Genomic DNA, 47,230 nt, shown 5'->3' with positions numbered 1-47,230 from the left:
TTGCACCCCGCTTTTAGCCTGCATATTAGGCTTAATATCTGAAGTCTTGATCACCACAAAATCTAAGGGGTAGATATGGGCATCATCTAGGCTAATACTGCTTGAATAGCCATTTAATTTTTGCATAGCAATAGCTTTCCCCATTTGTATGGGTCTTTCATTTTCTTTAAGGCCGGATAGGGGTTGATTTTTAAGGGCTGGAGTGTTAGACTCTTTGCCGGCTTGTGGTGGCGCGTCTAAGTTGACACTAGGTTTAGGGCTTAGGGAGTCTTCGCTACCTGTTGGTAGTCGCGAGCTCAAGCCACTATCCTTAAATATTGGGCTATTTTCTAACTTCCCATTTTCTTTATACATAGTTTTTAGCTTCAGCTCATTTTGCTTTTTGCTGATAGTCTCTACCACTATGAAATATCCGTTAATCTGTTTGCCCGCAACTAAAGCCATTTGATTATCTCTAGTGGTTTCTAATTTAATTGCGTCGGCATTATTCACAACTGCCGGATAATCCCTAATATCTTGTATTTCTATAGGTGGTTGTTTGTTTTTAAGATAGTGAATGGAATGTATGTCATGTTGTTTTTCTACATGGGCAAGTGCACTGCCATTAAAGGTAATTTTAATAGGGTGGTTTGTATCTAGCTTAAGTTGATTGGCTAATTCTAAATCTTTGAGTTCTCCTACCCACACCTTAGCATTATGCTTTTTGACTTGATCTAATAATCTCTCTGTAATTTCAGTAGGTTTAAGCATTCTTAAGGGTTTACTAGGGTCTAATAAATCCTTAATGTTTTGACTCTCTGTTTTTTTAAACTCAATGTATCTTGTGTTATTTTGGGCTCTAGTAGCTTTCTCTTGCTCTCTTAATGCCTTAAACTCTATATAACTCAAACCCTTAGCTTTAGCCTCTTTATAAATCTGCCAATCGCCTTTATAGGGGAGTGCTCTAGGGTGCTCAATCACTTCTACATCAATGTAATTATTAGTCTCTTGACTTTTAAGGGGTGGTTTAGTAGAAGTGGCTGTAGAGTTTGAGGGCAGAGTCTCGCCCTTTGTAAAAGAGTCAGAGTTGCTACCTTGTCTCTTACTCGCTAAACTTCTGGAATTATCATAAGCCGTTACTATCCACCGGTTGTTACCATGCTTAATACCTCCTTCATTCCAACCCTCATTTAAGCCTACTTTGTAGCCATTGTATAAAATGTTATACCCATTGTGGGTTTTAACCACCTCCCCCCCACTTACTATTTCCTCTAACCAATTGCTTAATTTCTCATAAGCACTATTCCCCTCAAATCCTTTAAAGTCATCAAGGTGTTTTTCTACAATCTTACTTAGCCCATAACCTTGTAATTTACCCTTTTGATCTCTAATTTCTCCCCACACTAAATCTATATCGCCTAAATCCTCTCTATAAAATGCCCCTGCAACTTGTCCCTCTTTAGTTTCTAGTAGTTTAGCAACTGCGCCTTTAGGGTTGTGGTAAAACTCTTTAAAGTTTGTACCAAAGGCTTTATTATGGGGGATAACTTGACTTTTAAGCGCCGGTTTAGTAGTCTCTGCTTTCCCTACTTCGCTATTCAACGCTTTAGCGGATAATTCGGACTTAGCGATTATTGGAAGTTCGGGTAGGGTGCTATACAATACCTCCCCTCCCCCTTTAATCTTGTTTTGGATATTATTAAGCGTTTTGGGCGCGTTACTAGCTATGATCCACTCCCCGCTATCATTGCGCGCTACACTAGTAAAATATTTTTTCCCTTCAAGGTCTTTAATCTTGCATAACACAAATAAACCATAAAATATTTAAGAGTACACTCTTTTATATTTGTATCTCTAGCTTTATCTAGTTTTAATTTGTAGTGGGTTTGCCCCTATTGCTTGGTTATGTTTGATTTAACCGGCTGTGTTAGAATGGCAAGATATTTGAATTGCTAAAAATTAAAAGAAGTCAAATTTGTGGTTTTTATCTTTTTCTCTTTCTTCTTAAACACAAAAGCCACTCTCCCTAAAGTATTTACTAACAAAGAGCATAATAGGACTTTATTTTAAGGCAAACAATGCAAGCGGTGATCTCTTTACTCTGGGGGCTTTTGGCGTTAATTGGGGCTGTGTGTTTGGGGGTTTTGGCTTTGCATAAGGGCGAGAGCATTAATGCGCTTTGGCTAGTGTGTGCGGCGGTGTGTATTTATACTTTGGGCTATCGCTTCTACAGCCATTTTATAGCAAGCAAAGTTTTAGTACTTAATGATCAACGCGCCACCCCCGCCCATGTGCTTCATGACGGGCAAAATTTTATCCCCACACATAAGGCTATCACTTTTGGGCATCACTTTGCAGCCATTGCTGGAGCTGGGCCTTTAGTTGGGCCTATTTTAGCCGCACAGATGGGTTATTTGCCCTCTGTACTTTGGATTTTAATTGGTAGCGTGCTAGGAGGCTGTGTCCATGATTTTGTAGTGCTCTTTGTCTCTATGCGGCGCAGTGGCCACTCTCTAGGCGAAATGATTAAAGAGGAAATGGGTCCTTTTGTGGGTTCTTTAGCGATGTTAGCCACCTTAGCCATCATGGTTATTATCATTGCCATTTTAGCGATGGTCGTTGTTAAAGCCCTAGCCCACTCACCATGGGGGTTTTTTACCATTTCTTGTACGATCCCTATTGCTATTCTTATGGGTCTTTATACCCGCTTTTTTAGACCCAAAGTACTAGAAAGCTCGCTCTTAGGTTTGATTCTTTTATTTTTAGCCATTTACTATGGCAAGGTTGTAGCTAACAATACAATATTAGCCTCTTATTTCACCCTTAAGGCAAGTACGCTTGCATGGGGCATTATGGGCTATGGTTTTATCGCCTCTATCTTACCCGTATGGTTTTTGCTCGCTCCAAGAGATTATCTAAGCACCTTTTTAAAAATCGGGGTGGTACTTGCTTTAGCTCTTGGTTTAATTTGTGTTGCCCCGCCCCTGCATATCCCTAAACTCACCTCTTTTATTGATGGCAGTGGTCCCGTCTTTGCTGGTGCACTCTTTCCCTTTCTTTTTATCACCATTGCTTGTGGGACAATTAGCGGGTTTCACGCCCTTATTGCCTCTGGCACCACCCCTAAAATCATTGATAAAGAAAGCCACGCCCGTTTAGTAGGCTATGGTTCTATGCTTATGGAGTCTGTAGTGGCTTTAATGGCTCTTTTAATGGCTGCTATTTTACACCCCGGGCTTTATTTTGCAATCAATGCCCCCGAAAAAAGCATAGGCAATAGCCTAAGCCAAGCGGCTAAGGTGATTAGCTCTTGGGGCTTTTCTATCACAGCTGAGGAAATTAAAACCCTCACGCAAAACATCGGCGAACAGAGTATTTTAAGCCGTACAGGAGGCGCGCCCACCTTTGCTATTGGATTAAGTTTATTACTCTACCAGCTTTTAGGCCACCCTTCTATTATGGCCTTTGGCTATCATTTTGCAATTCTCTTTGAAGCCCTTTTTATTCTAACCGCTGTAGATGCTGGTACTCGTAGCGCGCGCTTTATGATCCAAGACATGCTAGGCCATCTTTATAAACCTCTTGGCAATCATAAATCCTATAGCGCGGGGATTTTAGCCACTTTTCTAGCCGTTGCATTTTGGGGGTATTTTTTATATCAAGGCATTTTAGACCCTAAGGGCGGGATTTACACCCTTTGGCCTCTTTTTGGGGTGAGTAACCAGATGTTAGCAGGCATGGCCTTAATTTTATGCACCACCATTTTATTTAAAATGCAACGCTTTAAATACGCCCTAACTACAGCATTACCCGCCTTTTTTATCCTCTCTATCACCTTTTATAGCGGGGTGTTAAAGATTTGGCCAAAAGGAGAAAATGCCGTGCTTAATAAAGTCTCCCATGTGGCTACAATCCAAGCTTTAAAAGAAAAACTCACCCACACCACAGATTTAAAGCAAATAAGCCAGCTTAAGCAGGCCATTTTTAACCATAGCATTGATGCCATTCTTTGCCTTTTTTTCATGTGTGTGGCGTTTTGTGTACTCTGTGTGGGTTTGCGTATTTGTTATAACGCCTATTTTGGCAAAATAACGCCCCCGCTTGCAGAGTCTGTTTTTGTACCCTCTAAAAATTAGCTATGCCATGTTAAAATGGGGAAAAATACTTAAGGATTTCAATGGACAGACACAATAGCGATGCCGATGTGGTGCAGTTTTTGCAGTTTTGCAAAGAAAAGGAAGTGGAATTTGTAGATTTTAGGTTTACCGATGTGAAGGGTACTTGGAATCATCTGGGTTATTCTATGAGCGGGGTGGATAAGGATTTGCTGCAAAAGGGAATTCCCTTTGATGCAAGCTCTATTCCGGCATGGCAAAGCATCGATCGCTCAGATATGATCTTAAAACCCGATCTAATCCGTTACTTTTTAGACCCTTTTAGTGCGGATATTACGGTGATAGTATTTTGTGATGTGTGGGATGTGTATAAAGAACAAGATTATGAAAAATGCCCAAGAAGCATTGCTAAACGGGCTTTAAAACACCTGCAAGACTTAGGCGTTGCGGATATGGCTTATTTTGGTGCAGAAAATGAGTTTTTCATTTTTGACTCTATTAAGATTAAAAATAGCGCTAACTGCCAGTATTATGAGATTGATACAGAAGAGGGCGAGTGGAATCGCGATCGCAGTTTTGAGGGGGGGGTAAATTTTGGGCATAGAACAGGGCTTAAGGGCGGGTATTTGCCCACCCCTCCAACAGATACGCTTGTAGATATTCGCGCTGAAATTGTTAAGGTTTTAAACCAAGTGGGGCTTGAAACTTATGTGGTACACCACGAAGTGGCACAGGCACAGGGCGAGATCGGGGTGCGTTTTGGTAATCTAGTAGAGGCTGCTGACAATGTACAAAAACTTAAATATGTGGTTAAAATGGTGGCTCATCTGAATGGTAAAACCGCTACTTTTATGCCTAAACCTTTGCATGGGGATAATGGAAGCGGCATGCACACCCATGTGAGTTTATGGAAAGGGGGGCAAAATCTTTTTAGTGGAGATGTGTATAAAAATTTAAGCCAAATGGCTTTGTACTTTTTAGGCGGGGTGCTTAAGCATGCTAGAGGACTAGCCGCCTTTACTAATGCCTCTAGCAACTCTTATAAACGGCTTATCCCGGGTTTTGAAGCCCCCTCTATTTTGACTTATTCGGCACAAAACCGCAGTGCTAGCGTGCGTATTCCCTATGGGGCACAACAGGGCAAAGCCGCGCGCTTTGAGTTGCGCTTTCCGGATAATTCCTCTAACCCTTATTTGGCTTTTGCAGCTATTTTAATGGCTGGCTTAGAAGGGATTGCGCAAAAAAGCGATCCGGGAAAACCTATGGATATGAATTTATTTAAACTTACTTTAGATGAGATTCGAGAAAAGGGGATCAAACAATTACCCCATACCCTTAGAAGTGCGCTTGAGGAAATGTTGGCTAATAAAGATTATCTTAAAAAGGGCGAGGTTTTTAGCGAGGAATTCATTCAGGCCTATCAGAGTTTTAAATTTAGATCTGAGGTCTTTCCTTGGGAGAGCCGCCCCCACCCCTTTGAATTTAAAACCACTTATTCTTGCTAATGCGTAAAAGAGGTGGTTCTTTTAAAGATAGCTATAACAAACTTAAGCTTTTTATGCGGGCTGTTAAAATCATTGCCCGTTTCTTTAAAAAACGCTATTAAGGATGGCCATGAAAGAGATAGTCTTAGCTTTTTTTATACTTTTATTAGGTGTGGGCTGTGTGCATAAGCCAGATAAACACGCAGAAGGGCCTATTCCCTTTTCTTACTACGAGTCTAATGAAAAGCCTCAGCCTAAAAACCATTTACTAGTTTTACTAGCCCCTATGCACATTAATTTTAGTAAAAATGTACCCGCTAATATGCAACAAGGCTTTAAAGATTCCATGCTCGATCAAATCCAGATGATTTTAGAAAAAAGAGGTTTTTCTGTTGGGATAGCCCATACACCTCTTAGTACTACTGAGCAAGATCAAGGGTATATTCTTGTAGAGGTGAGTGGAGATGTTAAGGTTTTAGAGGACATTAGTTTAAGAGAGGATAGACTACGCAATGGGGGGCTTGAGGGTAAAAATAGCAATTTGTCTATGGGCTTTTTAGAGCTTAAAATTTTAGAACCTAAGAGTCAAAAGGCTTTAGATCAAGCTAGCTTAGAATTGCCCGGTTATCAGGTAAGAACACGGGTTACCGTGCGCCAAGAAAGAACTTCTTCAGGGGGTTATATGCCTGTTAGCGTGGTTACACCTATACATGGTAGCGGATTTGATAGCAATGTCTATCAGATTTTATCACAGATTTATGCACAAGGGGTTGAGAAAATTAGCCGCAAACTTAGAAGCGATGATCTCATGCGCTATAACTACTTAGTGCAAAAATTTAAAAAGAGCCATTAGGGTAAATCCTCTTGCAGGTGTAATACCTGCGTGCCAAAATCTGTATCAATTTCTACGCGTAATGTTCCCTCACAAAAAACTTCATAGCGCATTTTTTCATGCAAACTTAGAACATAACTAGGCAAAATAGGCAAGAGGGCGCAATGGCCGCGGTTTAAACTAATTTTATTGATATGTACTTGTTTGACAAGCGCTTCAATTTCTAAAATGTGTTTAGTGCGATAAATCCCATACTCTTTACTCCAAGAGGTGTAGGGTTGTTTTTGGCTAAAAAAGAGGGCTTGAATAGGGCTTTTGGCTAGCTGCATTTGTTCTTCTCTAAGCAACTGCTCACCGGTTGGCAGAGCCAAAAGAGGGACAAAGAGAAAACAAAGAAAACGGATCAACGACTCTCGCTACTAAAACTACGATCTAAAATTGAGCGGATTTTGACAACACTTTGTTGATCGGCATAGAAGAAAATATCCACACGATTATTGTGCATGCGTTCCTCTAGGCTATTATTAGGGACAATGGGATTATTTTTGCCATAGGAAGCAAAAGAGAGTTTTTGCGGATCAATGCCATCGCTAAGCAAGACTTTCATGACTTTATAAGCACGGCTAGCAGCAAGGGCGTAGTGATCTTTAAACCTTGAATTAGAGGGAAGGGGCGTATTATCTGTATAACCGCGTACACTGATGTCTACTTGATCGGGGAGTGTGTGGATAATCTTAGCGATGCGGTGGATATACTCGCGCATAGTTGCATTAATGGTATCATCATAGGAATTTTCAAAGAGAAGCGAGGAGGGGAGTTTAAGAACCACGCCATGGGCTGTTTGCTCTAAAATTGCGCCTTCATTTTCTTTAGTGGTGGTAACCCTAGAACGATTAGAAGTTTCATTAGCCTTACTTTCCTCTGTTTCTAAGCTAGTTTGTGTATCCCCCGGAGCGGGTGGAATAGTGATAACAGGTTGCATAAAATCAGGTCTAGGTGCATAATCAAAGATTTTAAGAAATTCTTTTTTTAATGCCTTGACTTTAGATTTATTCACCACAGAGATCGCATAAAGCGCGATAAAAAGCGCTAGCAATAAAGAAAGAAAATCCGCGTAAGGAACAGCCCAGCGCTCTCCAGCAGGGCATTCAACCGGTTTAGCTTTTTTAGCAGCCATTATTCAAACTGCGACTTTTTAGGCTCACCAGGAGCGATATAATTTAAAAGTTTCATCTCTAAATCCCGCGGGTTATCCCCATTGGCAATCCCTACAATGCCCTCTAAAATCACCACTTTTTCCTTAAGAATGTCCTTAGCCTTGCTTTTAAGTTTATTGCCAAAAGGACCAAAGAGTGCATAAGAACAAGTAATTCCGGTTACAGTTGCTGTAAAAGCCCCGGCAATACCTAATGCCATTGCTTGGGGGTTATCTAGTTTTTGCAAGGCAAGCATCAAACCTAACACCGCCCCCACTAACCCAAAGGTAGGCGCTGATTCGCCAGCAGTGATCCAATAATGCGCTGCGCCGTGATAATACTCTTCTAACTCTTCAATAGCCACATCTAGGCTTTCTTGTACAGATTTAATGTCCTTACCATCAACGATCATAGAAAACCCATTGCGGGTAAAATCATCTTCAATTTGGCTAACTTTAGATTCAAGCGAGAGTACCCCATCTTTTCTAGCCATTGTTGAAAATTCTACGATATTTCTAATCGTCTCTTGTAAATCAACCTTTGGGTTTAAAAATACAATCTTAATCTCTTTAAAAGCGGCCTTAACATAGCGAGCGTGGGTACTCACCATAGCCGCGCATAGCGTAGTGGGTACAATGATAATAATGGAGCTTAAATGCACCACATGGATAGGATTACCTCCCTCTAACAAATCCCCCACAGAAATAGCCGTAAGGGCTAAAATCACACCTAAGAGTGATGATAAATCCATAAAATTACTGCCCTTTCTTAATTATTGCGGATAATCGCTTAGTGTTTTAATGCCATTTTCCCCGCACACACGGCATTTTACATTTCTTTGCACGCTAATTTTTCTAAAATCCATGTTTTTAGTATCCACATGCAAAACTTGGTTAGTTAAAAGCGGAAAACCTAAGAAATATTTAATCGCTTCTGAGGCTTGGATACAGCCCACAATACCGGGTACCACCCCAAAGAGTCCGGCTTTAAACATGCCTTGCTCTTTTAATTCAGGAGGCTCTTCAAAAACACAGGCAAAACAGGCCGTTTTTTTAGGTAGAACCGTGATTGTTTGCCCGCGGTGTTTAAAAATCCCGGCATGGCTAAAGGGTTTGTTAGCTAGTACGCAAGCATCATTAATTAGAAATTTACCCGCAAAGTTATCTGTTGCATCAATGACAAAATCGTAATTTTGGATAATTTTAAGAGCGTTAGAGGCGTTAAGTCTGTCAAAGTAGGTTTCTACCTGAGTCTCTGGATTAAGAGCAAGCATTTTGCGCTCGGCTGATTGTACTTTTGAGCTATTGATCTCAGCTGTGGTGTGGATAATTTGGCGTTGTAAATTGCTTAATTCAATGATGTCAAAATCTAATACCCCAATGCGCCCAATCCCAGCCGCAGTTAAATACATTGTATTAGGCGAGCCAAGCCCTCCAGCTCCAATGACTAGCACACTAGCCTTTAATAATTTTTCCTGCCCCTCTTCGCCCACATCTTCAAGCATTAAATGCCGTTTATAGCGTTCTTTTTGTTCCTCAGTCATCACAGTCCTTAAGGGTTAATGTGTGCAATCCAAGCTTGCATGTGTGGTTGTTCGGCTTTTAAACTCGTGGGTTGTCCATGTCCGGGATAAAGGGGTTTATCCTCGCCTTGTAAATCCTGAAAGCGCAAAAGAGAAGCGCGCATTTCTTTAGGATCAGAAAAGGGAAAATCATAACGGCCAATGCTTCTATAAAAAATAAAATCCCCACTAAAAAACGCCCCGCCCACTTCTATCATAGAACAGCCCGGGGTATGCCCCGGAAAATGCCAGTAGGTAATAAGGATAGTTGCTACTTCAAAGGTGTAAGAACTTTTAGCGCATTCTATGCCTATTATATCCTCTTGGTTACACGGGGTAAGGCCTAAATTAAAACAATCTGAGGTGAGCATGAAAATATCAGCCTGAGGGGCATAAAGAGGCACAGAAGGCCAAGCTTTTTTAAGTGCATGAACATCCCAGATATGATCGTAATGCCCGTGTGTGATAAGAATTGCCAAAGGGTTTTTACTTGTTTCAAGCACCCAAGAAGTAGCCCCCAGCCCCGGATCAATAATTAAATCCCCTTGCTCAAGGTGCAAAATATAACAATTAGTCTGCGTATCCCCAAAGGCTTGGACTTGAATTTGCATTAAAAATCCTTTGCCCCATTTTAACAAATTTTTAGCCAAAGTTCAATAGCCATTTTTACCTAAATAAAGGGCTAAAAACGCCATAAAATGCCTGAAATATGTTTAACTTAATTTCTTTTTATAAACTAAAGTAGACCTGCAAAATGGGGGTGATAAAGTGAAACTCAAGTATTTAATGTTTATTTTTAAAACCTGTATTTTATAGCTGTAATGTACCGACATTTTATTGCTATGGTGTTTACTTAATCTTAACTAAAAAAGTAAAAATGCAAAGAACTTGTGTTTAAAAATTATCTAAGTTGATAGATATAATAACAATAGACTTTTATTAAATTTGGGGAGATTTTCTATGTTCTTTAAAAAATCTAATCCTAGAAATCGTCCTGATTCTGCACCGCTTAGCACGCAATTAGCCATTGCCTACAACGATCTTAAAAACGCTCCAAAAGAAGAAGGTTCTTTACTCATCGCTTTTATTCCAGCAACTCTTCTTTTTAAAGAGGTGGTTAACATAATTGAGAGTCAATTTAGCCATATCCCCACCCGTCTTGTTATGCAAACAGCCGGGCAAATTGGAGGTTCTAAGGGAGATTTTTACCACCTTAATTCTGAACCCATTCTCATCACTATTTTTAATGAAAGGTTGTTTAAACAAGTAGAGGCGTTCATGGTAGATACCCTTTGTGAGGATATTCAAAAAGCACAAGTGCGCATGGATTTAGAAACGCGCAAGAATAAGATTAAAGCCACTATTGAGCAAAAAGTCCGCCCGCTTATGGCTGTTAGTTTGCTAGATACTTTTATTTTAACCTACTTCCCCGGGCTCACTGCCTCTGAGAATTTCTTTTTAGAAGCGCTTGTAAAATCTAATATACCTTTGAGTAATTTAGTGGGTGGGAGTGCGGGAGGAAAGTTAGATTTTAAAGAATCTTATCTAGCATTAAATGGGCGTGTTAGCGCACAAGAGGCGGTTTTAATCTACTGCAAGCTAAATCAAGGCTATCATTATGAGGTCTTCACCACCCATAATTTTGAAAAAACGCCCACCTCTTTTTTAATTGGGGAATATGTACCAGAACTTAGGCAGGTCAAGTCTTTTTTAATGGGTAATGAGTTAGTAAGCGCTGTAGATGCCCTTTGTGCGCATTTTAAATGCAACCCAGAAAATTTAGCCAATGCTTTAGTGGGTTATACCTTTGCGGTAGAGATTTTAGGGCAAATTTTTATCCGATCCATTGGGACTTTTAATGCTGATAAAAGCATCACTTTCTTTTGTGATCTATACTTTGGTGAAAGTCTCATTTTAGTCAAGGCGACTAATTTTATACAAAGCACTTTAAAGGCGTATCAAGAATTTATTAGGGGCAGGGAGGCTGTAGCTATTTTAGCTAATGACTGTGCTTTGCGCCGGATAAATAACCAAAAGGATTTGCCCGGTTTTTCTGTCTTTGATAACTGCCCGATTAGCGGATTTTCCTCCTTTGGGGAAATATCTAATAACTTGCACCAAAACCAAACTCTAGTTGCTCTTTGCATTTTTAAAGGCGAGCCAAGCAAAGAGGGCAATAAAGAGTTTTTAATCCACTATAGAAACACGCTAGCTTATTATGAGCAAATTAAGCATAACTATTTAGAAAGGGTGATTAGCATAAAAATACCTTATTAGAACAATATGAGGGGTATAACCAAGTTGCAGGGATTAACCACTCCTATTTAAAAGAAATTGCAACAAAGGCTACGGCTAACCAGACTTATGTTAACGCGGTTAAAGAAGAGATGATTAAATTACAAAATTCCATGTCTAGCTTAGAAAATTTATCTAATACACTATCCTCAACTGTGGGGACAATTAATGGCAATATTACAGAGGTTTCTAATGCTTTGCAAAAAATTGATCGCGTGTCTTATCAAACTAATTTATTAGCCCTGAATGCGGCAATTGAGGCAGCTAGAGCGGGTGAACACGGCAGGGGCTTTGTGGTGGTGGCTGATGAGGTGGGTAATTTAGCCAATAGTGTACAACAACGATTAGAGGAAATCGGGGTTACTTTTTCTTCTATGAATGAGGCGGTTAAAAATATTGAGAGTGCGTCTAAGGCGGTGCTAGATTCAGCTAACCAGAATAATGTAAGTTTAAATGAGCTTAGCCAAGCGGTGCTATCCTTACAAACCCAATCAGAGCAGATGGAGCAAATCGCCCAAAAAAGTTTGCAAGATATTTCACAAATCCAAGAACAAGTTGAAGGGATTAGGCAGAGTATCTACAAAAATAAAGAACTCATTAGTAGACTTTTACCGACTAGGAAAAACTAAAACCCTTAAGGGTTTGTTATATTGAGTGGAATAAAAGACGCGGGATTTGTACCCACCACCCCTAAAAATCTAATTTAGCCTTGCTTAAGGTTGTGGGGTGTAACTAGTTAGTTTTTATAACCAATAACGGGGCTAAAGAAGTTAATTTAACAAGGATAAAAAATGGGCGCGTTACAATTTTTAGCTACCTTGCTTCTTGTGATAAACTTAATTGTACTCTCAAGATCAATCTCTCATTTTAAAAGAGGCAGAGATAGCCTACAAGTCTAAGGATTATCCAAAGGCCTTTAAACTTTATCAACAAGGGGCTAAAGCAGGATATGCACAGGCTTTTTATCATTTAGGGTTGATGTATAGTATTGGGCAATATGTAGATTTGGATCACGACAAAGCCATTGAAAACTTTAAAAAAGCAGGAAAAATGGGTGTGGTAGATGCTTATCTTAAATTAGCACACATGGCCTTAGATAATAAGGGAGTTTCTTGCAAAGAGGCTTTTATCTATTATCAAAAAGCTCTAGACTTAAATCAAAAAATAGCAGATGTCTATATGAGTTTAGGGCATTTTTACTTATTTGCAACATCAAGGGCAGATTGCCCCGCAGACTATAACGCATATCCTAATAAAGATAAACGGTACTACCAAAAAGGCATGTTTTATCTTGAAAAGGCTGGGGAAATGGCTAACTTTAAAAGCTACATGCTTTTAGGAGATGCATATCGTCGTGGCGATCCTGGATTTGTGTGGAGTTATAAAAAAGCTAAACAATATTATCTAAAGGCCGCAGAAGTGTTAAAAAAGACAGGAGAAAAAGGGGATTCTCAAGCCTATAACGAATTAGGTTTGATTTATAAAGACTATGGTGATGAAGATCCGCGAGGTACTCTAAATGATGGGCATAAATCGGTTGCTTATTTCCAAAAGGCAATTGTTTTAGGAAATAGTGAAGCCTACACATGGGAGAGTATTATGAATATGGGAGTCCAACGGTGTGTAGAGATGATGATAAGGCCAAATGGTATTATCAAAAGGCAGGGGAGCTTGGAAATGCGCAGGGGTATGCAAAATTGGCATCAATGTATCAAGGAGAAATGTATCAAGGAGGAGGTGTGGGGTTACTCAGAAAAGGCAGGAGTACTTAGAAAAAGCGGGGGCTTTAGGGGATGGGTATAGCTATGAAAGATTAGGGAATATCTATTGTTATGGCGATCCAAATATGGGGGCAGATGATCCTTATATCCCTAAGAACTACAAAAAAGCCGCGCAGTACTTCCAAAAATGTGTCAATATGGGCGTTACTCATTGCTATTATGATCTTGCCGGCATGTATAAAAAAGGCTTAGGTTTACCCAAAAATTTAAAAAAGACTAGTAGTTTAAGAGAACATGCACAAGGTGTTTTTTGCGATTCAGGAATAGACGATCTTTGTGATGCAGATCAAGAATAGATAATCTTGGTTTTTAGATATAATCAAAGATAATTCTTTAAATAAGCCCACAAACAAGGGCGCTAACTTTCCCTAAGATCACTTAAAGATTTTTAGGTTATAATAGTTCTTTTTTAGCCTAAATTTTTATAAAGGGAAAAAGTGCCAACTATTAACCAGTTGATCCGCAAAGAGCGAAAAAAGATCCTTAAAAAAACCAAGTCTCCGGCTTTGGTAGAATGCCCACAAAGGCGCGGGGTTTGTACCCGTGTTTACACCACCACACCTAAAAAACCTAATTCAGCCTTGCGTAAAGTTGCAAAGGTGCGTTTAACCAGTAAGTTTGAGGTGATTAGCTATATTCCGGGTGAGGGGCATAATTTACAAGAACACTCTATCGTGTTAGTACGCGGAGGAAGGGTTAAAGACTTACCCGGGGTGAAATACCACATTGTGCGCGGAGCACTGGATACGGCTGGGGTGAATAAACGATCGGTTTCTCGTAGTAAATACGGGGCTAAAAAGGCCAAAGCAGGGGCTGAGAAAGCAGGAACAAGTAAAGGAAAAAAATGAGACGCAAAAGAGCACCGGTTCGAGAGGTTTTAGGAGATCCTGTTTATAACAACAAGGTTGTTACAAAATTTATTAACAAAATGATGTACGCGGGTAAAAGAAGCATTGCTGAGAAAATCATTTATGCTGCTTTAAATAAAATTGAGGAAAAGAGCGGGGAAAAGGGCATTGAAGTTTTTGAAAAGGCTTTAGAAAATGTCAAACCTTTAGTAGAGGTGCGATCTAGGCGCGTGGGAGGGGCGACTTATCAAGTACCCGTAGAAGTGCGCCCTGTACGCCAACAATCCCTTTCTATCCGCTGGATTTTAGAAGCCACCCGCAAACGAAATGAGCGCGCGATGATAGACAAACTGGCTAATGAATTAATGGATGCAGCCAGCGATAAAGGCGCGGCTTTTAGGAAAAAAGAGGAAGTGCATAAAATGGCTGAGGCTAATAAAGCCTTTGCCCACTACCGCTGGTAAGGATAAGCATGCCACGCAGAACCCCCTTAGAAAAAATCAGAAATATCGGGATTGCCGCCCACATTGATGCGGGCAAAACCACCACCTCCGAGCGGATTTTATTTTATACCGGCGTGAGTCATAAAATTGGTGAAGTACATGACGGCGCGGCCACTATGGACTGGATGGAACAAGAAAAAGAGCGCGGGATTACAATCACCTCAGCGGCTACAACTTGTTTTTGGAAAGATCACCAAATCAATTTAATAGACACCCCCGGACATGTGGATTTTACTATTGAAGTAGAGCGATCTATGCGCGTTTTAGATGGCGCTGTGGGTGTGTTTTGCTCAGTAGGAGGCGTACAACCCCAAAGTGAAACCGTGTGGCGTCAGGCAAATAAATACGGTGTACCCCGCATCGTATTTGTAAATAAGATGGATCGCATCGGGGCTAATTTTTACAATGTAGAAAGCCAGATTAAAGAACGACTCAAGGCTAACCCCGTGCCTATTAATCTCCCTATTGGGGCAGAAGATACTTTTGAGGGTGTGATTGATTTAGTGGCGATGAAGGCTATTATCTGGAATGATGAAACTATGGGCGCTAAGTATGAAATCCAAGAAATCCCCTCTGATTTGCAGGCTAAGGCAGAAGAGTATCGCGAAAAACTCTTAGAGGCAGTAGCCGAACAAGATGAGGCTTTAATGGAAAAATATTTAGCCGGTGAAACACTTAGTCAAGAGGAGATCAAGCAGGGCATTAAAAAGGGGTGTTTGCATATGAGCCTTATTCCTATGCTTTGTGGTTCTTCTTTTAAAAATAAAGGCGTACAAACCCTGCTAGATGCTGTTATTGATTATTTGCCCGCACCCACCGAAGTAGCCGACATTAAAGGAGTGGATCCTAAAAGCGAGGAGGAAATACATGTGCAAAGTAGCGATACAGGCGAATTTGCCGGGCTAGCTTTTAAAATCATGACCGATCCTTTTGTAGGCCAATTAACCTTTGTACGGGTGTATAGGGGTAATTTAGAATCAGGCAGTTATATTTACAATTCTACAAAGGATAAAAAAGAACGCGTAGGGCGGCTTTTAAAAATGCACTCTAACAAGCGCGAGGATATTAAAGAAGTGCATGCGGGTGAAATCTGTGCCTTTGTAGGGCTTAAAGAGACTTTGACCGGCGATACGCTTTGTAGCGAAAAAGACCCGGTGATTTTAGAGCGCATGGAATTTCCAGAACCCGTAATTCACATCGCCGTAGAGCCTAAAACCAAAGCCGATCAAGAAAAAATGGGTGTGGCTTTGGGTAAATTAGCTGAGGAAGATCCAAGTTTTAGAGTGATGACACAGGAGGAGACCGGGCAAACTTTAATTGGGGGTATGGGGGAGTTGCATTTAGAGATCATCGTAGATCGCCTTAAACGCGAATTTAAAGTGGAGGCAGAAGTAGGAGCGCCTCAAGTGGCCTTTAGAGAGACCATTAGAAGCGCGGTACAAAAAGAACATAAATACGCTAAACAATCCGGCGGACGCGGGCAGTATGGGCATGTTTTTATCAAGTTAGAGCCTAAAGAACCCGGCACAGGCTATGAATTTGTCAATGAAATTAGCGGGGGGGTGATTCCTAAGGAATATATCCCTGCGGTGGATAAGGGCATACAAGAAGCGATGCAAAGCGGGGTTTTAGCGGGTTATCCGGTGGTAGATTTTAAAGTAACGCTTTATGATGGCAGTTATCACGAGGTGGATTCTTCTGAAATGGCGTTTAAAATCGCCGGATCTATGGCATTTAAAGAGGCTTGTAAAGCGGCTAACCCCGTGCTTTTAGAACCCATGATGAAGGTAGAGGTAGAAGTGCCTGAGGAGTATATGGGCGATGTGATTGGGGATTTAAACCGCCGCAGAGGCCAGATTAATGCAATGGACGATAGATTGGGGCTTAAAATTGTAGATGCGTTTGTACCCTTAGTAGAGATGTTTGGTTATTCTACAGACTTGCGCTCAGCTACGCAAGGACGGGGGACTTACTCTATGGAGTTTGATCATTACGGCGAAGTGCCTGCTAATATCGCTAAGGAAATTGTGGAAAAAAGAAGTAGATAGCTCTAGGAGGTTAGCATGGTTTTACTCATTGATATGCAGGAAAGATTATTCCCTGCTATGGCTGATTCTACTAGGCTATTAGAAAGTTGTCTGCGGTTTTTAAAAATCGCCCAAGAACTTGGCGTTATGATTCAAGCAACCGAGCAAAACCCAACTAAGTTAGGCAGCACTTTAGAACCACTCAAGCCTTTTATTAAAAACACCACCACTAAAGAAAGTTTTAGCGCCTATCCAGTTTTATCTATCCCTAAAGACCCTTTATTTATTCTAGGCATTGAAACCCATGTATGTGTCTACCAAACAGCAAAAGATTTTTTAAAACAAGGGGTTGAGGTTAGCCTGTTAGCAGATTGTACCAGCTCTAGGGATTTACAAAACAAAGCCTTAGCCTTAGAGGATTTGAGGCATTTAGGTGCGCGGGTGGTTTCTGTTGAGATCGTGGCTTTTGAGTGGCTACAAACCTACACCCACCCATGTTTTAAATCCATCTCTAAAATCATTAAATAATTTGAAAAATTGTGCTTAATTAGCCTCTATTTATACCAAAAATAAGAAAATCTAGCCAAAATCCCATTAGATAGTAACAAAAAAAGAGGGGAAAGACAAATTGGTTAATTTTTAGTGTGTAAAATTTCTCTGTACTCATATTTGTAATATTTTATCTTATGAGTAGAAAGGAGAACACATGGCTAAAAAAATGAAAGCCGCTGTAGTAAAAGAATTTGGAGGCCCTCTTTTTATAGAGGAAGTAGATGTACCTGTTGTAGGTGAGGGCGAGGTTTTAGTAAAAATAGAGGCCTGTGGGGTGTGCCATACTGATTTGCACGCTGTAGATGGAGATTGGCCTGTTAAACCTAAGCTCCCTTTAATCCCCGGACATGAAGGTGTTGGGTATGTGGTAGAAGTGGGCAAGGGGGTTAAACATGTTAAAGAAGGCGATGCTGTAGGCATTCCTTGGCTTTATAGCGCATGTGGGCATTGTGATCACTGCATGGCTGGCTGGGAAACGCTGTGTGAACACCAAGAAAACGGCGGATATTCGGTTAATGGTGGGTATGCGGAGTATGCTTTAGCTAATGCTAATTATGTTGGCGTTCTCAAGAAAGATACTAACTTTTTAAACATCGCACCCATTCTCTGCGCGGGGGTTACGGTTTATAAGGGCCTTAAGATGACAGAGGCCAAACCCGGACAATGGGTAACCATTTCTGGTATTGGCGGTTTAGGGCACTTGGCCGTACAATATGCTAAGGCGATGGGTTTGAATGTAGCCGCTGTAGATGTTGCAGAGGATAAATTAGAATTAGCCAAAAAATACGGCGCAAGTGTGGTGGCCAATGCCAAAGAATTAGGTGAGCAGGGCACGATTGATAAAATTATCCAAGAAACAAACGGGGGCACGCATGGCGTACTAGTTACTGCCGTGCACCCAGTGGCCTTTAAGCAGGCATTAGGGTTTGTGCGCCGCGGCGGGACTGTGGCGATGAATGGACTTCCTCCAGGGGAGTTTCCGGTCAATATTTTTAACATGATTTTAAACGGTGTTACTTTGCGAGGCTCTATTGTGGGTACGCGACTAGATTTGCAAGAAGCGATTAATTTTGCTGAGGAACAAAAAGTCAAAGCCCATGTCGCACCGGCTAAACTAGAGGATATTAACAATATCTTTGCACGCATGAAAAAAGGCGGCATTGATGGGCGTATGGTGCTTGATTTTAGAAATTAAGGAGAGTCTATGAGTGCTTATAAAGACAGCCAAAAAATTTTTAAATCCCGCTATGAAAATTACATTGGCGGGGAGTGGGTTAAACCTCTTAAGGGAGGTTATAAGGCCAATAAAAGCCCAATTGATGGGAGTGTTTTGTGTGAAGTGCCTCTATCTAGCCCAGAAGATGTAGATAAAGCCCTAGATGCTGCTAATAAGGCTAAAGATGTATGGGCAGCTACTTCTGTGGAGGCAAGATCTAATCTCTTGCTTAAAATTGCCGATCGCATTGAGGCTAATCTTGAAAAGATCGCCTATGCTGAAACTTGGGATAATGGTAAACCTATCCGCGAAACCCTGAATGCGGATATCCCTTTAGCCGCAGATCATTTCCGCTATTTTGCCGGCTGTATCCGTGCCCAAGAGGGGCATATTAGCGATATTAGTAAGGACATGGTGGCCTATCATTTCCACGAACCTTTAGGGGTGGTAGGACAGATTATTCCTTGGAATTTTCCTATTTTAATGGCTGCTTGGAAACTAGCTCCCGCTTTGGCTGCAGGGAATGCTGTTGTTCTTAAACCCGCCTCGCCCACACCAGCTAGTATTTTGGTGCTCTTTGAAATTATCGGGGATTTATTGCCTGCAGGCGTGGTTAATATTGTCAATGGCAATGGCGGACAAATTGGCAAACATCTAGCTACAAGCCCTAAGATTGCTAAAGTGGCCTTTACCGGATCCACAGCAGTAGGAAGGCAAATCATGCAATTTGCCACAGAAAATATTATCCCCTGCACCCTAGAGTTAGGGGGCAAGAGCCCTAATATTTTCTTTGCTGATATTTGCGAACATGAAGACGCGTTTTTGGATAAAGCCATTGAGGGTTTGGTGCTTTTTGCTTTTAACCAAGGTGAGGTGTGTACTTGCCCCTCAAGAGCGCTTGTACATGAAAAAATCTATGATGATTTTATGCAAAAAGTTTTGGAGCGAATCAAGGCTATTAAAGTGGGCAATCCTTTAGATTTAGACACCATGATGGGCGCGCAGGTAGATGAAAACCAAGTTAACACCATTTTAAACTACATTAAGATCGCCCATGAAGAGGGCGCGCAGTGTCTAATTGGCGGGCAAAGAAACCACATTACAGGGCTTGAAAAGGGGTGTTATATAGAGCCTACCATTTTTAAAGGGCATAATAAAATGCGCATTTTCCAAGAGGAGATCTTCGGGCCTGTTTTGGCACTGACTACTTTTAAAGATGATGATCAAGCCCTAGAGATTGCCAATGATACGCTATTTGGTCTAGGGGCTGGGGTGTGGACAAGAGATATTAACCGTGCTTATCACTTTGGTCGCTGTATTAAAGCCGGGCGGGTGTGGACTAATTGCTACCATGCCTATCCTGCCCATGCAGCCTTTGGAGGATACAAACAAAGCGGGATTGGGCGTGAGACACACAAAATTATTTTAGAGCACTACCAACAAGTTAAAAACCTTTTAGTAAGTTACAGTATCAACAAATTAGGATTCTTTTAATGGGTGTACCAAAGGTTATTTTAACACAGGAGGCTAAAGCCTTGATTCAAGAACTCAAGGCCTTGTATCCAGACTTTATTTTTTACCAGTCTTGTGGTTGTTGTGATGGGAGCGTTGTTTATGTCTACAATCGGGCCGATTTTAAGCTAGGCGATAATGATATTTGTTTAGGCTCTGTGGGAGGGGTGGAGTTTTACATGCACAAGAACCAATATGCATACCAAAAACACACCCAGCTTATTTTAAGTGTTAAACCCATTGATTCAAGTGAATATTCCTTAGAATATGGCATGGGCAAGAGTTTTGAGATCAAGAGCCGTTTATTCACTTCTGAGGAACTTAAGAGAATAGAACAAGAGGTAACTTAAAACTATTTTTTACTCGGGGAATAACCAACACGCTTAAGAGTACGCTAAGAATGGATAAGATAAACAAGGGAAATAAAAATATGGAGCAAAGTAATGAAAATCCATGTACTACATACCGGTCAAGTCCGTGTATCCCCTTATTTACCCTTTGGTGGGGATAATTGTAGCTTGCTTAAAGCCTCCGGGTTAACAACTCCAAAAAAAGATTGGATATGGCTACCTGTTAGCTGCTATTTAATAGAACACCCTAAAGGAAAGGTGTTAGTAGATACCGGTTGGCATAGAGATATGTCCCCAGAGGGCAAATACGATAAAAAAGCCCAGATTAAAAGTTTGGGATCGTGGATTCTTTATTATGCAAATCAAGGGTATGTTCCGGAAGGAAAGGCTATTAATGAACAATTAGAATCCATGGGGATTAACCTTGCTGATTTAGATTATGTACTTTTAACCCATCTTGATTGTGATCATGCCAATGGATTACGCGCTGTTGCACAAGCCAAAAATATATTATGTGCGCCTGAGGAAATTGTGTGTGCTAAGAAAAACGGTTTTGTAAGGTATCAAAAGAAGTGGTGGGAAGGTGTCAATCTTAAAACTTTTTCATGGAATGGGACAGAAGGACCCGTTCAAAAATCATTTGATCTATTTAACGATGGCTCTGTTACTATGATTAATATCCCGGGGCACTGTGATGGTTTATGTGCTGTGAAAATCAAAAACGATCAAGGTAATTTTGTGCTTCTTTTTGCCGATGGAGGGTATGCTACTAAGTCTTGGAAAGAAATGATTACAAGTGGCATTGCTCTAAATAAAGCCCAACAACGCAAATCCCTAGAATGGATTAGAGAAGAGTCTATGTCGCCTCAATGTATTGAGTCTCTTGCTACACATGATTTAGAGATCACTCCCCATGTAATTGAATTATAAGTGGGATAACGGTTTCTTATTTTAAAAAAACATAGTATTAAAAAACTTGTTTAAATTTTAAAAATATTATTATTTTATATCTTACAAAGCACACCACTAAAAGAGTATTTGTATTTTTTATATTAGTTGAGGTTTTAATTATATTTTAGTTTCCCTTAAGTTTTGTTAGTTAGTATTACGGCATGTTGTATTTTGATGATAAACATACGCGATACGCTACACACAAAAACTTTAATCCAAAAACCCACTTAACTTATTTTATCCTTTATACAACCGGATTTTTAGAAAACACCACTAACTCCGGTGCAGGACCTTAAGCCTAAAGGAATTTGATGCAAAATTCTCCTTTCTCAAGTGTAGCGACTAGATTTGTTCTTCTAGCTTTCATCTTTCTAGGAAGTTTCTACTTTTTTGCCCCCTCTCTTAAAGCGTTTGATTATAAGATCGGGGCTAAGGCCGTACAAACTTCTCAAGTTGGCTTTAATCAAGCGCCTATGAATCGCAACAAAGGGATTTATCCCATGCAACAATATGGCACAGTTTCAGGCTTTTTAAATGTAGATTTTAATCTATTGCCTAAAAAATTAAACAGCCACAGCTTAAAAGTTGGGATTGGGGGCATGGCAGGTGGGGTCTTTTTTGATAGTACCCGTAAGTTGCATGGAGGGAGTAAGATTTATGATTACTACGGGTTTTATGACGGGTATTTAGGCGGGGCTTCTAACATTCTTTCAGATGATGATATTGTAACGGCAAATGGCAAGGAGCGCAGCCTAGCCAAAACCTATATCTTTAGCGATGCTTTCATTGAGTATAAATATAAAGATTTCTTTGGGATTAAAGGAGGGCGCTACACCTCTACTATGCCCTATAGGAGCGGAAAAACTCAGGGTTTTGAAGTTTTTGGAGAATACAAACACACCCGCCTTATCTGGTTTAGCTCCTTTGGACGGGCTATTGCAGGTGGTGGGTTTTTGATTAACTGGTATGCACCCCGCACTTCTTATAGTGGCAACTGGAGCAAAAACGCACAAGGTGGCTGGACTCACCATGGTTATCAACTTTCTTATGGTACGCATGCACTCCGCTTAATCTATAACAAACATAAGCTTTTAACCGAGTTTTTCTACTATTTTTCGCCCAAAATGTTTAACGCACCGGGCTTTAGTGTAATATGGGATAGCGATCCAAACTTTTCAGGTAAAGGTTTTCGTTCCCAAAGTAAACTCATTGCCTTTTTTCCACTCTATGAGCCTTGGATGGTGGTTAATAGCAGCGGCGCACCCATTTATAAATACGATAGACCCGTTAGCGCGCATGGCCAAAGCTTAATTCTTAGCCAGCGCTTTGAGTACAATAACTTTTATCTAGTTGGTACTTTTTATAAAAACTTTGGGAATGCTAATGCTTATGTGGGCAACATGGGTAACCCGGCTGGGGTGTTAATGGGAGGCAATAGCATGTATGCTGGTGGCTGGGGTAGTGCTATTAAAGGCGACTCAGTAACGGGTTATCTTGCCTATGGTGGCACGCATTTTAAGAAAAAATTTACATGGAAAATGCAATGGCAGTGGACAAGCGCACCAGTTTCTTATGAAGGGCGCTACATGCTCACTTTAGAATATGTTTTTAACCAGTACATTCGCGCGGCTATTGATCTAACCTATTATGGTGTCCACACTAACAAGGGCTATCAGGCCGGGCTTAGCAAGTTTTGTAACCCTACTGTAACCTATTGTGGCGGGGGTTATCAAGATAGAAGTGCCTTTTATAATAACCTGATTGTTTCCTTTTAAACTTTTAACCTGTTTGCCCCTCTAAGAGGGCTTACTTCTTAAGGTATAAAGCGCAATGTAAATACCTTGAGATCAAAAAATATCATAAAAAATAATCTATAAGTTAGTGTAGGATTTAAACCTCCCCCCGTATAAAAAAGCTTTTAATAGAAATTATCAATTAACTTAAATCTTTGGTATATTTCCTAACACTAGTCATTTTAAAGTGTATGATTGTCTATTAAGACTGAGCCTAAATGTCTGGAGTGTGTAATGGAGTGGTATATTTTCCCCCTTTTCTTTGTGATAGGTCTTTGTGCAGGCTTCATTGATGTTATCGCTGGAGGCGGAGGGCTTATTGCGGTGCCCTCTCTTCTGGCTCTAGGAATTCCCCCGCATGCGGTTCTAGCCACCGATAAAATACAAAGTAGTTTTGGCATTTTTGCGGCCACTTTTAATTTCTTTTTGAAGGGGTTAGTCTCTTTTAAAGAGCTGGCTTTAGGGATGCTTTGCATAGGTATAGGGGCAGGCTGTGGGACTATTCTTATTTTACATCTTAAGGCAGATGTTTTACGCGTACTCATCCTTATTCTCCTTGTCTTTATTTTTTTCTACAGCTTACTAGTTCCTAAGATAGGCGAGGAGGATAGGCATGCTAGAATTAAACCCCCTCTTTTTTATAGTGTCTTTGGTTTTGGGCTAGGGTTTTATGATGGCTTTTTTGGTCCAGGCACGGGCTCTTTTCTTATTTTTTCTATAGTTACGCTTTTAGGGCTTAACATGAAAAAGGCAATTGTGCACACCAAGGTACTTAATTCTGCAGCTAATTTGATGAGTTTGTCTGTTTTTTTAATCGCTGGGCATGTAATCTGGTCTATTGGGCTTTTAATGGGTCTAGGGCAAATGTTAGGGGCATGGGTGGGCTCTAATTTAGTGGTGCGCAAATTAGAGATAGAATTTATCCGTAAAATATTTTTATATACTGTAGGGGCGACGATTTTAAAACTAATCTGGGATTTGTTACACTAATTCACTTCAAGGAGTGAATCAATGGATTTTCCATGGTATGTTTTAATCCTCTCTTCTATCATCGCCTTTTGTGCAGGCCTTGTTGATTCTATTGCTGGAGGCGGAGGGCTTATTACAGTGCCCTCTCTTCTAGCTTTAGCAATCCCCCCACACATGGCTCTAGCCACCAATAAATTACAAAGCAGTTTTGGTAGTTTCATGGCCGCCTTTAATTTCTTTTTGAAAGGATTAGTCTCTTTTAAAGAGTTAGCTTTAGGGGTACTTTGTATAGGTCTTGGGGCAGGCGCTGGGAGTATTTCTATTTTGCATCTTAAAGCAGATATTTTACGCGTACTCATTCCTATTTTTCTAAGCGCTATCTTTATCTATACTTTGCTAGCCCCAAAAGTAGGTCAGGAGGATAGGCATGCTAGACTTAAACCCCCTCTTTTTTATAGTGTCTTTGGTTTTGGGATAGGGTTTTACGATGGCTTTTTTGGCCCCGGTACAGGTTCGTTTCTGACCTTTTCTATGGTTGCTCTCTTAGGGCTTAACATGAAAAAGGCAGTGGTACACACAAAAGTTCTTAATTTCACGGCTAATCTTGTAAGCTTATTTGTTTTTCTCTTAGGAGGGCATGTAATCTGGTCTATTGGGCTTTTAATGGGGCTAGGGCAAATGTTAGGGGCGTGGGTGGGTTCTAATTTAGTGGTGTCTAAAGAAATTAAATTTATCCGCAAAGTGTTTTTATGTGTTGTGGGGGCAACGATTTTAAAACTAATCTGGGATTTGTTACACTAGTCTATTTTAAGGAGCAAGCAATGGATTTTCCATGGTATGTTTTAGCCCTCTCTTTTATCATCGCCTTTTGTGCCGGTTGGGTAGATGCCATTGCTGGAGGCGGAGGACTTATTACAGTGCCCTTTCTTGTATATTTAGGAATCCCTCAATACTATATTTTAGCCACCTATAAGCTGCAGATGCTGTTGGGTCATTTGACTTCCGTGTTGAATTTCTTTGTAAAAGGGGCGTTGCATTTTAAAGGGGTGGCTTTAGGGGTGGTTTTTATAGCACTTAGCACTGCTCTAGGCACACTACTTACCTTATATCTTTCACCAGAAATCCTGCGTATTATCGTCCCTATTTTAATGTGTGGCGTTTTTATCTACACTCTATTAGCTCCCAAAGTTGGCGAGGAGGATACAAAACCTAAAATCAAACCCGCGCTTTTTTATACCGTTGTGATTTTTATTTTAGGGTTTTACGATGGCTTTTTTGGACCAGGAGCGAGCTCTTTTATCATTTTTGCCTTTGTAACTTTCCTAGGTCTTAACATGAAAAAGGCGGTGGTACGCGCTAAACTTATGGGTTTTACAAGCAATATTGTTAGCCTTGTGATCTTCATAGGAGGCGGGCATGTGTTGTGGTCTATTGGGCTTTTAATGAGTGCAGGGCAAATACTTGGTGCGTGGATAGGGTCTAATCTAGTCCTCACCAAAAAGGTTAAATTTATCCGTATCGTGTTTTTATGCGTGGCGGGGGTTACAATTTTAAAGTTAATGTTAGCTCTTGTCCATTAATGGTAATTATTTCTTTTTAATATGAGGCGGATAAAACGCACTTAAAGCAGGTAGGGGCTTTTTATACTTTTCTAAATTAACTAAAGCTGTATGCGCGCAGTTACCATTGGCTAGCGCAGAAGTGGGCTTATCCATAGTCAGTACATTAGCATTCCCTGATTTACATAAACCCTTGCTATCTGGATCATACCAAGAACCCTCACACAAGCGCACCACCCCCCTAGCGATGCGATTACTCACAAAAGCACCGGCTAGTACCTCCCCGCGTTTGTTAAACACCCGTACCACATCTCCACTTTTAATCCCTAATTTGTTAGCATCTTTATCATTAATAAGAATGGGCTCACGGCCATGTATTGCGTAGCTATCACGCAAACGACTTTGGCAAAGCTGGGAGTGCAGGCGATCTTTTGGGTGGCTAGAGATTAAATGAAAGGGAGCTTGCTTGGTAGCATTGCCCAGCCACTCAGAAGGCTCAAACCACATGGGGTGTCCTTGACAATTCTGATATTTATAACTAGCCACCCGTGGAGAATAAATCTCAATGAGCCCGGAATCTGTGCCTAGCGCGTTAAGAATGGGATCTTCTATAAAATCTGCAAAACGCACCCATTCTTGGCTCTCAGAGGTGGGCTTAAATGTAATAGGCGTGTTTTTAGCCCAAAACTCTTCAAAGCTAGGCATAGGGGTGAATAACTCCCCAAAACTTTTAGTTTGTTTGCGCGCTGTTTCGTAATACTCACGGATAAAATCCTTAGGTTTTTGCCCCTTTTGTGTGTAGAGATCAAAAACTTCTTCTCCATAGTGGCGGCACAAATCAGAAAAAACTTGGTAATCATCTTTGCTCTCTGCTATGGGTGCAACCGCTTGTTTCATAGGGATAATGTGCATGTTAGAATAATCCCCACTCATGGTAATATCATCGCGCTCATAGGGGGAAGTGATGGGCAAAAGAATATCTGCCATTTTAGCCGTAGGTGTCCAATAGATTTCATGGATTACCACCGTGCGGGGTTTGCGCCAGCCTAATAAATTTTTATTGGTATCTTGGTGGTGTACAATGGGATTACCCCCCACCCAGTAGATAAAATCAATATCCGGATAAATTAACTTTTGCCCATTATGATTAAAGGACTTGCCCGGATTAAGCAAAGCATCGGCGATGCGCGCTACAGGAATTGCACTACTACTGCTATCCTTTAACCACTCCGGCCCTGCTTGATCTTGTTTTTCTAAAACTAGCCCCATAAATTTTCCCTCTTTCCACACCCCGGGCCTTAGCGCGTCCATTCCAGAAATCACCCCTCCCTTGCAAGTAGGCACGCCCCCATTGCTATAATGATAACTCAAGCCAAAACCCCCGCCCTTGCTTCCAATTTGGCCTAAGATGCAAGCTAGAGTTACAAGCATCCAATGGGGTTGTTCGCCATGCTCAGCGCGCTGCATTCCCCAGCCACTCATTAGCATAGTTGGTTGGCTAGCAAAAAGAGTAGCCAATCTTTTAATGGTGGAGGCCTCTACCCCACAAATAGAGCTCGCCCACTCAGGGGTTTTAGCAATGCCATCTTTTTGCCCTTGCAAATATTTTAAGAAAATTTCAAAACCCGTAGTGTAGGTCTCTAGGAATTTTTTATCATGCTTATTAGTAGCCACTAAGTGATAAGCCATGCCAAGCATGAGTGCTACATCGCTATTAGGGCGCGGGGCGATCCATTCTGCGCCTAAAAAGAGAGCCGTATCTGTATGCACTGGATCGATGCAAATTACTTTAATTTTACTTTTTTTAAGTTTTTCAAAATAGGCTAGGCCTCTTTGATCGCTAGCCGTCCATGCAATGCGCAAAGTATTTAGAGGATCAGCTCCCCAGATCACCACGCATTTAGAATACGCTAGAATATTTTCCCATGAGCTTTGTTGTTCATACACTTCAATAGAACCCACCACATAGGGCATGATCACCTGAGAGGCCCCCGTAGAATAATCCCCTAAACTCCCCACAAATCCCCCAGTAAGATTTAAAAAGCGATGGAGTAAAGTGCGTGCGTTGTGCATATTCCCGCTTGATTTCCAGCCATAACTCCCCCCAAAAATGGCATTATTCCCCTTATTCTCTCTAGTTTTTTTCAACTCTCTAGCCACTAATTTAATCGCTTCTTCATAGGGCACGCGTACAAAGGGTTCTTTACCGCGCAAATGCGGTTTAGGATTATCCGGATCTTTTAAATAAGATTGGCGCACATAAGGGTATTTGACCCGGGAGGCATAGATCAAATCAGCCGTATAATGTTGCAAAGCATTATCCATAGCTGTTACCTTTTCCCAAGGCTGGCTTTTAATCACTTTACCCTCTTTAATGCTAAGTTTGAGTGCCCCCCAGTGAGCCGCACTAATCACAGAGCCGTTATACACTAACCCGGGCTTAATGCTTGTAGCCTTAGCAAAAGTGCTAGAGGGAATCAAAGGCAAAGCGCTTAAAGAGGCGCTGAGTTGTAGGAATTTGCGGCGATCTAACATAGCAAGCCTTTCAAGGGGTTGTGAAGTGCCAAAATGCTAAAGACATTTTGGCTTCCTAAGCTGATATTGCCCGTAGGGAAAGTTTGGTCCTCACTTTATATCCCTATAGTAGGGATTTTACAGAGTTGAAAGCTCCAACGCATTCCCTACAGGTCTCACATATCATATCTCTAAAGGCGTAACTTCCGGCACTCCCTGCCGTAGATACAAATGTATGCGGGTATTGTACCACAAAAGTTAGAATAGCTGGCTTTATTCCACCTGCTAAAGACGGGTGGATTTCTGCTAAGAGCCATTAAAATCTTTGGCGTTTTTTTGTAGATACTCAATCACAAGCCAGCGATCTTTTTTAGCAATGGCGGTTCTTGTTTGCATGGAGCGAAAAATGGCTGGCCACGCATTGGCGCGAAACTCTTGGGGTTTATGCAAAGCATGGCAAGTACCACAATTATGAGAAAAGAGTTCCTGTGCGTGGGTTAACATGGCCTGCAAATCAGGGCTAAAGTTAGCTTTATCCGCCCACACTTCTATACTTACTTGATCCCATTTGCCCGTAGTAGAGGGGGTGTGGCTAGTAAATTTTAAAGGCGTGTTTTTAGCAAAGGCAGCTACAAGCACGCGGAGATGATCGCTTGCATAAATCACAAAGGGGGCTTTAGGGTTGCTATACCCTGTTATGTGCAACAACACGCGCGACCCTTGTATTTTAAGAACACTAAAGGCATTGGTGGGGAGTAGCCGCCCTGCTACCTTGCTATCCTCTGGGTGCAGATACAAAGAAAGCACTTCAGGGCTGTAAAGTAAGTTTTGTGCTTGCAGAAAAACCCCTAAGATTAAAGCTAAAAGCGTGTGTTTGTACATTAGGGTATCCTTTTGTAGTACTCTAATATGCAAGACTTGAAAGTAGCCTTACAATTTAGGCTAATTTTGTGCGTAAAAATGTGTGCGAGGGGAGTTTGATAGGTAGTTTTACAGGGTTTGTATTCCCGCTATGAATTGCCTCTAATTTTGTGCCATTTTGCAAAAGGATTGTGTAAAGCTGGAGATAGTATTTATTTTCATGATAATAAACTTTACCAATTTCATTAGCCACAGGTTTTATAGACACACCAAAGGGTAAAACCAATTCGTAGGGTTGGTTAGGTTTAGTGGTGAACTTACATAAGAAATATAGACCGTTATCTAACACCTCACCATTGACCTGAAAATCACCCTCACTAATAGCGCTTTTAAAGTTTTGGGTGTCTAATTTTTCATAGGGCCGTTTGATAAGATAGCCCTCACTAAACCCTCTATTTTTAAGCGTGGCTAGTTCGGCTTGGTAAAGGGCTGGGCGGTATTGGTTATTATAATAATCCTCAATAGCGGTGCGGTAGGTTTTAGTTGTGATGGCTGTATAGTAGCTAGATTTAGTACGCCCCTCAATTTTAAGCGCGCTAATGGCCTTAGAGTCTAAGATAGTTGCGATATGATTAGCTAAATTTAAATCCTTAGCATTTAAAATATGCGTCCCTATTTCTTTCTCTTCCTCTAGGCGCATCATCACGCTTGTATCCGGATTTTTAATATAAACCTCATAATCAAACCGACAATCATTCGCACAACTCCCCCGATTAGGCACGCGCCCATGTTGGAGTGCTGAAATCAAACAGCGCCCTGAAAAAGCAAAACACATACTCCCATGTACAAAAACCTCTAATTCTAAATCCGGCAATGCTTCTTTAATTTGCACCGCATCGCTTAAACTCATTTCTCTAGCCACTACAATGCGCTTAACCCCCATTTCATAAAAGGCACGCGCATCTAAGACATTCATGACATTAGCTTGGGTAGAAAGGTGGATAGGAATATGGGGGGTGATCTTTTGGGCAAGTTTTAAAACCCCAATGGTAGCAATGATGAGCGCATCAACTTGACAAGCGGCTAATTTTTTAAGGTGTTCTTCTAAAAGCTTAATTTGGGAGTTAAAAGGAAAGGCATTTAAAGTAGCGTAGAATTTTTTACCCCTTGCATGGGTATAATCCACCCCCTCTTTAAAACTTTCTAAATCAAATTCTTTAGCCGCGCGGTTACGCAGCGAAAATTGCCCCAAACCGGCATAAACCGCATCTGCGCCATAATCAAGAGCAATTTTAAGCTTGGCAAGATTGCCAGCAGGAGCGAGCAACTCTACAGGTGAAGCAGGCATAAAAGATAGTTATTTTTTCCCAAAAGCAGCGATGAGGGCTTCAATATCGCTTTCACTCGCTACACTTTCATTATCATCGCCAACGATATAAGAAGCAGAGCTAACCCGTTTAGAATCCTCAATATTGCCCTCAAATAAGGAATTCATATACTGGGTAAGCGCGCGCATGACATTAATAACCCGCTCGATCTTTTGGCGGTGAATATCTTGATATTGCATAATATCCATAGCCTGCATAGAAGAATCCAAACACCCTTCGGCTTTTTCTTGGATAGAATCGATGCTTTGTAAAATTTCATGGGTTTCATTCAAAGAGGTTTGGAAAGTCTGGATAAGGGGGAAAGCTTCGGCTAGGGTTTCAAAGATTTCTAGGTGTTTTTGCAAGGGTGTTTTGATCTTTTTAAGGGTTTTTAAAATGCCCTCAGAGTTCATGTTGATGTAATCTAGTTGATCAAAAATTTGGGTGGCTTTGACCTCAGAATCTTTTGTTACATCATCAAGTTGGTGTACCACTTTGTGTTCTTCAGTAGGGGGGGGAGGGGGCCACTCTTCAGAATCGATCTTGCCATATCTCTCTGCGTACTTCTTATCCACTTTCATATAGCTAGTTTCTGTAGCGGCTTCTTTTTTATCCTCCGCCCCAGTAAGAGTGTGCTCTTCCTCTTTTTTTGCCTCATCAGAGGAATTTATTTCTCGATCTAGAGGTTCTACTATCTCTAAACCGCCTCCACTAATCAAGGCATCTAATTCTTCCTGGGTCATCTATCCTCCTTAGATAATCTGGCGATTATAGTTTATCTTACTTATATAAATGCTTTAATGGCACACCTAAGCTGTTCTATGCACCCTTAGTCGTCATTTTGATCCCCAAGCGTTTTTAACGCTTTTTGTACACTTATCAAATCCTTATCGCCCCTCCCACTTAAATTAACCACCATAAGCGTCTCTTGTGTACAACTTTGGGCTATCTTTAAAGCATAGGCTAAAGCATGGGCGCTTTCAAGAGCAGGGATAATCCCCTCAGTCTTGCAAAGCTTTACAAAGGCTTTTAAGGCCTCTTGATCGCTAATGGCTACATAGCGCGCGCGCCCTGTTGTTTTTAAATAGCTATGTTCAGGACCCACTCCCGGATAATCTAATCCAGCAGAAAGGCTATGACTCTCACAAATTTGCCCTTGATCATCTTGTAAAATATAGGTTTTACTGCCATGTAAAATCCCTACACTTCCCTTACACAACACCGCCCCGTGTTTATTCGTTTCTAAACCTAACCCGGCTGGCTCTACGCCAATTAACTCCACTTTCTTATCTTCTAAAAAGCCAGAAAAAATACCAATAGCATTAGATCCCCCTCCCACACAAGCGATCACATAATCTGGTAGCCGCCCTTCTTTTTCTAAAATCTGGGCTTTGCTCTCTGTGCCTATAATTTTTTGGAAGTGTTTAACCATTTGCGGGTAAGGGTGGGGACCAGCAACTGTACCTAATAAATAGTGGCTAGTGGTATAAGAACTAGCCCAATCTCTAAGGGCTTGATTGATCGCATCTTTTAAACTAGCCGATCCGCTTTTTACGCTAATCACCTCAGCCCCCATTAAACGCATACGAAAGACATTAGGTTCTTGTCTTTGAATATCTTTTTCTCCCATATAAATTACACATTCTAATCCCAAAAGGGCACAGGCAATAGCACTTGCTACCCCATGTTGGCCTGCACCTGTTTCAGCAATGATGCGTTTTTTACCCATTTTTTTAGCCAAAAGTGCTTGGCCAATGGCTTGGTTAGTTTTATGCGCCCCGCCATGGATTAAATCTTCGCGTTTTAGATAAAGTTTGACTTTGGGATTTTGCACCACATTTTGCACCAAAGTTAAAGGGCTAGGACGCCCCACAAAATCCTTTAATAACCGGCTAAACTCAGCTTGAAAATCTAAATCATGCAAGCATGCTCTAAAGGCCTCTTGGAGTTGCTCTAAAGCCGGCATTAAAACCTCAGGGACAAAGCACCCTCCAAATTCTCCAAAATAGCGATCCATCAATACTCCCGTAACATTTTTGCAATTTGTGCGATCTTTTGTTTATTCTTTTTACCCGGTGTATTTTCCACACCTGAATTAATATCTAAACCCAGCGCGCCTGTACTAATAGCTCTTTGTAAATTACTAGCATTTAACCCCCCAGCTAGCATAAATGAATGGGATAATCCGCTTAAAATTTCCCAAGAAAAGGCTATGCCATTGCCTCCAGCTCTACTACCCTTGCTATCATATAAAATTAAATCCGCATGCAAAGTGTGGGCGCTTAATTTATGCGCATTAACATCAACGCGCTCTACCTGCCAAATCGCACAAGAGAGGGCATGTTTTAAAAGCGCAATTTGTTTAGAGGTGTAGTTTCCATGTAGCTGTATGGCTTTTAAGCGCAACTGGCATGTATATTGGATAATGGTTTTAATATCTGCTTTGACAAATACCCCTACAAAGTCTAGTTTAGGCACTTTTTTAATCAATTTAGCCGCTTTTTTAAGAGAAATACAGCGCGGCGATTCAGAATCAAAGATCAACCCGCCATAAATAAACCCGTGTTTAAAGACGGCTTTAGCATCTTTAACCCGCTTAAGGCCACAGATTTTATTTTCCCCTAAGATGAGTTTTTTACAGGCTTTGTTGAGATTTTTCTGAGACATTAAAGAGCTACCCACTAGAAAGCCATGTATATGCCCACAGAGTTTTTTAACATCAGCATGGCTAATTATGCCTGATTCGCTAATGATGATCTTATCATCTGGAATTAGGGGGCGTAACTCTAGGGTGGTGTGTAAATCAACTTTGAGTGTTTTTAAATTGCGATTATTAATGCCTAAAATAGACGCGCCTAAGTGTAAAGCTCTTTGTACTTCTTCTTGGTTATGTACCTCTGTTAAAACCGCCATTTGTAAGGATTTAGCTAAAGTGGCTAACTTAGTATAAGTATTATCATCTAAGATACTAAGCATTAATAAAATCGCATCAGCACCCATAAAACGGGCTAGGCGTACCTGAAAAGAATCAATGATGAAATCTTTACATAAAATAGGTTTACTTGTATTAGAGGCTATGATCTGTAAATCGTTATGAGAACCTTGAAAATACTTTTCATCGGTGAGTACAGAAATACAAGTGGCGTATTTTTCATATACTCCAGCAATTCTAAGCAAATCAAAATCGCTTCTAATCAAACCCTTAGAAGGGGAGGCTTGTTTGCACTCTAAAATAAAACTAGTACGCCTCTCTTGTAGTGCTTGAGAAAAATCTCGCGTACTAGGTTTAAGCGCCTCAGAAATGACATAACGATTCTTTAAAGACTGCACCTCTAATTTTTTATGTTCTAACATAGTGGTTAAAAAATCATGCATGGCTAATTTTAATAATCCTCTCTAAATTTTCATAAGCTTTTTGGCTTTGCATGCAATCTTGGGCCATCTTTACCCCTTCTTTAAGATCATCTACCCTACCGGTTAGATAAAGCACGCAAGCACTATTGGCCGCAATACTAGCTTTATGTGCCTCTGTACCCTTGCCTTGTAAAATATCTAAACAAATTTGTACATTTTGCTTTAAACCCGTGCTTTTAATTATATCTAATGGATAACTTTTAAGCCCAAAATCTGAGGGGTATAAATCATATTGCGTTATTTCTCCCTCTTTTAACTCGCAAACAAAGGTTTTTCCATGTAAGGCAACTTCATCTGTAGACGATCCATGCACCACCATAGCTCTTTGTACCCCTAATTCTTGTAAAGCCAAAGCTAAAGGATAACAAAGTTTTGCATCATAAACGCCTAATAGCTGGATAGTTGGCCTTAAAGGGTTAAGCAAAGGCCCAAGTAAATTAAAAATAGTACGGGTTTGTAAAGCGCGTCTAAGTTTAGCCACTTTAGCAAAGCTGGGGTAATAAAGGGGTGCAAAGAGAAAGGCAAAATTAGTTTGATCAAGACTAATGCTAAGGCGCTCTTGTGGCATGGATAGATTTAGCCCTAAGCATTGGAGTAAATCTGCACTCCCGCTTCCACTAGCGCTATAATTGCCCGCCTTAGCCATTTTAACACCTAAAGAGGCACACACCAAAGCACTCATGGTACTAATATTAATGCTTTTAATCCCATCTCCACCCGTGCCACAATTATCCACCCAATCACCACGCAAAGGGCACTCCACTAACAAAGCCTTAGCCGCGCTAGCAATTTCTAAAGGGCTCTCTCCTTTGCATTTGAGGGCGATTAAAAGGGCGCTTAGCTCAATTTGGCTTAAACGATCCTCTACAATTGCCTTAAAAAGCGCCTCTATCTGTGAAGAATCTAAATCTTGTTTAGCGCATAGTTGGTTTAAAGTATCAAGATACATTGCTTACCGGTCTTTTAATTAGCATTATAACAAAAAAGACCGGGCTAGCCCAAAACAGCGCTTAAGGCTACTCTAACAGCACCTCTGCTCTTCATCTACCTCTAAATCATCTGATGCACTATCTGTACATCCGCATTGTTCTTCTAACTGCGCACATCTGCATTTGAGCGCGTCTAACTTATTCCTAGCAACCTCATATTCGGTTCGTAGAGTGTGCAATCTCTGGCGAAGTGTTTTAATTAGGACAAGCCTATCTTCTCCTTGCAAATTCATGAACCAAAACCTCACTTTCACGGCTTTAACCGCCATATTTTCCTAAAGGCATGCGTTACCTAGCATAAAATGCCTTAAAATACCCTTATTGCCTGATAATATCAACACCCTTTGGAGGGGTAAATTCAAATAAAGCAGACTCCAAAGAGATATTTGTTTTGACATCGCTAAAAGTAATGCGCACCTTGTGTTGGAGTTTATCAATAAAATCTAACTGAATGGGTAACCCTTTTTTTAAAGTGAGGTAATAAGTGGTTTGGTTGATCTTGGCTTTATAGCGGCCATCTTTTTGTAACTTAGCTTTTTGTAAGATAGTAAAAAAATTGAGGTCTTTGCTAAGTTTAGTAAAAGTGGCTTGCAATAGCTTAGGTTCATAAATAATCACCTGTTTATTTTGCATATACACCTCTTTAGGGCTAGGTTTGTTATAAATCCATTTGGCATAAAAAGGGGCTTTGGCTAAAACCTCACCCTCATAAACCGGATTAATAGGGGAGGGTTTTGTGCCTAAAACCTCTTGTTTAAAATGCGCGCTTAGACTTGTAAATTGCAAGGGCGCAGCCACCAAAAAATGTAAAAAAAGTAGAAAAATACACCAACGCATGCTTACTCCCTTTGTTTTATTGGGGATTCTACAAGATTTTGTTAAAATCCGATCTTATGCAATACCAACACAATTCAAGTATCCTTGAGCTAAAGGATAAATATGATTAAAGCCATGCTCAGTAAAATCATTGGCACTAGAAACCAACGGGCGATTAAGAATTATAAAAAACGCGTAGAGACAATCAATGCCTTAGAGCCAGAAATGATAGCCCTAAGCGATGCGCAGTTACAGGCGCGTTTTGATAATTTAAAAGTACAGGTTCAAAGTCAAGAAAAAGGCTTAGACGAGGTGTTGGCTGAGAGTTTTGCCATCACTAGAGAGGCCTCCAAACGCACGCTTGGCCTGCGCCATTTTGATGTCCAACTCATCGGGGGCATGGTTTTACATGAAGGCAAAATTGCTGAGATGAAAACTGGGGAGGGCAAAACTTTAGTAGCCACTTTAGCCGTAGCCCTTAATGCTTTAAATGGGCATAGCGTGCATGTAGTTACGGTTAATGATTATCTAGCCCAACGCGATGCTAAGGAAATGCAACCTCTTTATAATTTTCTAGGTTATAGTGTAGGCGTAGTAACTGGGGAAGTAGATGATGAGGCGCGTTTGGGGATATATGCCTGCGATGTGGTTTATGGTACAAATAATGAATTTGGCTTTGATTATCTACGCGATAACATGAAATATTCTTTAGATCAAAAGGTACAAAAAGAACACGCCTTTGCTATTGTAGATGAGGTCGATTCAATTCTAATTGATGAAGCGCGTACACCTTTAATTATCTCCGGTCCGGTTAATAAACGCATGGAAAATTACGGACGGGCTGATCAAGTAGCCCAGCGCATGAAAGTGGAGGAAGATTTTAATATTGATGAGAAAAACCGCGTGATTTTAATCACCGAAAAAGGGATTAAAAAGGCTGAAGAACTCTTTGGGGTGGATAATCTTTATAGCCTAGAAAATGCCATTCTCTCCCACCATTTAGATCAAGCGCTCAAGGCGCATTATCTCTTTGCGCGGGATAAAGATTATGTAGTGGCTAATGGGGAGGTGGTAATTGTTGATGAATTTACCGGCCGTTTAAGCGAGGGGCGGCGCTTTAGTGAGGGACTACACCAAGCCCTAGAGGCAAAAGAAAAAGTTGGGATTAAAGAGGAAAGTCAAACCCTAGCAGATATTACTTTTCAAAATTACTTTAGACTTTATGAAAAACTCTCTGGCATGACCGGTACTGCCCAAACAGAGGCCACAGAGTTTTTAGAAATCTATCATTTAGAAGTTGTGTCAATCCCGACTAATTTACCCATCCAGCGCAAAGACCTTAATGATTTGATTTATAAGAGTGAAAGAGAAAAATTTGAAGCAGTGGTGGCTAAGATTAAAGAATTACACGCCATAGGCCAACCCGTACTTGTAGGGACGGCTAGTATCCAAAAAAGCGAGGCTTTGCATGCTTTATTACAAAAAGAGCGCATTGCTCACACTGTACTTAATGCTAAACAGCACACTAGAGAGGCTGAAATCATTAAAGATGCCGGGTTAAAGGGGGCAGTTACTATTGCAACTAACATGGCCGGGCGCGGAGTGGATATTAAACTTGGCCAAGAAGTTAAGGATTTAGGCGGGCTTTATATCATTGGCACAGAACGCCATGAAAGTAGACGCATTGATAACCAATTAAGAGGCCGAAGCGGGCGACAGGGAGATCCAGGGGTGAGTCAGTTTTATTTGAGTTTAGAGGATAGTTTGTTGCGCATTTTTGGGAGTGAGCGCATTAAGGGGGTGATGGAAAAACTAGGGCTACAAGATGGGGAGTATATTGAATCTAGACTTGTTACGCGCTCAGTGGAAAATGCGCAGAAAAAAGTAGAAGCCTTGCATTTTGAGAGCCGTAAACACCTTTTAGAATACGATGATGTGGCCAATGAGCAAAGAAAGACGGTGTATAAATTTAGAAACGAATTATTAGACGATTCTTATGATATTGGCGCGCGCATTGCAGAAAACCGCCAATACGCCATAGGCCGTATTTTAGAAACAAATCAGGCTTTTAAAGAACAGGATTTTCAAGATGAGGATTTAGTCCATGTTGCCCAAAATTTGCAAGAAGAATTTAATTTGCACCTAGATTTTAATGCATTAGAGCAAAGAGACTTAACTTCTGTAGAAAATTTTATTTTAGAGGCTTTAGAGGCGCAATATAGCGCTAAAATGGCTCACATGGAGGATCAAAATAAAATTGAGCGAATCGTGTATTTACAGATTTTAGATCAGGCTTGGCGCGAACATCTCTACACAATGGATAATCTTAAAACCGGTATCGGGCTAAGAGGTTATAACCAAAAAGATCCTTTAGTGGAGTATAAAAAGGAAAGTTATAATCTCTTTTTAGAACTCATTGATTCAATCAAACTAGAGGCGATTAAAACCTTTCATAAGCTTGAGTTAGTAGCCGATGCGCCCGATCAGAGTCAACAACTTTTAAGTAGCTTAGAAGAATCACAGACAGATTTAAGTTTTAATAACCAAAATATTGAACTAGGATTAAATAACTGGGAGACAGAGCCTAAACAGCAGGGTAAAACCATGACGCGCAACGCTCCATGTTTTTGTGGGAGTGGCAAGAAGTATAAACATTGCCATGCTAAAAGTGGCCCTAAAAAAGGAATCTTTGCCCCACAAAATAAGCCCCGTTGATGTTTAAGCCCTCCTCTTTAGCGGTCTTTTTAGTCCGCCGTTACTTGCGTTTTGATAAGACTCAGCCCTTTATTAGTATCACCGCGCTTTTAGCCTTTTTAGGGGTGGGGGTGGGGGTGATGGTTTTAATTGTGGCAATGGCTATTATGAATGGCATGGGGAAGGAATTTGAAAATAAACTTTTTGTCATGAATTATCCTCTTACCCTTTATGCCACTAGCTACTATGGAATTAATCAAAAAACCGTGATTGCTTTAGAACAACGCTTCCCCCATCTTATCTTTAGCCCTTTTTTACAAGCCCAAGTGATGGCGCGTTTTAATGGCATGTTAAGTGGGGGCATGCTTTTTGGGGTCAATATCAAACAAGAGGTGCGGATTAATCATATCCTTAAAAAGGGGTTGGAGGGAAAATTAAAAATATTCATGCAAAATCCTTTTAATTTAGTAGCTGGCAAGGGTTTTAAAGAATCTTTAATGCTAGCGCAAGCCAAGCAAGTTGATTTATTTTTCACTAAATTAGAACCCACCGGTTTTGTACTCTCCCCCACCATGAAACGCTTTAATCTGCAAGGGTATTTTGAATCCGGTTTAAAAGCCTATGATGGGAGTTATCTTTACACTAATATCCAAGCTTTGCGCGCTATTAGAGATTTACCAGAGGGGGTTTATGATGGGGTGCATATTTATTCTAAAGATGCGATGCAAGATTTAAAGAGAATCAAACAAGCTTTAAAGAGTATCCCTAATAATGGGGTGGATATTGAAGGGTGGTGGCAACAAAATGGGAATTTTTTCTCGGCTATGGCTTTGGAAAAACGCGCGCTTTTCATCGTTTTAATGCTCATTATTTTAATGGCCTCTCTTAATATCATTAGCTCTTTACTCATGGTGGTGATGAATCGCCGTAAAGAAATTGCGCTACTACTCAGTTTAGGCGCGACAAAACAAGAGATTAAGAAAGCCTTTTTTAGTTTAGGGGCTGTAATTGGTATGGGGGGTATAATTTTAGGCATTCTTTTAGCTTTTTTGGTGCTATGGATTTTAAAAACCTTCCCTATCATTTCTCTACCTGCTGATGTTTATGGCATGGATAAATTACCCTTAGACCTCTCTATGGGGGATTTTTTAGGCACTGTACTTGGGGCATTAATTATCGTAGCGCTATCCTCTTACTATCCTGCACTCAAGGCTTCAGGTGTTAATGTATTAGCGATTTTGCGTAATGAATAAGATTTTCAGTCTATTTTAAATTATTTTGCGCTAGGATCAGACTGCCTTTAGTTTATTCTTTAGTTCAAGATTAGCCATGGAGAAGGATTTTGAAAAACATTTATGTCGGGAATTTGGTTTATAGCGCTACAAACCAAGATGTTGAGGAATTGTTTAGCCAATTTGGCGCTGTCAATTCGGTGAAGTTGATCCAGGATCGAGAGACTAAAAGACCTAAGGGTTTTGGATTTGTGGAAATGGAAGATGAAGGAGCACAAAAGGCAATCTCTAGTTTAGATAACACTGATTTTATGGGGCGCACGATCCGCGTTACTGAGGCTAACCCCAGAAAGTAGCTACTTAACTTTAAACATTAGACCAGCGCTTTGATTTTTCTTAACCGGTGATAGGAAATAGCAAAGCGGTGGGCTTCGTCTCTAAGTTTTTGTAAGAATTGCAAACATGAGTCTTGTGCTTTAAGATGCCATGTCTGATTAGATTCATAGATCACATCTTCTACATCTCCTCCAGCACGCTTAGCCCTGCCCCGCACTTTAGCCTTAGCAATCCCTAAAACTTTAATATCAAACCCAGCAGCTTTTAAAATATCCTCAGCCAAACACACCTGCGCCCTGCCCCCATCTAAGAGCCATAAATCCGGTATTTCTTTTAGATTTTTTAGCCGTCTTTCTAGCATTTCACGCATTTGGCTATATTCATCTTTGCCTTGCAATAAATAACGCCGGTAAGCACTTTTAAGCCATTTTCCATGAGAAAACACCACCATACCCCCTACACAATGGGTTTGTGCGTGGTGGCTGGCATCAAAAATTTCAATTCTTTGGGGGAGTTTTTGTAGCTTAAAAAGAGTTTGCAGGGCGTAGATTAGTTTTTCTTGGAATTGTTCTGATCGCTTTAAAAGGGCTTGGATTTTTTGTAAATGATCGCGATAGATCGCTGCCTCTTCAAAACGCTCTTGTAAAGCTAGTGTACGCATGCGTTGTTCTACTAAAGCTACGAGCTTGCTTTTATCGGTTAATAAGCCTAAAGCTTCTTTAACTAATAAGGCATAATCTTGCTGGGTGATTTTACCCTCACAAGGGGCTTTACAACGGCGCATTTGATAAAAAATACAGGCCTTTTTGCCTTGTAAACACGCCTTGCTTTGTACTAAAGGTACAAATTCAAGCAGGCTTTCTAAAATATCTCTAGCCCCGCTACTAAAAGGACCAAAACCGGTATAACCGGGTTTGATTCTACGGGCTAATTCAAAAAAAGGATAGGGCTTAGTTAAATCCACACAGATATAAGGGTAGGTTTTATCATCTTTGAGCAAAATATTATACTTGGGCTGGTTAGCTTTAATTGTTTGGTTTTCTAAAAGTAGCGCCTCTTCTTCATTAGCGGCAAATTGTGTTTGAATGGTGGCAATTTGGGCTACCATGCGTTGCATGCGCAAACTATTTTTAGGGTTAGCTAAAACCTGCCCCTCTTTGATTTTAAAATAGCTTAATATGCGCTTTTGTAAATTCTTAGCTTTCCCCACATAGAGTAATCTATGCTTGCTATCAAAATACAGATAAATGCCGCTATGAGTGGGCAAATTAGCAAGAGTATTAATATCCATGATTATGCTTAACACATGTACGGATTAATTCAAAGATTGCATAAATTTCTGGGTCTATTGCATGGTTAATAAAATGCCCTTCAGATCGTTCTGTATAAGTGGCCTTAGGCGCTTTACTCTCAAAGTTTTGAGCGATACGGCAAGGTATATAGGTTTGTACTTCTAAGTCAGGCGGTACTGTAATATCTAATTCTTTAATGGCCTGTAATAAAGTTTGGCTAAATTCTTGGTAATTTGCTTGAAAATAATAACGCGTACTTGGGTGTTTAAATACAAGCAAGAGTTTAGAATTTTTTATTACAATAGAGATTAACCCCATACTCACAGCTGGTGGGAGAAATAATTTTAATTTATCCAATTCTAGGCGCATTTTAAGAGGGTTGAGAGAAGGCGCTTGTAGAATGGAGGAGAGGATACTTTGTACATCTTTCATGGACTTATTTTAGCATGTTTATTAACCGGTTGTGGCTATAAAGCCCCCCCTTTTTATAAGCCAAACAAGCCTACAAACAAGACCCAGAGCACAAAACCACAAACACCAAGCCCGAGCCAAACGATCCAAGAGTAGGGAATTTAGGTATAATGGCCTTTTTTGCGGAGGTTGTTATGTTTGAGCCTTATCCCTTTGAGCGGTTAAACGCCTTGCTAGGAGATGTTACTCCTGCAATTAAGCCTTTAGATTTTTCCATCGGTGAACCCCAGTTTGAAACCCCTTATTCCATTCAGAAAGCTTTAAAAGAGCACACAAGCGACTTACGGTTTTATCCTAAAAGCAAAGATACGCAATTTCTTAAAGAAGCACAGATTAGTTTTATTAAAAGGCGTTTTGGGTTAGATTTGCAAAAGTGGCAAATCATTCCCACACTTGGCTCTAAAGAGGTGCTTTTTGGTTTCCCTCTTTTTTATTTGCACAACAAACACTCCCCTAAAATGGCCTTTTCTAATCCCTTTTATAAGGTCTATTTAGCTAGCGCTAGAATGGCTAGAGCAGAGGTGATTTTCATGGACCTTTCTAAAGAAAATAATTTTACGCCCCTCTTGCCTAAAGATAGCAAACCGGATTTAGTTATTCTTAATTCTCCAAACAACCCTACCGGGCGTACCTTAGATTTAGAGGAGCTTAAAACTTGGGTGTTACGCGCCCTTGAAGAGGATTTTGTTTTGCTCAATGATGAATGTTATAGCAACATTTATAGCGCCACTCCCCCCCCCTCCATTTTAGAAGCCTGTAAACTTGTAGGCAATTTTGAGTTTAAAAATGTCTTAGCGGTGAATTCTATTTCTAAGTCTTTGAGTGCCCCGGGACTGCGTAGCGGTTATATTGCCGGAGATGCAAGCATTCTTGCGGCCTACCAAACCTTGCGCTCTTATAGCGGGTGTGCCATTCCTCTACCACTCCAACATGCCAGTGCTATAGGGTGGCTAGATAATCATGCCCAGCAATCTATCCAAGAGATCTATGCCACTAATCTAAAACTTGCCCAAGAGATTTTACAAGTCCCTATATTCCCTACTAGTTTTTATGTGTGGCTAGAAGTACCAGATGGGCAAAAATTTACCCGCTATTTATACGAACAAACCGGGCTAAAAGTTTTACCCGGATCTTTTTTAAGCTATTTAGAAAGCCCACACACTAGAGATTTTGTGCGCATTGCTTTAGTACAAACCCCTGAAATTTTAAAACCCGCTTTAGAACGCCTCAAAAGTACTTTAGAGACTTATAAATTCTATCCATGCTAAAGCGCCCTATCCACACTTATAAAATCCACTTTATTGGCATTGGTGGGATTGGCATTTCAGGATTGGCCAAATATTTAAAAGCACAGGGGGCAGTTGTGAGTGGATCAGATATTGTAGAGAGCTCTATTACGCGCTATTTAAGAAGTCTAAATATTCCTATTACTATCCCCCATAGCAAAGACGCGCTTGAGGATCAAGAGGTGGTGGTACACTCTGCCATTATTAAAGCCGAGAATGTAGAAATTGTGGCCGCTATGGAAAAAAATTGCATCATTTTATCGCGCAAAAGAGCTTTAGAGTATATTTTAGGGGATAAGCAAGTTTTTAGCGTATGCGGCGCGCATGGAAAAAGCAGTACAAGCGCGATGTTAAGCGCTCTTTTGCCCCACTTTGGGGCTATTATTGGGGCAACTAGTAAGGCTTTTGGATCAAATGTGAAAGAAAGCCATAGCCATAGCCTAGTTTTTGAGGCCGATGAGTCCGATCAAAGTTTTTTACACTCAAATCCTTATTACTCCATCGTAACCAATGCAGAGGTAGAACATTTAGATGGCTATGATTATAATTTAGAGGCTTTTTATGCGGCTTATCAGGAATTTTTAGCGCTAGGTAAAAAGCGTGTTTTTAATGCTAATGATCCTTTCTTAAGCACTTTAGATTTAAAAGCCAAACGACTCTACCCCAATCAAGATATTTCAGAAATTAGTTATTTTTTAAGAGATGAAGAGCCTTATACGCGTTTTAAATTCAAAGATTTAGGGTTTTTTGAAGTGTGGGGGCTAGGGGCACACACGGCTACTAATGCGGCTTTGGCAATTTTAGCCGCCCAAGATGAACTCCCCTTAGAAACTTTGCGCCAAAATCTTTTAGATTTTAAAGGGATTAAAAAACGGTTTGATATTTTGCAAAAAACAGAACTTATCATCATTGATGATTATGCCCACCACCCTACAGAGATTAGCGCCACTTTAGAGGCTTTACAAACCTATGCGGATTTAAAAGGCATGTCAGATGCCCTAGTCATTTGGCAACCCCATAAATTTTCGCGTTTATTAGATAATTTAGAGGGGTTTCAAGAGTGTTTCAAGCACCCTATTATTCGCGATCTTTATATTCTACCCGTTTATAGAGCCGGTGAAAAACCCCGTGAGCTAGACTTATTAGAACTCTTTAAACACCTACAACCCACCCTGATTAATCGAGTCTGGCGTACAGAAGAGGGGTTAGATTTTTTTGTAGGGGAGCAAAAGGTCCGCACCCTTAAAAGGGGGCTAGTGATTGGATTTGGCGCAGGAGACATCACCGATCAACTCAGAGGCGTGTTTTGTTAGCATGGGTGATTCTTTTATTAGTACTTGTACTTTTATGGTTTTTACTCAAAGATTTTTTTGCCAAAGGGATTTTACAAAAACTTGTTGTTTTGATCTTTTTAATGGCTTTGGGGGGGGCTTTGGGTGTTTACACTTACAAGCAAGATCGGATTAACCAAACCCACATGGCATTAGAACGGGCATTTTTGCGCGGCGATGAGCTAGAATGCAAGGGTGTTAAAGTCAACTCTAAAACCTTTAGTTTAGTAAGAAAAACGCTAAGTTTTTTAGGCAAACAAAACACTTCTATGCAGGGGATATTAGTGCAACTACCAACCTGTAAGATTCTTTGATGTTGCCCTTACAACTAGATTTAGAAGGGTTTTTAGAGCGTTTCAAGAGTTTTTTAGCACGCCCTAAAGACTTTGCCCTTGCTAGCACAAATCCTTATATTTGGGAACACTTAAAAGAATTAGAAACACTCCAAATAAACCCGCCCCCAGCGGTTATTTTTTTACAAGAGGCTTTAAAGTCTTTTAAAAAAGGCGGGATATTACAGCTTGAAACCTTGTTTGCATTTACCCAGATGACTCGCTATCTACTAGTTTTTAAGAAAAACACCGATTCTAAAATACAGCCCTATCTTTTTGATTATATCCAGAATATCCAGATTCCCGCCCCCCTTTTAGACTTAGAAAAACAAATGGCAGATACCCCCGCTTTTAAAACAGGATTTTATGCCGATTTAGACGCTTTATTAGAGAGCGTAGAGCGACTCAAGCGCGCACAACAGCAGGTTTTTAGCCAAATTCTAAGCCAAAGTGCTTTAGAACCCTATTTAGTGGATAGACAAGTACATTTCATGCAAGGCTTAGAAACTCTCTTGCTTAAGCCGGGTTTTTCACATGTACTTAAAGGGGTGGTAATACAGCGATCGCATAGCGGGCAGTTTTATATCCAACCTTTGGAGGCTAAAAATCTCGCCCATAAAATCCAAGAAAAGCAATTAGAAATTGAACTGTGCATTAGGCGGATTTGTACCCATTGGACTCAAAATTTACACCCCCATTTTTTATTTTTACGCTTCCTAGATCGCCAGTTTGACTATCTGGATCACCTGCAAGCCCGGGTATTCTTTGCTAAAGCTGAAAATCTTTCTTTTATTAAGCCTAATTTAGAAGGTATGCTTATTTTAAAAGACTTTGCCCACCCTAATCTTAAAAACCCTAAGCCTATTTCTTTGTATTTTGATAAACAACTCTTACTCATTACTGGTGTTAACACTGGGGGTAAGACAATGCTACTTAAATCCATTTTAAGCGCCGTGTTTTTAGCCAAACACTTTTTACCCTTTAAAATAAACCCACACCACTCCCAAGTCCCTTATATAGAGAATATCCATGCCATTATCAACGATCCGCAGAATAGTAAAAATGACATTTCTACCTTTGCAGGGCGCATGCTTGATTTCCACCAAGTTTTGGATAAATCTGATCTTTTATTAGGGGTTGATGAGATTGAATTAGGCACCGATGCGGCTGAGGCAAGTTGTTTGTATAAGGTGCTTTTAGAGCACTTGGTAGAAAATAATGCAAGGGTTGTCATCACCACGCATCATAAACATCTAGCCATGTTGCTAGCCAAAAATAAAGCCGTACAACTCTTAGCGGCTAATTATGATTTAGAAAGCCAAATGCCTACTTATACTTTTACTCCCGGACTCATTGGTAAAAGTTATGCCTTTGAGAGTGCTTTAAGATATGGAATACCTTTAAAATTAGTACAAATGGCTAAACATCTTTATGGGCAGGATCAAGAAAATCTAAGCGCGTTAATTGAAAGAACAAGCGCTCTTGAACAAGAATTAAGCTTGGAGCGCATGCGTTTACAAGAGCGCAGTCAAGCCCTAGAAATTCTGCAACAAGAGGGTTTAGAAAAACTAAAAAACCTAGAGGAACAACAACAAAGAAAGCAAAATACTTTAGAGAAAAGTTATTACAAGGCATTAAGAGAGTTACAAGAGGCTTTAAAGAACTTCCAAAAATCCCAGAATAAAAGCCAAGCCCACCAAAGTATCCAAGCTATCCAACTGGATCTAAAAAAAGATCTAGCTAAAGCACCTAAAGAGCCCAATAAACCCACATCTATAGAATTAGGCACGCTAGTGATCTATAAAAAAGCTAGTAGCAAAGAAAAGGGGCGTATCATCGCTAAAAGTGGGGATTTATTTGTGGTGGCTTTAGATAATGGGCTTAAAATCAAAGCAAGAGGTACAGATTTACAAGTTGCTACCAACCAAACAAGCAAACAACCCCAAGTTAAATTAGAGATTAAACCAAAAGCACAGGCTAACATGCATTTAGATGTGTGTGGGTTAGATGTACAAGAGGCTTTAGAAGAGCTGCAAGGGTTTTTATCTAACGCGCTTCTAGCAGGGTTTAATGAGGTTGTGATTATCCATGGAAAAGGCAAGGGCATTTTACGCCAAGCCATTAGACTCTGGCTTAAAAACCACCCCAAAGTACTAGATTTTTGCGATGCCCCCTTAAAACTAGGGGGTTCTGGAGCGCAGATTGTGAGGATTTGAATTTGGTTGTGTGGGGTTTATCCAATCCTTAGCGTTCTTTATAAACCCCATAGCCTCAGAAAGAAAAGTAACCCCCTCTTTTTTTAAAGATAAAAAGATCGTGATTACAGGTAGTTTAAAAAGTTTGCGTGCAGAAATTAGTGCCTTACTTGAAAATTTAGGCGCAATTACAAACCGGGGTGAGTTCTAAAACAGATTTACTCATCTGTGGGGAGGATCCGGGGAGTAAATTGCAAAAGGCTAAAAAGCTAGGGATAGAGATAATGGAGGAGATAAGCTTTTTAGAACGTCTGTATCCTCCCCCAAGATGAAGTATTTAATAAGGGGAGCACTTGAAACAACCCGAAGACATGACACAAGAGGAGCTAGCAAATCTAATTAGATCTAAGCCAGTTGATCTCTCAAATTTAGAATCTGATCACATTCCCCGTTTAACAAAAAATTCGTTTATCCATCATAAAGGCAAACACGCTGGGGAGTGGAGAGACCAAGCAGAGGAGCGCAAGGTTAGACAATATGTATTAAAGCATATGGGCAACTTTGACATCACTAAAAG

At 40.5% G+C, this 47,230-nt stretch carries 41 protein-coding genes and 2 pseudogenes; 27 read left to right on the top strand and 16 right to left on the bottom strand.

Annotated elements, in window-relative coordinates:
* A pseudogene (locus G6Q00_RS06460) lies at positions 1 to 1,785 on the bottom strand (hypothetical protein); the annotation flags it as partial.
* A gap of 272 nt (positions 1,786 to 2,057) precedes the next feature.
* Between G6Q00_RS06460 and G6Q00_RS06455 the strand changes: the two are divergent.
* From G6Q00_RS06455 to G6Q00_RS06445, 3 genes are all read left to right on the top strand, one after another.
* A complete protein-coding gene (locus tag G6Q00_RS06455; RefSeq protein ID WP_163532485.1) occupies positions 2,058 to 4,115 on the top strand; it encodes a carbon starvation CstA family protein in 2,058 nt (685 codons plus the stop codon).
* Positions 4,116 to 4,156: 41 nt separating this feature from the next.
* On the top strand, positions 4,157 to 5,599 hold the full coding sequence (gene glnA / locus G6Q00_RS06450; RefSeq protein WP_163532484.1) for a type I glutamate--ammonia ligase: 1,443 nt from the start codon (positions 4,157 to 4,159) through the stop codon (positions 5,597 to 5,599).
* Between the two features lie 109 nt (positions 5,600 to 5,708).
* Complete coding sequence (locus G6Q00_RS06445; protein WP_163498814.1) at positions 5,709 to 6,431, top strand: HpaA family protein; 723 nt, start codon at positions 5,709 to 5,711, stop codon at positions 6,429 to 6,431.
* Here G6Q00_RS06445 and G6Q00_RS06440 read toward each other — a convergent pair.
* Genes G6Q00_RS06440 through G6Q00_RS06420 form a run of 5 tightly spaced genes read right to left on the bottom strand, consistent with a single transcriptional unit; the run spans position 6,428 to position 9,778 of the window.
* Entirely contained in the window at positions 6,428 to 6,817 is a 390-nt protein-coding gene (locus tag G6Q00_RS06440) for a hypothetical protein (protein ID WP_240331030.1), read from the bottom strand. The genes G6Q00_RS06445 and G6Q00_RS06440 overlap by 4 nt on opposite strands.
* Positions 6,814 to 7,587, bottom strand: a complete 774-nt coding sequence (gene motB / locus G6Q00_RS06435) for a flagellar motor protein MotB (protein WP_205426553.1) — start codon at positions 7,585 to 7,587, stop codon at positions 6,814 to 6,816. Before motB ends, G6Q00_RS06440 begins: the two co-directional genes overlap by 4 nt.
* Positions 7,587 to 8,357 carry a flagellar motor stator protein MotA gene (gene motA / locus G6Q00_RS06430; protein ID WP_163532483.1) on the bottom strand — a complete coding sequence of 257 codons (771 nt, stop codon included), beginning with the start codon at positions 8,355 to 8,357 and terminating at the stop codon, positions 7,587 to 7,589. The genes motB and motA overlap by 1 nt, the downstream gene beginning before the upstream one ends.
* Positions 8,358 to 8,378: 21 nt before the next feature.
* On the bottom strand, positions 8,379 to 9,152 hold the full coding sequence (locus tag G6Q00_RS06425) for a HesA/MoeB/ThiF family protein (RefSeq protein WP_205426552.1): 774 nt from the start codon (positions 9,150 to 9,152) through the stop codon (positions 8,379 to 8,381).
* 5 nt (positions 9,153 to 9,157) lie between these two features.
* Positions 9,158 to 9,778 (bottom strand): MBL fold metallo-hydrolase, encoded by a 621-nt coding sequence (locus G6Q00_RS06420; protein ID WP_205426551.1) that lies wholly within the window; start codon positions 9,776 to 9,778, stop codon positions 9,158 to 9,160.
* A 349-nt stretch (positions 9,779 to 10,127) separates the two neighbouring features.
* Between G6Q00_RS06420 and G6Q00_RS06415 the strand changes: the two are divergent.
* The 15 genes and pseudogenes from G6Q00_RS06415 to G6Q00_RS06340 all read left to right on the top strand — a co-directional run bounded on the left by G6Q00_RS06415 (position 10,128) and on the right by G6Q00_RS06340 (position 25,544).
* Positions 10,128 to 12,091, top strand: a pseudogene (locus G6Q00_RS06415) (methyl-accepting chemotaxis protein).
* Between the two features lie 211 nt (positions 12,092 to 12,302).
* A complete protein-coding gene (locus G6Q00_RS06405) occupies positions 12,303 to 13,265 on the top strand; it encodes a tetratricopeptide repeat protein (protein ID WP_163532480.1) in 963 nt (320 codons plus the stop codon).
* Between the two features lie 43 nt (positions 13,266 to 13,308).
* Positions 13,309 to 13,539 (top strand): hypothetical protein, encoded by a 231-nt coding sequence (locus G6Q00_RS08780; RefSeq protein ID WP_205426554.1) that lies wholly within the window; start codon positions 13,309 to 13,311, stop codon positions 13,537 to 13,539.
* 141 nt (positions 13,540 to 13,680) lie between these two features.
* Positions 13,681 to 14,091 (top strand): 30S ribosomal protein S12, encoded by a 411-nt coding sequence (gene rpsL / locus G6Q00_RS06395; protein WP_163498819.1) that lies wholly within the window; start codon positions 13,681 to 13,683, stop codon positions 14,089 to 14,091.
* A complete protein-coding gene (rpsG, locus tag G6Q00_RS06390; protein WP_034376793.1) occupies positions 14,088 to 14,555 on the top strand; it encodes a 30S ribosomal protein S7 in 468 nt (155 codons plus the stop codon). The genes rpsL and rpsG overlap by 4 nt, the downstream gene beginning before the upstream one ends.
* 8 nt (positions 14,556 to 14,563) lie before the next feature.
* Positions 14,564 to 16,642, top strand: coding sequence for an elongation factor G (gene fusA, locus G6Q00_RS06385; RefSeq protein WP_163532478.1), 2,079 nt, complete (start codon positions 14,564 to 14,566; stop codon positions 16,640 to 16,642).
* Between the two features lie 15 nt (positions 16,643 to 16,657).
* A complete protein-coding gene (locus tag G6Q00_RS06380) occupies positions 16,658 to 17,149 on the top strand; it encodes an isochorismatase family protein (RefSeq protein ID WP_163532477.1) in 492 nt (163 codons plus the stop codon).
* Positions 17,150 to 17,327: 178 nt separating this feature from the next.
* Positions 17,328 to 18,368 (top strand): alcohol dehydrogenase AdhP, encoded by a 1,041-nt coding sequence (adhP, locus tag G6Q00_RS06375; RefSeq protein ID WP_163532476.1) that lies wholly within the window; start codon positions 17,328 to 17,330, stop codon positions 18,366 to 18,368.
* A gap of 9 nt (positions 18,369 to 18,377) precedes the next feature.
* Positions 18,378 to 19,883, top strand: coding sequence for an aldehyde dehydrogenase family protein (locus tag G6Q00_RS06370; RefSeq protein WP_163532475.1), 1,506 nt, complete (start codon positions 18,378 to 18,380; stop codon positions 19,881 to 19,883).
* Complete coding sequence (locus tag G6Q00_RS06365; protein WP_240331027.1) at positions 19,883 to 20,251, top strand: DUF779 domain-containing protein; 369 nt, start codon at positions 19,883 to 19,885, stop codon at positions 20,249 to 20,251. Before G6Q00_RS06370 ends, G6Q00_RS06365 begins: the two co-directional genes overlap by 1 nt.
* A gap of 93 nt (positions 20,252 to 20,344) precedes the next feature.
* The gene (locus G6Q00_RS06360; RefSeq protein WP_163532474.1) at positions 20,345 to 21,181 is read left to right on the top strand and encodes an N-acyl homoserine lactonase family protein; all 837 of its coding nucleotides are present in this window, start codon (positions 20,345 to 20,347) and stop codon (positions 21,179 to 21,181) included.
* 332 nt (positions 21,182 to 21,513) lie between these two features.
* Complete coding sequence (locus G6Q00_RS06355) at positions 21,514 to 22,977, top strand: outer membrane family protein (protein ID WP_163532473.1); 1,464 nt, start codon at positions 21,514 to 21,516, stop codon at positions 22,975 to 22,977.
* 252 nt (positions 22,978 to 23,229) lie between these two features.
* Positions 23,230 to 23,985 (top strand): TSUP family transporter, encoded by a 756-nt coding sequence (locus G6Q00_RS06350; protein WP_163532472.1) that lies wholly within the window; start codon positions 23,230 to 23,232, stop codon positions 23,983 to 23,985.
* Positions 23,986 to 24,006: 21 nt separating this feature from the next.
* Positions 24,007 to 24,765: a TSUP family transporter gene (locus G6Q00_RS06345; RefSeq protein WP_163532471.1), complete on the top strand. Its 759-nt coding sequence runs from the start codon at positions 24,007 to 24,009 to the stop codon at positions 24,763 to 24,765.
* 20 nt (positions 24,766 to 24,785) lie between these two features.
* On the top strand, positions 24,786 to 25,544 hold the full coding sequence (locus G6Q00_RS06340; RefSeq protein WP_163532470.1) for a TSUP family transporter: 759 nt from the start codon (positions 24,786 to 24,788) through the stop codon (positions 25,542 to 25,544).
* 6 nt (positions 25,545 to 25,550) lie between these two features.
* Here G6Q00_RS06340 and G6Q00_RS06335 read toward each other — a convergent pair whose 3' ends face one another.
* The 8 genes from G6Q00_RS06335 to lolA form a co-directional block, all read right to left on the bottom strand.
* On the bottom strand, positions 25,551 to 28,058 hold the full coding sequence (locus G6Q00_RS06335; protein ID WP_163532469.1) for a molybdopterin guanine dinucleotide-containing S/N-oxide reductase: 2,508 nt from the start codon (positions 28,056 to 28,058) through the stop codon (positions 25,551 to 25,553).
* Between the two features lie 285 nt (positions 28,059 to 28,343).
* Complete coding sequence (locus G6Q00_RS06330) at positions 28,344 to 28,919, bottom strand: cytochrome c3 family protein (RefSeq protein WP_163532468.1); 576 nt, start codon at positions 28,917 to 28,919, stop codon at positions 28,344 to 28,346.
* Between the two features lie 55 nt (positions 28,920 to 28,974).
* Positions 28,975 to 30,246, bottom strand: coding sequence for a peptidase U32 family protein (locus tag G6Q00_RS06325; RefSeq protein ID WP_163532467.1), 1,272 nt, complete (start codon positions 30,244 to 30,246; stop codon positions 28,975 to 28,977).
* Between the two features lie 9 nt (positions 30,247 to 30,255).
* On the bottom strand, positions 30,256 to 31,008 hold the full coding sequence (gene cheZ, locus G6Q00_RS06320) for a protein phosphatase CheZ (protein ID WP_163532466.1): 753 nt from the start codon (positions 31,006 to 31,008) through the stop codon (positions 30,256 to 30,258).
* Positions 31,009 to 31,094: 86 nt separating this feature from the next.
* Complete coding sequence (gene trpB / locus G6Q00_RS06315) at positions 31,095 to 32,282, bottom strand: tryptophan synthase subunit beta (protein ID WP_163532465.1); 1,188 nt, start codon at positions 32,280 to 32,282, stop codon at positions 31,095 to 31,097.
* Complete coding sequence (trpCF, locus tag G6Q00_RS06310; protein WP_163532464.1) at positions 32,282 to 33,640, bottom strand: bifunctional indole-3-glycerol-phosphate synthase TrpC/phosphoribosylanthranilate isomerase TrpF; 1,359 nt, start codon at positions 33,638 to 33,640, stop codon at positions 32,282 to 32,284. Before trpCF ends, trpB begins: the two co-directional genes overlap by 1 nt.
* Positions 33,633 to 34,628 carry an anthranilate phosphoribosyltransferase gene (gene trpD / locus G6Q00_RS06305; protein ID WP_163532463.1) on the bottom strand — a complete coding sequence of 332 codons (996 nt, stop codon included), beginning with the start codon at positions 34,626 to 34,628 and terminating at the stop codon, positions 33,633 to 33,635. Before trpD ends, trpCF begins: the two co-directional genes overlap by 8 nt.
* Positions 34,629 to 34,986: 358 nt before the next feature.
* Entirely contained in the window at positions 34,987 to 35,505 is a 519-nt protein-coding gene (gene lolA / locus G6Q00_RS06300) for a LolA-like outer membrane lipoprotein chaperone (RefSeq protein WP_163532462.1), read from the bottom strand.
* Between the two features lie 102 nt (positions 35,506 to 35,607).
* Here lolA and secA point away from each other — a divergent pair, with 102 nt between their 5' ends.
* The 3 genes from secA to G6Q00_RS06285 all read left to right on the top strand — a co-directional run bounded on the left by secA (position 35,608) and on the right by G6Q00_RS06285 (position 39,766).
* Entirely contained in the window at positions 35,608 to 38,199 is a 2,592-nt protein-coding gene (secA, locus tag G6Q00_RS06295; protein ID WP_205426550.1) for a preprotein translocase subunit SecA, read from the top strand.
* Positions 38,199 to 39,431 (top strand): ABC transporter permease, encoded by a 1,233-nt coding sequence (locus G6Q00_RS06290; RefSeq protein ID WP_205426549.1) that lies wholly within the window; start codon positions 38,199 to 38,201, stop codon positions 39,429 to 39,431. The genes secA and G6Q00_RS06290 overlap by 1 nt, the downstream gene beginning before the upstream one ends.
* An 89-nt stretch (positions 39,432 to 39,520) precedes the next feature.
* Entirely contained in the window at positions 39,521 to 39,766 is a 246-nt protein-coding gene (locus G6Q00_RS06285) for an RNA recognition motif domain-containing protein (protein WP_034375995.1), read from the top strand.
* 17 nt (positions 39,767 to 39,783) lie between these two features.
* Here G6Q00_RS06285 and G6Q00_RS06280 read toward each other — a convergent pair whose 3' ends face one another.
* On the bottom strand, positions 39,784 to 41,037 hold the full coding sequence (locus G6Q00_RS06280; RefSeq protein WP_205426548.1) for a GIY-YIG nuclease family protein: 1,254 nt from the start codon (positions 41,035 to 41,037) through the stop codon (positions 39,784 to 39,786).
* Entirely contained in the window at positions 41,027 to 41,470 is a 444-nt protein-coding gene (locus tag G6Q00_RS06275; protein WP_163532459.1) for a hypothetical protein, read from the bottom strand. Before G6Q00_RS06275 ends, G6Q00_RS06280 begins: the two co-directional genes overlap by 11 nt.
* 173 nt (positions 41,471 to 41,643) lie before the next feature.
* Between G6Q00_RS06275 and G6Q00_RS06270 the strand changes: the two genes are divergently transcribed.
* From G6Q00_RS06270 to G6Q00_RS06245, 6 genes are all read left to right on the top strand, one after another.
* The gene (locus G6Q00_RS06270; protein WP_163532458.1) at positions 41,644 to 42,777 is read left to right on the top strand and encodes a succinyldiaminopimelate transaminase; all 1,134 of its coding nucleotides are present in this window, start codon (positions 41,644 to 41,646) and stop codon (positions 42,775 to 42,777) included.
* Positions 42,771 to 44,108, top strand: a complete 1,338-nt coding sequence (gene murC / locus G6Q00_RS06265) for a UDP-N-acetylmuramate--L-alanine ligase (RefSeq protein WP_163532457.1) — start codon at positions 42,771 to 42,773, stop codon at positions 44,106 to 44,108. Before G6Q00_RS06270 ends, murC begins: the two co-directional genes overlap by 7 nt.
* Positions 44,102 to 44,440, top strand: a complete 339-nt coding sequence (locus G6Q00_RS06260) for a hypothetical protein (RefSeq protein ID WP_205426547.1) — start codon at positions 44,102 to 44,104, stop codon at positions 44,438 to 44,440. The genes murC and G6Q00_RS06260 overlap by 7 nt, the downstream gene beginning before the upstream one ends.
* Complete coding sequence (locus G6Q00_RS06255) at positions 44,437 to 46,674, top strand: endonuclease MutS2 (RefSeq protein WP_163532456.1); 2,238 nt, start codon at positions 44,437 to 44,439, stop codon at positions 46,672 to 46,674. The genes G6Q00_RS06260 and G6Q00_RS06255 overlap by 4 nt, the downstream gene beginning before the upstream one ends.
* A 179-nt stretch (positions 46,675 to 46,853) precedes the next feature.
* On the top strand, positions 46,854 to 46,985 hold the full coding sequence (locus G6Q00_RS08615; RefSeq protein WP_240331025.1) for a BRCT domain-containing protein: 132 nt from the start codon (positions 46,854 to 46,856) through the stop codon (positions 46,983 to 46,985).
* Between the two features lie 21 nt (positions 46,986 to 47,006).
* Positions 47,007 to 47,230 (top strand): hypothetical protein (locus G6Q00_RS06245; protein ID WP_163532030.1); only part of this gene is annotated, 224 nt, incomplete at its 3' end.

This window comes from Helicobacter suis, assembly GCF_902196125.1.
In the GTDB taxonomy this organism is placed as follows: Bacteria; Campylobacterota; Campylobacteria; order Campylobacterales; family Helicobacteraceae; genus Helicobacter; species Helicobacter suis_B.
Note: the sequence above shows the minus strand (reverse complement) of the source record. Positions and strands in the feature narration are given on the sequence as shown.

Coding starts and splice junctions, on each gene's coding strand:
- G6Q00_RS06345 (WP_163532471.1), top strand. CDS start 24,007: ATGGATTTTCCATGGTATGTTTTAATCCTCTCTTCTATCATCGCCTTT.
- G6Q00_RS06270 (WP_163532458.1), top strand. CDS start 41,644: ATGTTTGAGCCTTATCCCTTTGAGCGGTTAAACGCCTTGCTAGGAGAT.
- G6Q00_RS06445 (WP_163498814.1), top strand. CDS start 5,709: ATGAAAGAGATAGTCTTAGCTTTTTTTATACTTTTATTAGGTGTGGGC.
- G6Q00_RS06380 (WP_163532477.1), top strand. CDS start 16,658: ATGGTTTTACTCATTGATATGCAGGAAAGATTATTCCCTGCTATGGCT.
- G6Q00_RS06290 (WP_205426549.1), top strand. CDS start 38,199: ATGTTTAAGCCCTCCTCTTTAGCGGTCTTTTTAGTCCGCCGTTACTTG.
- G6Q00_RS06370 (WP_163532475.1), top strand. CDS start 18,378: ATGAGTGCTTATAAAGACAGCCAAAAAATTTTTAAATCCCGCTATGAA.
- fusA (WP_163532478.1), top strand. CDS start 14,564: ATGCCACGCAGAACCCCCTTAGAAAAAATCAGAAATATCGGGATTGCC.
- G6Q00_RS06280 (WP_205426548.1), bottom strand. CDS start 41,037: ATGGATATTAATACTCTTGCTAATTTGCCCACTCATAGCGGCATTTAT.
- glnA (WP_163532484.1), top strand. CDS start 4,157: ATGGACAGACACAATAGCGATGCCGATGTGGTGCAGTTTTTGCAGTTT.
- G6Q00_RS06420 (WP_205426551.1), bottom strand. CDS start 9,778: ATGCAAATTCAAGTCCAAGCCTTTGGGGATACGCAGACTAATTGTTAT.
- trpB (WP_163532465.1), bottom strand. CDS start 32,282: ATGGATCGCTATTTTGGAGAATTTGGAGGGTGCTTTGTCCCTGAGGTT.
- murC (WP_163532457.1), top strand. CDS start 42,771: ATGCTAAAGCGCCCTATCCACACTTATAAAATCCACTTTATTGGCATT.
- lolA (WP_163532462.1), bottom strand. CDS start 35,505: ATGCGTTGGTGTATTTTTCTACTTTTTTTACATTTTTTGGTGGCTGCG.
- trpD (WP_163532463.1), bottom strand. CDS start 34,628: ATGTATCTTGATACTTTAAACCAACTATGCGCTAAACAAGATTTAGAT.
- G6Q00_RS08780 (WP_205426554.1), top strand. CDS start 13,309: ATGGGGGCAGATGATCCTTATATCCCTAAGAACTACAAAAAAGCCGCG.
- G6Q00_RS06365 (WP_240331027.1), top strand. CDS start 19,883: ATGGGTGTACCAAAGGTTATTTTAACACAGGAGGCTAAAGCCTTGATT.
- cheZ (WP_163532466.1), bottom strand. CDS start 31,008: ATGACCCAGGAAGAATTAGATGCCTTGATTAGTGGAGGCGGTTTAGAG.
- G6Q00_RS06325 (WP_163532467.1), bottom strand. CDS start 30,246: ATGCCTGCTTCACCTGTAGAGTTGCTCGCTCCTGCTGGCAATCTTGCC.
- G6Q00_RS06275 (WP_163532459.1), bottom strand. CDS start 41,470: ATGAAAGATGTACAAAGTATCCTCTCCTCCATTCTACAAGCGCCTTCT.
- G6Q00_RS06340 (WP_163532470.1), top strand. CDS start 24,786: ATGGATTTTCCATGGTATGTTTTAGCCCTCTCTTTTATCATCGCCTTT.
- trpCF (WP_163532464.1), bottom strand. CDS start 33,640: ATGCATGATTTTTTAACCACTATGTTAGAACATAAAAAATTAGAGGTG.
- G6Q00_RS06455 (WP_163532485.1), top strand. CDS start 2,058: ATGCAAGCGGTGATCTCTTTACTCTGGGGGCTTTTGGCGTTAATTGGG.
- G6Q00_RS06350 (WP_163532472.1), top strand. CDS start 23,230: ATGGAGTGGTATATTTTCCCCCTTTTCTTTGTGATAGGTCTTTGTGCA.
- G6Q00_RS06335 (WP_163532469.1), bottom strand. CDS start 28,058: ATGTTAGATCGCCGCAAATTCCTACAACTCAGCGCCTCTTTAAGCGCT.
- G6Q00_RS06355 (WP_163532473.1), top strand. CDS start 21,514: ATGCAAAATTCTCCTTTCTCAAGTGTAGCGACTAGATTTGTTCTTCTA.
- rpsG (WP_034376793.1), top strand. CDS start 14,088: ATGAGACGCAAAAGAGCACCGGTTCGAGAGGTTTTAGGAGATCCTGTT.
- G6Q00_RS06360 (WP_163532474.1), top strand. CDS start 20,345: ATGAAAATCCATGTACTACATACCGGTCAAGTCCGTGTATCCCCTTAT.
- adhP (WP_163532476.1), top strand. CDS start 17,328: ATGGCTAAAAAAATGAAAGCCGCTGTAGTAAAAGAATTTGGAGGCCCT.
- G6Q00_RS06330 (WP_163532468.1), bottom strand. CDS start 28,919: ATGTACAAACACACGCTTTTAGCTTTAATCTTAGGGGTTTTTCTGCAA.
- secA (WP_205426550.1), top strand. CDS start 35,608: ATGATTAAAGCCATGCTCAGTAAAATCATTGGCACTAGAAACCAACGG.
- motA (WP_163532483.1), bottom strand. CDS start 8,357: ATGGATTTATCATCACTCTTAGGTGTGATTTTAGCCCTTACGGCTATT.
- motB (WP_205426553.1), bottom strand. CDS start 7,587: ATGGCTGCTAAAAAAGCTAAACCGGTTGAATGCCCTGCTGGAGAGCGC.